General features: G+C 39.3%; 60 protein-coding genes and 2 pseudogenes (1 of these 62 only partly in view). 44 read left to right on the top strand and 18 right to left on the bottom strand.

Annotated elements, in window-relative coordinates:
* Positions 1–185: 185 nt before the first annotated feature.
* From rpsL to rplQ, 33 genes are all read left to right on the top strand, one after another.
* The gene (rpsL, locus tag B9Y81_RS02450; RefSeq protein WP_085535397.1) at positions 186–593 is read left to right on the top strand and encodes a 30S ribosomal protein S12; all 408 of its coding nucleotides are present in this window, start codon (positions 186–188) and stop codon (positions 591–593) included.
* A gap of 148 nt (positions 594–741) precedes the next feature.
* Complete coding sequence (gene rpsG, locus B9Y81_RS02445; protein WP_085535396.1) at positions 742–1,218, top strand: 30S ribosomal protein S7; 477 nt, start codon at positions 742–744, stop codon at positions 1,216–1,218.
* Positions 1,219–1,249: 31 nt separating this feature from the next.
* Positions 1,250–3,376 (top strand): elongation factor G, encoded by a 2,127-nt coding sequence (gene fusA, locus B9Y81_RS02440; RefSeq protein WP_085535395.1) that lies wholly within the window; start codon positions 1,250–1,252, stop codon positions 3,374–3,376.
* Positions 3,377–3,399: 23 nt separating this feature from the next.
* Positions 3,400–3,705, top strand: coding sequence for a 30S ribosomal protein S10 (gene rpsJ / locus B9Y81_RS02435; protein ID WP_005634728.1), 306 nt, complete (start codon positions 3,400–3,402; stop codon positions 3,703–3,705).
* Positions 3,706–3,725: 20 nt separating this feature from the next.
* Positions 3,726–4,343 carry a 50S ribosomal protein L3 gene (gene rplC / locus B9Y81_RS02430; RefSeq protein ID WP_085535394.1) on the top strand — a complete coding sequence of 206 codons (618 nt, stop codon included), beginning with the start codon at positions 3,726–3,728 and terminating at the stop codon, positions 4,341–4,343.
* Positions 4,343–4,972 carry a 50S ribosomal protein L4 gene (rplD, locus tag B9Y81_RS02425; protein WP_085535393.1) on the top strand — a complete coding sequence of 210 codons (630 nt, stop codon included), beginning with the start codon at positions 4,343–4,345 and terminating at the stop codon, positions 4,970–4,972. The genes rplC and rplD overlap by 1 nt, the downstream gene beginning before the upstream one ends.
* Positions 4,973–4,984: 12 nt before the next feature.
* Positions 4,985–5,278: a 50S ribosomal protein L23 gene (gene rplW, locus B9Y81_RS02420; protein ID WP_085535512.1), complete on the top strand. Its 294-nt coding sequence runs from the start codon at positions 4,985–4,987 to the stop codon at positions 5,276–5,278.
* A 6-nt stretch (positions 5,279–5,284) separates the two neighbouring features.
* Positions 5,285–6,109 (top strand): 50S ribosomal protein L2, encoded by an 825-nt coding sequence (gene rplB / locus B9Y81_RS02415; RefSeq protein ID WP_085535392.1) that lies wholly within the window; start codon positions 5,285–5,287, stop codon positions 6,107–6,109.
* Between the two features lie 20 nt (positions 6,110–6,129).
* Complete coding sequence (gene rpsS / locus B9Y81_RS02410; RefSeq protein ID WP_085535391.1) at positions 6,130–6,399, top strand: 30S ribosomal protein S19; 270 nt, start codon at positions 6,130–6,132, stop codon at positions 6,397–6,399.
* Between the two features lie 41 nt (positions 6,400–6,440).
* Positions 6,441–6,851 carry a 50S ribosomal protein L22 gene (rplV, locus tag B9Y81_RS02405; RefSeq protein ID WP_085535390.1) on the top strand — a complete coding sequence of 137 codons (411 nt, stop codon included), beginning with the start codon at positions 6,441–6,443 and terminating at the stop codon, positions 6,849–6,851.
* A gap of 6 nt (positions 6,852–6,857) precedes the next feature.
* Positions 6,858–7,586: a 30S ribosomal protein S3 gene (gene rpsC, locus B9Y81_RS02400; protein ID WP_085535389.1), complete on the top strand. Its 729-nt coding sequence runs from the start codon at positions 6,858–6,860 to the stop codon at positions 7,584–7,586.
* Between the two features lie 19 nt (positions 7,587–7,605).
* Positions 7,606–8,040, top strand: coding sequence for a 50S ribosomal protein L16 (gene rplP, locus B9Y81_RS02395; RefSeq protein WP_085535388.1), 435 nt, complete (start codon positions 7,606–7,608; stop codon positions 8,038–8,040).
* A 5-nt stretch (positions 8,041–8,045) separates the two neighbouring features.
* Entirely contained in the window at positions 8,046–8,243 is a 198-nt protein-coding gene (gene rpmC / locus B9Y81_RS02390; protein WP_085535387.1) for a 50S ribosomal protein L29, read from the top strand.
* On the top strand, positions 8,243–8,512 hold the full coding sequence (gene rpsQ / locus B9Y81_RS02385; RefSeq protein ID WP_095996236.1) for a 30S ribosomal protein S17: 270 nt from the start codon (positions 8,243–8,245) through the stop codon (positions 8,510–8,512). The genes rpmC and rpsQ overlap by 1 nt, the downstream gene beginning before the upstream one ends.
* Position 8,513: 1 nt before the next feature.
* Positions 8,514–8,879, top strand: coding sequence for a 50S ribosomal protein L14 (gene rplN, locus B9Y81_RS02380; protein ID WP_085535386.1), 366 nt, complete (start codon positions 8,514–8,516; stop codon positions 8,877–8,879).
* Between the two features lie 17 nt (positions 8,880–8,896).
* On the top strand, positions 8,897–9,217 hold the full coding sequence (rplX, locus tag B9Y81_RS02375; RefSeq protein WP_085535385.1) for a 50S ribosomal protein L24: 321 nt from the start codon (positions 8,897–8,899) through the stop codon (positions 9,215–9,217).
* Positions 9,217–9,774, top strand: a complete 558-nt coding sequence (rplE, locus tag B9Y81_RS02370; RefSeq protein WP_085535384.1) for a 50S ribosomal protein L5 — start codon at positions 9,217–9,219, stop codon at positions 9,772–9,774. Before rplX ends, rplE begins: the two co-directional genes overlap by 1 nt.
* Before the next feature lie 8 nt (positions 9,775–9,782).
* A complete protein-coding gene (rpsN, locus tag B9Y81_RS02365) occupies positions 9,783–10,052 on the top strand; it encodes a 30S ribosomal protein S14 (RefSeq protein WP_085535383.1) in 270 nt (89 codons plus the stop codon).
* A 58-nt stretch (positions 10,053–10,110) separates the two neighbouring features.
* Positions 10,111–10,506 (top strand): 30S ribosomal protein S8, encoded by a 396-nt coding sequence (rpsH, locus tag B9Y81_RS02360; protein WP_085535382.1) that lies wholly within the window; start codon positions 10,111–10,113, stop codon positions 10,504–10,506.
* A gap of 18 nt (positions 10,507–10,524) precedes the next feature.
* Entirely contained in the window at positions 10,525–11,076 is a 552-nt protein-coding gene (gene rplF / locus B9Y81_RS02355; protein ID WP_085535381.1) for a 50S ribosomal protein L6, read from the top strand.
* A 21-nt stretch (positions 11,077–11,097) separates the two neighbouring features.
* Complete coding sequence (gene rplR / locus B9Y81_RS02350) at positions 11,098–11,442, top strand: 50S ribosomal protein L18 (RefSeq protein WP_085535380.1); 345 nt, start codon at positions 11,098–11,100, stop codon at positions 11,440–11,442.
* Between the two features lie 5 nt (positions 11,443–11,447).
* Entirely contained in the window at positions 11,448–11,966 is a 519-nt protein-coding gene (gene rpsE, locus B9Y81_RS02345) for a 30S ribosomal protein S5 (protein ID WP_085535379.1), read from the top strand.
* A 13-nt stretch (positions 11,967–11,979) separates the two neighbouring features.
* On the top strand, positions 11,980–12,156 hold the full coding sequence (gene rpmD / locus B9Y81_RS02340; RefSeq protein WP_217809488.1) for a 50S ribosomal protein L30: 177 nt from the start codon (positions 11,980–11,982) through the stop codon (positions 12,154–12,156).
* A gap of 31 nt (positions 12,157–12,187) precedes the next feature.
* A complete protein-coding gene (gene rplO, locus B9Y81_RS02335; protein ID WP_085535377.1) occupies positions 12,188–12,634 on the top strand; it encodes a 50S ribosomal protein L15 in 447 nt (148 codons plus the stop codon).
* A 3-nt stretch (positions 12,635–12,637) separates the two neighbouring features.
* Positions 12,638–13,978: a preprotein translocase subunit SecY gene (gene secY, locus B9Y81_RS02330; RefSeq protein ID WP_085535376.1), complete on the top strand. Its 1,341-nt coding sequence runs from the start codon at positions 12,638–12,640 to the stop codon at positions 13,976–13,978.
* Between the two features lie 11 nt (positions 13,979–13,989).
* The gene (gene map, locus B9Y81_RS02325) at positions 13,990–14,772 is read left to right on the top strand and encodes a type I methionyl aminopeptidase (RefSeq protein ID WP_085535375.1); all 783 of its coding nucleotides are present in this window, start codon (positions 13,990–13,992) and stop codon (positions 14,770–14,772) included.
* Positions 14,773–14,776: 4 nt separating this feature from the next.
* A complete protein-coding gene (infA, locus tag B9Y81_RS02320) occupies positions 14,777–14,995 on the top strand; it encodes a translation initiation factor IF-1 (protein WP_085535374.1) in 219 nt (72 codons plus the stop codon).
* A gap of 15 nt (positions 14,996–15,010) precedes the next feature.
* A complete protein-coding gene (gene ykgO, locus B9Y81_RS02315; protein ID WP_006800238.1) occupies positions 15,011–15,127 on the top strand; it encodes a type B 50S ribosomal protein L36 in 117 nt (38 codons plus the stop codon).
* 37 nt (positions 15,128–15,164) lie between these two features.
* Positions 15,165–15,545: a 30S ribosomal protein S13 gene (rpsM, locus tag B9Y81_RS02310; RefSeq protein WP_085535373.1), complete on the top strand. Its 381-nt coding sequence runs from the start codon at positions 15,165–15,167 to the stop codon at positions 15,543–15,545.
* 9 nt (positions 15,546–15,554) lie between these two features.
* On the top strand, positions 15,555–15,944 hold the full coding sequence (gene rpsK / locus B9Y81_RS02305; protein WP_085535372.1) for a 30S ribosomal protein S11: 390 nt from the start codon (positions 15,555–15,557) through the stop codon (positions 15,942–15,944).
* A 110-nt stretch (positions 15,945–16,054) separates the two neighbouring features.
* Positions 16,055–16,660 carry a 30S ribosomal protein S4 gene (gene rpsD / locus B9Y81_RS02300; RefSeq protein WP_085535371.1) on the top strand — a complete coding sequence of 202 codons (606 nt, stop codon included), beginning with the start codon at positions 16,055–16,057 and terminating at the stop codon, positions 16,658–16,660.
* A gap of 11 nt (positions 16,661–16,671) precedes the next feature.
* Positions 16,672–17,664, top strand: coding sequence for a DNA-directed RNA polymerase subunit alpha (locus tag B9Y81_RS02295; protein ID WP_085535370.1), 993 nt, complete (start codon positions 16,672–16,674; stop codon positions 17,662–17,664).
* Positions 17,665–17,669: 5 nt separating this feature from the next.
* Complete coding sequence (gene rplQ / locus B9Y81_RS02290) at positions 17,670–18,155, top strand: 50S ribosomal protein L17 (protein ID WP_085535369.1); 486 nt, start codon at positions 17,670–17,672, stop codon at positions 18,153–18,155.
* 99 nt (positions 18,156–18,254) lie between these two features.
* Here rplQ and B9Y81_RS02285 read toward each other — a convergent pair.
* The 14 genes and pseudogenes from B9Y81_RS02285 to B9Y81_RS02220 form a co-directional block, all read right to left on the bottom strand.
* Positions 18,255–18,473, bottom strand: a pseudogene (locus tag B9Y81_RS02285) (LytR/AlgR family response regulator transcription factor); the annotation flags it as partial.
* On the bottom strand, positions 18,430–18,828 hold the full coding sequence (locus B9Y81_RS15480) for a histidine kinase (RefSeq protein WP_394335426.1): 399 nt from the start codon (positions 18,826–18,828) through the stop codon (positions 18,430–18,432). The pseudogene B9Y81_RS02285 and the gene B9Y81_RS15480, both read right to left, overlap by 44 nt.
* Positions 18,829–19,130: 302 nt before the next feature.
* Entirely contained in the window at positions 19,131–19,946 is an 816-nt protein-coding gene (locus B9Y81_RS02275; RefSeq protein WP_085535366.1) for a LytS family sensor histidine kinase, read from the bottom strand.
* 108 nt (positions 19,947–20,054) lie between these two features.
* Positions 20,055–20,948, bottom strand: a complete 894-nt coding sequence (locus B9Y81_RS02270; RefSeq protein ID WP_085535365.1) for a DUF6268 family outer membrane beta-barrel protein — start codon at positions 20,946–20,948, stop codon at positions 20,055–20,057.
* Positions 20,949–21,144: 196 nt separating this feature from the next.
* Positions 21,145–22,465: pseudogene (locus B9Y81_RS02265) on the bottom strand (ATP-binding protein).
* Between the two features lie 359 nt (positions 22,466–22,824).
* Positions 22,825–23,061 (bottom strand): BACON domain-containing protein, encoded by a 237-nt coding sequence (locus B9Y81_RS02260; RefSeq protein ID WP_085535364.1) that lies wholly within the window; start codon positions 23,059–23,061, stop codon positions 22,825–22,827.
* Positions 23,062–23,425: 364 nt separating this feature from the next.
* Positions 23,426–23,818, bottom strand: coding sequence for a BSAP-5i family immunity protein (locus tag B9Y81_RS02255; protein WP_139822877.1), 393 nt, complete (start codon positions 23,816–23,818; stop codon positions 23,426–23,428).
* 71 nt (positions 23,819–23,889) lie between these two features.
* Positions 23,890–24,897 (bottom strand): acyltransferase family protein, encoded by a 1,008-nt coding sequence (locus tag B9Y81_RS02250; RefSeq protein WP_085535362.1) that lies wholly within the window; start codon positions 24,895–24,897, stop codon positions 23,890–23,892.
* Between the two features lie 180 nt (positions 24,898–25,077).
* Positions 25,078–26,220: a T9SS type A sorting domain-containing protein gene (locus B9Y81_RS02245; RefSeq protein WP_085535361.1), complete on the bottom strand. Its 1,143-nt coding sequence runs from the start codon at positions 26,218–26,220 to the stop codon at positions 25,078–25,080.
* Between the two features lies 1 nt (position 26,221).
* A complete protein-coding gene (locus B9Y81_RS02240) occupies positions 26,222–26,965 on the bottom strand; it encodes a hypothetical protein (protein ID WP_085535360.1) in 744 nt (247 codons plus the stop codon).
* Positions 26,966–27,072: 107 nt separating this feature from the next.
* Positions 27,073–27,432 carry a DUF3244 domain-containing protein gene (locus B9Y81_RS02235; protein WP_085535359.1) on the bottom strand — a complete coding sequence of 120 codons (360 nt, stop codon included), beginning with the start codon at positions 27,430–27,432 and terminating at the stop codon, positions 27,073–27,075.
* A gap of 122 nt (positions 27,433–27,554) precedes the next feature.
* Positions 27,555–29,294 carry a tetratricopeptide repeat protein gene (locus tag B9Y81_RS02230; protein WP_085535358.1) on the bottom strand — a complete coding sequence of 580 codons (1,740 nt, stop codon included), beginning with the start codon at positions 29,292–29,294 and terminating at the stop codon, positions 27,555–27,557.
* Positions 29,295–29,476: 182 nt separating this feature from the next.
* Positions 29,477–30,424, bottom strand: coding sequence for a cysteine synthase A (gene cysK / locus B9Y81_RS02225; RefSeq protein WP_085535357.1), 948 nt, complete (start codon positions 30,422–30,424; stop codon positions 29,477–29,479).
* A gap of 131 nt (positions 30,425–30,555) precedes the next feature.
* A complete protein-coding gene (locus tag B9Y81_RS02220) occupies positions 30,556–30,780 on the bottom strand; it encodes a putative signal transducing protein (protein WP_085535356.1) in 225 nt (74 codons plus the stop codon).
* A 124-nt stretch (positions 30,781–30,904) separates the two neighbouring features.
* Here B9Y81_RS02220 and B9Y81_RS02215 point away from each other — a divergent pair, with 124 nt between their 5' ends.
* Positions 30,905–31,531, top strand: a complete 627-nt coding sequence (locus B9Y81_RS02215; RefSeq protein ID WP_085535355.1) for a hypothetical protein — start codon at positions 30,905–30,907, stop codon at positions 31,529–31,531.
* Here the strand turns inward: B9Y81_RS02215 and B9Y81_RS02210 are convergent.
* Positions 31,528–32,415 (bottom strand): AraC family transcriptional regulator, encoded by an 888-nt coding sequence (locus tag B9Y81_RS02210; protein ID WP_085535354.1) that lies wholly within the window; start codon positions 32,413–32,415, stop codon positions 31,528–31,530. The two genes, B9Y81_RS02215 and B9Y81_RS02210, sit on opposite strands and share 4 nt — an antisense overlap.
* Positions 32,416–32,513: 98 nt before the next feature.
* On the opposite strand from B9Y81_RS02210, the gene B9Y81_RS02205 reads away from it, so the two are divergent.
* The 9 genes from B9Y81_RS02205 (at position 32,514) to B9Y81_RS02165 (ending at position 49,884) form a co-directional block, all read left to right on the top strand.
* Positions 32,514–33,938: a rhamnulokinase gene (locus B9Y81_RS02205; RefSeq protein ID WP_085535353.1), complete on the top strand. Its 1,425-nt coding sequence runs from the start codon at positions 32,514–32,516 to the stop codon at positions 33,936–33,938.
* A gap of 17 nt (positions 33,939–33,955) precedes the next feature.
* A complete protein-coding gene (locus B9Y81_RS02200) occupies positions 33,956–35,215 on the top strand; it encodes an L-rhamnose isomerase (RefSeq protein ID WP_085535352.1) in 1,260 nt (419 codons plus the stop codon).
* Between the two features lie 3 nt (positions 35,216–35,218).
* Positions 35,219–36,244, top strand: a complete 1,026-nt coding sequence (gene rhaT, locus B9Y81_RS02195) for an L-rhamnose/proton symporter RhaT (protein WP_085535351.1) — start codon at positions 35,219–35,221, stop codon at positions 36,242–36,244.
* Between the two features lie 36 nt (positions 36,245–36,280).
* Entirely contained in the window at positions 36,281–37,075 is a 795-nt protein-coding gene (rhaD, locus tag B9Y81_RS02190) for a rhamnulose-1-phosphate aldolase (RefSeq protein WP_245832384.1), read from the top strand.
* Positions 37,076–37,146: 71 nt separating this feature from the next.
* Positions 37,147–39,924, top strand: a complete 2,778-nt coding sequence (locus B9Y81_RS02185; RefSeq protein ID WP_085535349.1) for a family 78 glycoside hydrolase catalytic domain — start codon at positions 37,147–37,149, stop codon at positions 39,922–39,924.
* A gap of 13 nt (positions 39,925–39,937) precedes the next feature.
* Complete coding sequence (locus tag B9Y81_RS02180) at positions 39,938–43,114, top strand: glycosyl hydrolase (RefSeq protein ID WP_085535348.1); 3,177 nt, start codon at positions 39,938–39,940, stop codon at positions 43,112–43,114.
* Positions 43,115–43,248: 134 nt separating this feature from the next.
* The gene (locus B9Y81_RS02175; protein ID WP_245832383.1) at positions 43,249–45,045 is read left to right on the top strand and encodes an alpha-L-rhamnosidase-related protein; all 1,797 of its coding nucleotides are present in this window, start codon (positions 43,249–43,251) and stop codon (positions 45,043–45,045) included.
* Between the two features lie 60 nt (positions 45,046–45,105).
* Positions 45,106–47,676, top strand: coding sequence for a family 78 glycoside hydrolase catalytic domain (locus B9Y81_RS02170; protein WP_085535347.1), 2,571 nt, complete (start codon positions 45,106–45,108; stop codon positions 47,674–47,676).
* 15 nt (positions 47,677–47,691) lie between these two features.
* A complete protein-coding gene (locus tag B9Y81_RS02165; protein WP_085535346.1) occupies positions 47,692–49,884 on the top strand; it encodes an alpha-L-rhamnosidase-related protein in 2,193 nt (730 codons plus the stop codon).
* Here the strand turns inward: B9Y81_RS02165 and B9Y81_RS02160 are convergent.
* Positions 49,877–52,126: an amino acid permease gene (locus B9Y81_RS02160; protein WP_085535345.1), complete on the bottom strand. Its 2,250-nt coding sequence runs from the start codon at positions 52,124–52,126 to the stop codon at positions 49,877–49,879. The two genes, B9Y81_RS02165 and B9Y81_RS02160, sit on opposite strands and share 8 nt — an antisense overlap.
* Positions 52,127–52,224: 98 nt before the next feature.
* Between B9Y81_RS02160 and B9Y81_RS02155 the strand changes: the two genes are divergently transcribed.
* Positions 52,225–53,724, top strand: a complete 1,500-nt coding sequence (locus B9Y81_RS02155; protein ID WP_245832382.1) for a capsule assembly Wzi family protein — start codon at positions 52,225–52,227, stop codon at positions 53,722–53,724.
* A gap of 5 nt (positions 53,725–53,729) precedes the next feature.
* Here B9Y81_RS02155 and B9Y81_RS02150 read toward each other — a convergent pair whose 3' ends face one another.
* Positions 53,730–54,470 carry a lysophospholipid acyltransferase family protein gene (locus B9Y81_RS02150; protein WP_085535344.1) on the bottom strand — a complete coding sequence of 247 codons (741 nt, stop codon included), beginning with the start codon at positions 54,468–54,470 and terminating at the stop codon, positions 53,730–53,732.
* 599 nt (positions 54,471–55,069) lie between these two features.
* Positions 55,070–57,671, bottom strand: partial view of a serine hydrolase domain-containing protein gene (locus tag B9Y81_RS02145; RefSeq protein ID WP_085535343.1) — the 3' portion only. It continues 449 nt past the right edge of the window; only the last 2,602 of its 3,051 coding nucleotides appear in the window; its start codon lies off the right edge, out of view — the gene reads right to left on this strand; it ends in the stop codon at positions 55,070–55,072.

The raw sequence follows: 57,671 nt of genomic DNA, 5'->3' as shown, positions 1-57,671 counted from the left end.
CAAATATAAGTTACTCCCTCGATTGTATACTGAATGTAAATAGTTAACTTTGCACCGCTTTTAATATAAGAAAAGTGTTGTTGAAGGTGTAAAACATTGATATTATGCAAATAATGTCTATCTTTGCACTCTGAAATTTAAAAAGATATAATAAAAAAGAATCATTCTAAAGTAAAAAGTAAAAAATGCCTACAATTCAACAATTAGTTAGAAAAGGAAGGGAAACTTTGGAAGTAAAAGGTAAATCGCCTGCACTTGATTCATGTCCTCAAAGACGTGGAGTATGTGTACGTGTTTATACTACTACTCCTAAAAAACCTAACTCGGCAATGCGTAAAGTTGCGAGAGTTCGTTTGACAAACACGAAAGAAGTAAATGCTTATATTCCTGGAGAAGGACATAATTTGCAGGAACACTCAATTGTGTTGGTTCGTGGAGGACGTGTGAAAGATTTACCCGGGGTACGTTATCATATCGTGCGTGGTACATTAGATACTGCGGGGGTTAACGGTCGTACTCAAAGACGTTCAAAGTATGGTGCGAAGCGTCCTAAACCAGGAGCAGCTCCAGCAGCTAAAGGAAAGAAAAAATAATCCCTTTCAAACTGTGAATTTAAATTAAAATGTTTAAACAGGTTTGAGTTATTTGGATAGGCTATAAGGTTGAGTAAATGGTTCAGCGGAACTGTTGAAGACGATGCTAAGGCAACCAAGAACAAAAACGTAAATTTTTGAAAACAAAATGAGAAAAGCAAAACCCAAAAAAAGACAGATCCTTCCGGATCCAGTTTTTGGTGATGTTAAGGTTACGAGATTCGTTAACCATTTGATGTATGATGGCAAGAAAAATACTGCCTTCGAAATCTTTTATTCTGCATTGGAAACCGTTAAGGCAAAATTGCCTAATGAAGAAAAGAGTGCTTTGGAAATATGGAAAGCAGCTCTTGATAATATTACTCCTCAAGTTGAAGTTAAGTCTCGCCGTGTAGGTGGAGCAACTTTTCAAGTACCTACCGAAATTCGTCCTGATCGTAAAGAATCTGTTTCAATGAAAAACCTGATCCTTTATTCTCGTAAAAGAGGAGGGAAGACTATGTCAGATAAATTGTCTGCAGAGATTGTAGATGCGTTTAATAGTCAAGGTGGTGCATACAAAAGAAAAGAAGATATGCACCGTATGGCAGAGGCGAACCGTGCATTCGCACACTTTAGATTTTAATAAGCATAATATTTAGAAGAATAAACGAAAGATGACAAAAGCTGACGAACTATTAAAGTTTACAAGGAACATCGGCATCATGGCGCACATTGATGCAGGAAAGACTACGACTTCTGAGCGTATTCTTTTCTATACTGGTTTAACGCATAAAATCGGTGAAGTGCATGATGGAGCGGCTACTATGGACTGGATGGCGCAGGAACAGGAACGTGGTATCACGATTACCTCGGCTGCTACCACCACTTTCTGGAATTATGCAAATGATAAATATAAAATTAACTTGATTGACACTCCGGGACACGTTGACTTTACTGTTGAAGTAGAGCGTTCTTTACGTATTCTGGATGGTGCAGTTGCTGCTTTTTGTGCGGTTGGTGGGGTAGAACCTCAATCTGAAACCGTATGGAGACAAGCAGATAAATATAATGTTCCTCGAATTGGTTACGTAAACAAAATGGACCGTTCAGGAGCAAATTTCTTTGAAGTTATTCGTCAGGTGAAAGACGTTTTAGGCGCAAATCCTTGTCCTATTCAGGTGCCAATCGGTGCTGAAGAGACTTTTAAAGGAGTTGTTGACCTGGTTACAATGAAAGCGATCTTGTGGCATGATGAAGCTATGGGTGCTGAGTATGATGTTGAAGAAATACCGGCAAACATGATGGAAGAGGTTCTTGAATGGAGAGATAAAATGCTTGAAACATTAGCTGAATGTGATGATACGCTAATGGAGAAGTATTTTGACGATCCTTCTACTATTACAGAAGCTGAAATCAGAGCAGCTATCCGCAAAGGAACTTTAGAAATGATGATTAACCCGATGATTTGTGGCTCATCTTTCAAAAATAAAGGTGTTCAGACTCTTTTGGATGCTGTATGTTCTTATCTTCCAAGCCCTAGCGATACGGCTGCGATTGAAGGTACAGATCCTCGTGATCCTGAAAAAGTGATTGTTCGCAAGCCTTTGTTTGAAGAACCAATGACGGCTTTGGCATTTAAAATCGCAACTGACCCTTATGTAGGTCGTCTTTGCTTTTTCCGTGTCTATTCAGGTGCTCTTAATGCAGGAACTTATGTTCTGAATACAAGATCTGATAAGAAAGAGCGTATTTCGCGTTTGTTCCAAATGCACTCAAATAAACAAAATCCGATGGAAGCCATTGGTTGTGGTGATATTGGTGCAGGTGTTGGTTTTAAAGATATCCGTACGGGAGATACGCTTTGTGATGAAGCTCATCCAATTGTATTGGAATCGATAGAGTTCCCGGAACCGGTAATTGGTATTGCGGTTGAACCGAAAACACAGAAAGATTTGGATAAACTTGGTGTAGGTCTTTCTAAACTGTCTGAAGAGGATCCAACTTTCCGTGTTCAAACAAACGAAGAAACAGGACAGACTGTTATTAGTGGTATGGGTGAATTACACCTGGATATCATTATCGACAGATTACGTCGTGAATTTAAAGTTGAATGTAATCAGGGACGTCCACAGGTTTCTTACAAAGAGGCTATTACTAAATCAGTTGAACTTCGTGAAGTTTATAAGAAACAATCAGGAGGTCGTGGTAAATTTGCTGATATTATCGTTAGAATCGAACCGGCTGATGCTGATTTCGTAGGCGAATTGCAGTTTATTGATGAAGTTAAAGGTGGTAATATTCCTAAGGAATTTATCCCTTCTGTTCAAAAAGGTTTCTTGAAAGCAATGAAAAATGGTGTTTTGGCCGGATATTCATTGGATCAGTTGAAAGTAACTTTAATTGATGGATCGTTCCATACGGTTGACTCGGATCAACTTTCATTTGAAATATGTGCTATCCAAGCATTCAAGAGTGCTTCAGAGAAAGCGGGTCCTGCATTGATGGAACCAATAATGAAAATTGAAGTGGTGACTCCGGAAGAGAGTATGGGAGATGTGATTGGCGACTTGAATAAGAGACGCGGACAAGTAGAAGGAATGGAAACAAGCCGTACCGGTGCTCGTATCGTAAAAGCAAAAGTTCCATTGGCGGAAACATTTGGTTATGTAACAGCTTTGCGTACTATTACGTCAGGACGTGCTACTTCTTCTATGATATTCTCGCATTACGCCGAAGTGTCAGGATCTATTGCTAAGCAAGTGTTGACAGAGGTGCAAGGTAGAGTAGACTTGATCAAATAAATTATTAGAAATTATAATATAAAATGAGCCAAAAGATCAGAATTAAATTAAAGTCATACGATTATTCTCTTGTTGATAAATCAGCAGAGAAAATCGTTAAGACGGTGAAGGCTACAGGTGCTGTTGTTAGCGGCCCTATTCCTCTGCCTACGCACAAGCGTATTTTTACTGTGAATCGCTCGACTTTTGTTAACAAAAAGTCACGTGAACAGTTCGAGCTTTCTTCTTATAAAAGATTGATCGATATTTATAGTTCAACAGCAAAAACAGTAGATGCGTTGATGAAACTAGAATTACCTAGTGGTGTAGAAGTAGAAATTAAAGTGTGAGATATTAAATTTTAAGTGAAATGCCAGGATTATTAGGAAAAAAAATCGGAATGACATCCGTATTCAGTGCCGAGGGAAAAAATCTTCCATGCACTGTTATCGAAGTAGGTCCTTGTGTGGTTACACAGATTAAATCTCTTGAAAAAGATGGTTATGAGGCTGTACAGTTGGGTTTCCAGGAGAAAAAGGAAAAACATACTACAAAGCCGGAATTAGGTCATTTCAAGAAAGCAGGCGTAACCCCAAAGAGACACTTGGCCGAGTTCAAGGATTTTGAAACTTCTTATAATTTAGGTGATGTTATCACTGTGGATTATTTAGAAAATGCAGGATTTGTAGATGTGATCGGTACATCTAAAGGTAAAGGCTTCCAAGGTGTAGTTAAACGTCACGGATTTGGTGGAGTTGGACAGTCTACTCATGGTCAGCACAATCGTTTGCGTGCTCCGGGTAGTATTGGTGCTTGTTCTTATCCTGCAAAGGTGTTCAAAGGAACAAGAATGGCTGGACAAATGGGTAATGAGCGTGTGACTGTTCAGAACTTAGAAGTGATTAAGGTGATATCGGAACATAACCTTTTATTGGTGAAAGGTTCGATTCCAGGTTCAAAAGGTTCAATCGTATTAATTGAAAAGTAATGGAACTGAACGTAGTAAATATTAAAGGAGAAGATACCGGAAGAAAGGTAACTTTGAATGATGCAATTTTTGGGATTGAACCAAATGATCATGCTATTTATCTGGATGTAAAACAGTATTTAGCAAACCAAAGACAAGGAACTCATAAGTCTAAAGAAAGAAGTGAGATATCCGGAAGTACACGTAAACTTATCCGTCAGAAAGGTGGAGGTGGTGCTCGTCGTGGTGATATCAATTCTCCGGTTTTAGTTGGAGGTGGTCGTGTGTTTGGTCCTAAACCAAGAGATTACAGATTTAAACTTAATAAAAAGTTGAAAAATCTGGCGCGTAAATCAGCATTAAGTTATAAAGCTAAAGAAAATGCAATTGTTGTTGTTGAGGACTTCTCATTTGATGTTCCAAAAACAAAAGAATTTATCTCAATTGCTGAAAATCTGAAAGTTGCAGACAGAAGATTGTTGTTAGTATTGTCTGAAAGAAATAATTTCGTATATTTGTCGGCTCGAAATCTGAAAAAGGCAGATGTTATAATTGCTTCTGATATAAATACATACAATGTCTTGAATGCAAAAAATCTGGTTTTAACAGAGAGTTCTGTAGCTATATTAGAAAACTTATTTAAAGCATAAGGAGATTAAATGATGGGAATAATTATAAAACCTATAATAACAGAAAAACAAACTGCGATTACGGAAAAAATGCCTAATAGGTATGGTTTTCGCGTTTCTCCTGATGCGAATAAGCTGCAAATAAAGAAAGCAATCGAAGATATGTATGGTGTTGCTGTTGCTGACGTTAACACCATGAATTATTCAGGAAAACGTAAGAGTCGTTTTACGAGATCTGGTGTTATCACTGGAAAACAGTCTTCATTCAAGAAAGCTATTGTGACGTTAAAAGATGGTGAAGCTATAGATTTCTTTAGTAATATTTAAAAAGAAATGGGAATACGTAAAATAAAGCCCACAACACCGGGGCAGAGACACAAAATTATTGGTGCATTTGATAAAATCACTGCAAGTACACCAGAAAAGTCTCTTGTAGTTGGTAAAAAACGTACTGGTGGTCGTAATAACACCGGTAAAATGACTATGCGCTATATTGGCGGTGGTCATAAACAAAAATTTAGATTTATTGACTTCAAGAGAAATAAAGATGGCGTTCCTGCAACAGTGAAAACGATTGAGTACGACCCAAATCGTACTTCTCGTATTGCATTGTTGTATTATGCTGATGGAGAAAAAACATATATTTTAGCTCCAGAAGGCTTGGAAGTTGGCCAAACAGTGGTTTCAGGTAGTGATGTAGCTCCTGAGATTGGAAATACTTTGCCAATGGCAAAAATTCCGGTAGGTACAATTATACATAATATTGAATTACGTCCTGGACAGGGAGCTAAGATGGTTCGTTCTGCTGGTGCGTTTGCTCAATTGACCTCTCGTGAGGGAGATTATGTAATTATAAGAATGCCTTCAGGTGAAACCCGTAAGATTCTTTCTGCATGTAAGGCTACAATAGGAAGTGTTGGAAACTCAGACCATGGTCTTGAGAAATCAGGTAAAGCTGGCCGCTCTAGATGGCTTGGACGTCGTCCACGTAACCGCGGGGTTGTTATGAACCCGGTTGATCACCCAATGGGTGGTGGTGAAGGACGTGCTTCAGGAGGACATCCTAGATCACGCAAGGGCTTGTATGCTAAGGGCTTGAAAACAAGAGCTCCTAAAAAGCATTCTTCTAAGTATATTATTGAAAGAAGGAAAAAGTAATCTGATTAATTAAGAAAACTATGAGTCGTTCATTAAAAAAAGGCCCTTATATTAATATTAAGCTTGAGAAAAAAGTCTTGACTATGAATGAGTCAGGAAAAAAAGCTGTAATAAAGACTTGGGCAAGAGCTTCAATGATTTCCCCGGATTTTGTGGGCCATACAATTGCAGTTCATAATGGTAATAAATTTATTCCTGTTTTTGTTACAGAAAATATGGTAGGACATAAGTTAGGAGAATTCTCTCCAACGCGTACTTTCCGTGGTCATTCTGGTAACAAAAAAAGATAAGACAGGAATGTTAAGATTTGAATTAAAAAAGAATCAATAAAATGGGTGCTAGAAAAAGAATATCAGCTGAAGCAAGAAAAGAAGCCCAAAAGCAAATGTATTTTGCTAAATTGAAGAACGTTCCTACTTCTCCACGAAAAATGCGATTGGTCGTTGACATGATTCGTGGTATGGAAGTGTTCAGAGCATTGGGTGTTCTTAAATTTTCAAATAAAGAAGCTGCAGCAAGAATTGAAAAATTGCTTCGTTCGGCTATTGCTAATTGGGAGCAAAAGAATGAACGTAAAGCAGAAACTGGAGAGTTGTTTATCTCATCTGTAAGCGTTGATTGCGCTACTACTTTAAAAAGAATGAGACCAGCTCCTCAAGGAAGAGGTTATAGAATTCGTAAGCGTTCGAATCATGTAACTTTATTTGTGGATGCGCTAAGTACAAATGATAGTCAAAATTAATTGTAGATGGGACAGAAAGTTAATCCGATTAGTAATCGATTAGGAATCATCAAAGGATGGGATTCTAATTGGTATGGAGGGAAAAATTATGGAGATACCTTGTTGGAAGATACAAAGATCCGTAAATATTTAAATGCCCGTCTTGCCAAAGCTAGCGTATCACGTATTGTTATCGAACGTACGTTGAAATTAATTACTATAACTGTTTGTACTTCTCGCCCTGGTATTATTATCGGTAAGGGAGGTCAAGAGGTTGATAAGTTAAAAGAGGAGTTGAAGAAAATAACTGATAAGGAAGTTCAGATCAATATTTTTGAAATTAAAAGACCTGAATTAGATGCAGTTATTGTTGCAAATAATATTGCTCGTCAGTTAGAAGGTAAGATCGCTTATCGTCGTGCTATTAAAATGGCTATTGCATCAACGATGAGAATGGGTGCAGAGGGTATCAAAGTGCAAATTTCAGGACGTTTAAATGGGGCTGAAATGGCACGTTCAGAAATGTATAAGGAAGGAAGAACTCCTCTTCATACTTTCAGAGCTGATATTGATTATGCATTGGCCGAAGCACTGACTAAAGTGGGCTTACTTGGTGTGAAAGTTTGGATTTGTCGTGGTGAGATTTATGGAAAAAGAGATCTTTCTCCTTCATTTACAACATCAAAAGAAGTTGGTCGTCGCAATGATGGTGGCGGCAGAGAAAAAAACTTCAAAAGAAAGAAAACCAATCGCTAAACATTAGAATTTAGAAAAGATGTTACAACCTAAGAAAACAAAGTTTAGAAGACAACAAAAAGGCCGTATGAAGGGCGATGCTCAACGCGGAAATCAGTTGGCTTTTGGATCTTTTGGAATAAAAGCGTTACAGAATAAATGGATTACGGGTAGACAAATTGAAGCTGCTCGTATTGCTGTAACTCGTTATATGCAGCGTCAAGGTCAGGTGTGGGTTAGAATTTTCCCGGATAAACCGATAACCAAGAAGCCTGCTGAAGTGCGTATGGGTAAAGGAAAAGGTGCTCCTGAAGGATTTGTTGCTCCGGTAACTCCCGGAAGATTAATCTTCGAAATAGAAGGTGTTCCTTTTGATGTAGCGAAAGAAGCATTGCGTCTGGCTGCTCAAAAACTACCGGTGACAACAAAATTTGTTGTGAGACGTGACTATGATATGCAAAATCAAAATGCGTAAATGTTATGAAGATTGCAGAAATTAGAGAATTGACAACAACTGAGTTGCAAGAAAGAATAGATGCTGATACGCTTGCTTATGAGCAAAAGAAAATCGGCCATAGTATTTCTCCATTGGAAAATCCTGCTCAACTTAAATATCAACGTAGAACGATTGCGCGTATGAAAACTGAGTTGCGATTGAGAGAAATAAACAACAAATAATCATGAGCCTGATGGAAACAAGAAATTTAAGAAAAGAAAGAACGGGCGTTGTTTTTAGTAATAAAATGGATAAAAGCGTCACAGTTGCTGTGAAGTGGAAAGAAAAACATCCAATTTATGGTAAGTTTGTTAATAAAACAAAGAAATATCACGCTCACGATGAAAAGAATGAATGCAATATAGGGGATACCGTAAAGATTATGGAAACTAGACCCTTGAGCAAAACAAAAAGATGGAGATTAGTTCAAATAATCGAAAGAGCGAAGTAATATGATACAACAAGAATCAAGATTAGTAGTTGCTGACAATAGTGGAGCCAGAGAAGCTTTATGTATACGTGTACTTGGAGGTACAAGAAAACGTTATGCTACTGTTGGAGATGTAATTGTCGTTGCAATAAAAAGTGTCATTCCTTCTAGCGATGTGAAGAAGGGGGCAGTTTCTAAAGCTATTATCGTTCGCACAAAGAAGGAAATCCGTCGTCAAGATGGGTCTTATATTCGTTTCGACGATAATGCATGTGTGTTATTGAATGCAGGGGGTGATATTCGTGGTAGTCGTATTTTTGGCCCGGTGGCCAGAGAGTTACGCGCGACAAATATGAAGATTGTTTCACTTGCACCGGAAGTGTTATAAATTGTAAACTTTAGGTAATGAGTAAGTTACATATTAAAAAAGGCGACATTGTTTTTGTAAACACTGGGGTCGACAAAGGAAAGACCGGTCGTGTTTTGCAAGTTCAGGTGAAAGAGAACAGAGCAATTGTAGAAGGTGTTAAAATGGTTTCAAAACACACTAAGCCAAACGCAAAAAATCCACAAGGTGGAGTTGAGAAGAAGGAAGCTCCTATTCATATCTCTAATTTGAATGTTATTGATCCAAAATCAGGAAAACCAACACGAATTGGACGTAAGTTGAACGACAAAGGAGTGTTAGTGCGTTATTCAAAAAAATCAGGGGAGGAAATTAAATAATGAGCAATACTGCCAGTCTAAAGAATGAATATCAGGACAGAATTGTACCTGCTTTGACTAAGGAGTTTGGATATAAATCTGTAATGCAGGTTCCTGTATTGAAAAAGATTGTTATCAATCAAGGTTTAGGTTCAGCTACTGCGGATAAGAAAATTATAGATGTTGCTGTAGCCGAATTAGGACTAATTACTGGTCAAAAGGCTGTTGCTACAGTTTCTAAAAAAGACATCTCTAACTTTAAGTTAAGAAAAAAGATGCCGATCGGTGTGATGGTTACTTTACGCCGTGAACATATGTATGAGTTTTTAGAGAGATTAGTGCGTGTTGCGCTCCCTCGTATTCGTGACTTTAAAGGTATCGAAAGTAAGTTGGACGGACGTGGTAATTATACTTTAGGTATTCAAGAGCAAATCATTTTTCCTGAAATTAATATTGATAATATTACTAAAATTTTAGGAATGAATATTACCTTTGTGACTTCTGCTAAAACAGATGAGGAAGGTTATGCTCTTTTGAGAGAGTTTGGTTTGCCTTTCAAGAACATAAAAAAAGACTAAGATAAGTTATGGCAAAAGAATCGATGAAAGCCCGTGAGGTGAAAAGAGCTAGGCTTGTTGCAAAGTATGCTGAAAAAAGAGCTCAGTTGAAAGCTGAGGGAAATTATGAAGCTTTGCAATCATTACCTAAAAATGCTTCTCCTGTTAGATTACACAATAGATGTAAAATTACTGGACGTCCTAAAGGGTATATACGCCAATTTGGTGTTTCACGTATTCAGTTTCGTGAAATGGCTTCAAACGGATTAATCCCTGGAGTGAAAAAAGCAAGTTGGTAACTAGTGTGTAGTTTTAAATATTGTCCGGAAAGCCCGGATCAATTTAATTATTATAAGAATGACAGATCCTATAGCAGATTATTTAACGAGGTTGCGTAATGCAATAAAGGCGAAACACAGAGTTGTTGAAGTGCCTGCCTCAAATTTGAAAAAAGAAATTACAAAAATTCTTTTTGACAAAGGGTATATCTTAAACTATAAGTTTATAGAAGATGGTCCTCAAGGTACAATTAAGATTGCCTTGAAATATGATTTAGTTAATAAGGTTAACGCCATTAAAGTGTTGAAAAGAGTTTCTACTCCAGGGTTACGTAAGTATGTTGGATACAAAGATACTCCAAGAGTACTTAATGGATTGGGAATAGCTATCATATCTACTTCCAAAGGTGTAATGACTGATAAAGAAATTCGCGATCATAAAATTGGTGGTGAAGTTTTGTGTTATGTTTATTAATTCTAAGAGGAAGTAATTATGTCAAGAATAGGAAAATTACCAATAAATATTCCTGCAGGAGTAACGGTTACTGTTAAGGATTCTACAGTAACAGTAAAAGGTCCTAAAGGTGAGCTTAATCAAAAGATCAACCCGGATATTAAAGTTGAAATTAATAATGGCGAGATTCAGCTTATAAGACCTTCAGATGAGAGAAATTACAGAGCCTTGCATGGCTTATACAGATCATTAATCAATAATATGGTTATTGGTGTATCTGAAGGATATAAAAAAGAATTAGAACTTGTAGGTGTTGGATATCGTGTATCTAATGCAGGTCAATTATTAGATTTCTCGTTAGGTTTTACTCATAATATATTTTTGATGTTACCTAATGAAGTTAAGGTTGAAACAAAAGCGGAAAGAAATAAAAATCCTCTTGTAATATTAGAGTCTGCCGATAAACAGTTGATAGGTCAGGTTTGTGCAAAAATCCGATCTTTTAGAAAGCCTGAACCATACAAAGGAAAGGGTATTAAATTTGTAGGTGAGGTTATTAGAAGAAAGTCTGGTAAGTCAGCAGGAAAATAATCTATTAAAACTGAAATTAGCATGACAACGAAAGAAGAAAGAAGGAAAAAAATAAAGCAACGTGTACGCGGTAAAATTGAAGGTACAACGGAGCGTCCTCGTCTAACTGTGTTTAGAAGCAACAAGCAAATTTATGCACAGATTATTGATGACTCAAAAGGAATAACATTAGCAGCGGTATCATCATTGAAGTTGGAAAAAACCGAAACAAAAAAAGTTATTGCAGCTAAAGTTGGTGAGCAGATTGCGAAAAATGCAATGGAAGCAGGTATCCAAACAGTCGTGTTCGATCGCAATGGATATTTGTATCATGGCAGAATTAAAGAGTTAGCTGATGCTGCACGTAATGGTGGTCTTAAATTTTAATAAGGATGGCTGGAAATAATAATAAAATTAAATCGACTAACGATATTGAATTGAAAGACCGTTTGGTTGCAATTAATCGTGTAACCAAGGTTACGAAAGGTGGTCGAACCTTTAGTTTTGCTGCAATTGTTGTAGTTGGAAACGAAGATGGTATTGTTGGATGGGGATTAGGTAAAGCAGGCGAAGTAACTACTGCTATAGCAAAAGGTGTTGAAGCTGCTAAAAAGAACTTAATTCGAGTTCCTGTTCATAAAGGAACTATCCCTCATGAGCAAGCAGCCAAATTTGGTGGTGCTGAGGTGCTTATCAAACCTGCAACATTAGGAACCGGAGTAAAAGCCGGTGGTGCTATGCGTGCAGTTTTAGAGAGTGTTGGGATAACCGACGTTTTGGCTAAATCAAAAGGATCTTCCAATCCTCATAACTTAGTAAAAGCTACAATTGAAGCTTTAGATGAATTGAGAAGTCCATTTGTTGTAGCTCAAAATAGAGGTATATCTGTTGAAAAAGTATTCAAAGGCTAAATTATGTATGAGTATGGCAACAATTAAAGTTAAACAAGTCAAGAGTAGAATTAAATGTCCCATTGATCAAAAAAGAACTCTTGATGCATTGGGTTTAAGGAAATTGAATCGTACGGTTGAGCACGAAGCAACTCCTTCTATCCTGGGGATGATTGAGAAGGTGAAACATTTAGTTTCTATTGAAAAATAATTAAGAGTTATAATATTACATACATAAAGATATGAATTTGTCAAATTTAAAACCTGCTGTGGGTTCTACTAAAACAAGAAAGAGAATTGGTCGAGGACCAGGATCTGGTTTAGGAGGAACATCTACTAGAGGACATAAAGGAGCTAAGTCAAGATCTGGATATTCAAGAAAGATAGGTTTTGAGGGTGGGCAAATGCCAATTCAAAGACGTCTTCCTAAATTTGGATTTAAAAATATTAACAGAGTAGAATATAAAGCTATCAATTTGAGTTCTTTGCAACAACTTGCAGAAGCCAATAATTATACAAAAATTGGTTTTGAAGAACTTGTTAGTGCTGGTTTTGCTTCTTCTTCTCAGTTAGTTAAAATACTTGGTAATGGTAGTTTAAACTTGGGTATCGAAGTTTCCGCTCATGCATTTTCAAAGAGTGCAGAAGCTGCTATTCAAGCTGCTGGCGGAACTGTAGTTAAACTCTAAGTTATGAGAGCAATTGATACAATAAAAAATATCTGGAAAATTGAGGATTTGAGAAATCGAATCCTCACCACTCTTCTCTTAGTAGCTATTTACCGATTTGGTACATATGTGGTGCTTCCAGGTATTGATCCAAAGGCGTTAACCGCTTTGCAGGAACAAACAAGAGGTGGACTGTTAGCTTTGCTTGATATGTTTTCTGGTGGTGCTTTCTCTAATGCATCTATTTTTGCATTAGGAATTATGCCCTATATATCAGCATCTATTGTTATGCAATTGTTAGCAATTGCTGTACCATCTTTTCAGAAAATGCAGAGAGAGGGAGAAAGTGGAAGAAAAAAAATAAATCAATATACTCGTTATCTGACGATTTTTATATTGCTACTGCAAGGACCTACATATCTTATTAACTTAAGTGTTCAGTTAAATGCAGTTGGAGCATCTCTTCCTTCAGGTATATGGTTTACTTTCTCTTCTACTGTAATTATGGCTGCTGGAAGTATGTTTATTCTATGGCTAGGAGAAAGAATCACAGATAAAGGTGTTGGGAATGGTATTTCATTTGTTATTTTAGTGGGAATCATTGCAAGATTGCCTCATTCTTTATTTCAAGAATTTATTTCTAGAACCACAGACAAAACAGGTGGTTTGGTTATGTTCTTGATGGAAATGTTATTCTTATTGCTTGTTATTGCGGGAGCTATTCTTTTGGTTCAAGGAGTAAGAAAAGTACCTGTACAGTATGCTAAGCGAATTGTTGGTAATAAACAATATGGTGGAGCAAGACAATATATACCATTGAAAGTAAATGCGGCTAATGTGATGCCGATTATTTTTGCTCAAGCAATAATGTTTATTCCAATATCTATTGTCGGATTTGCGAATTCGGAAAGTACTAGTACGTTTTGGGCTGCATTTATGGATAATACCGGCTTTTGGTATAATTTTGTCTTCGCTGTATTAATAATTTTGTTTACTTATTTTTATACTGCGATAACAATAAATCCAACTCAAATGGCTGATGATTTAAAAAGAAACAACGGATTTATTCCTGGAATTAAACCCGGGAGAGACACTAAAGAGTATTTGGATTCTATAATGGATAGAATAACTTTACCTGGTGCTTTCTTTTTAGCCTTAGTTGCTATTATGCCTGCTTTTGCACAAATGGCAGGTGTAAGCATGGAGTTTTCTCAATTTTTTGGAGGAACTTCACTTTTAATTCTTGTTGGTGTGGTACTGGATACCTTACAACAAATTGAAAGCCATTTGTTGATGCGTCACTATGATGGATTACTGAAATCTGGAAGAATTAAAGGACGCGCTGGAGTTGCAGGTGCTTATTGATAGTTTAGAAGATGATATATCTAAAAACAAATGAAGAAATTGAGCTAATGTATTTGGCTAATCAACTTGTTGGTAAAACACTTGGTGAATTAGCAAAGTATATTAAACCTGGAGTTTCTACCTTGCAATTAGATCGTATAGCAGAGACCTTCATAAGAGATCATGGTGCTATCCCGGCTTTTTTAGGATATGGCGGTTTCCCTAATTCTATTTGTGCTTCAGTTAATGAACATATTGTACATGGGATACCTTCAGAAAAAGCAATATTAAAAGAAGGTGATGTAATATCTATTGATTGTGGAACTATTTTAAATGGATTTGTCGGTGATTCAGCCTATACATTTGCTGTTGGTCAGATAGATCCAGAAGTTCGAAAATTACTGGATATCACAAAAGAATCTTTATATATTGGAATTGAACAAGCTGTTGAAGGAAAAAGAGTTGGAGATATAAGTTCTGCTGTTCAGGAATATTGTGAGAAGAATGGCTATTCTGTTGTTCGTGAACTTGTAGGACATGGTATTGGAAAACAGATGCATGAAGCACCCGAAGTCCCCAATTATGGGAAAAAGGGAAGTGGAAGTCTACTTCGTGAAGGTATGTGTATCTGTATCGAGCCCATGATTAATTTAGGAAAAAGAAATGTTGTTTTTGAAAAAGATGGATGGACTGTTCGAACAAAGGATAGAAAACCATCTGCACATTTTGAACATTGTATTGCTATTCAATCAGGGAAAGCTCGTATTTTATCATCATTTAAATTTTTAGAAGAAGTCTTAGAAAAAGAGGCATAATTATATGGCTAAACAATCTGCAATAGAACAAGATGGCGTTATCGTTGAAGCATTATCAAATGCAATGTTTCGAGTTGAATTAGAAAATGGGCATGAAATAACAGCTCATATTTCTGGGAAAATGAGAATGCATTATATTAAAATTCTTCCAGGTGACAAAGTCAGAGTCGAAATGTCTCCTTATGATTTGTCAAAGGGACGAATTTCATTTAGATATAAATAACAAAAAAATAATAATATGAAAGTTAGAGCATCTTTGAAAAAACGGACTGCTGACTGTAAAATAGTTCGTAGAAAAGGTCGTCTGTATGTTATAAACAAGAAAAATCCTAAATATAAACAACGTCAAGGATAATTTCTTATTTTTGCAAACTAATAATTAAGGAAAAAATATGGCTATAAGAATAGTTGGTGTAGATTTGCCACAGAATAAGAGGGGAGAAATAGCTTTGACTTATATTTATGGTATAGGTCGTAGTGCGGCTAATTCTATTTTAGATAAAGCTGGCATTGATCGTGATATTAAAGTTAAAGATTGGACTGATGATCAAGCTGCTAAAGTTCGTGAGGTTATCGGCCAAGAATACAAAGTAGAAGGTGATTTGCGTTCTGAAATCCAATTAAACATTAAGCGATTAATGGATATTGGTTGTTATCGTGGAATTAGACACCGTATTGGTTTACCATTGCGTGGACAAAGCACAAAAAACAATGCACGTACGCGTAAGGGAAGGAAGAAAACAGTCGCTAACAAGAAAAAAGCTACAAAATAATAATTTGATATGGCAAAAAAATCAGTTGTTGCAAAAAAAAGAAATGTGAAAGTTGATGCTTATGGCCAAGCACATATCCATTCATCTTTCAATAATATAATCGTTTCTCTTGCAAATAGCGAAGGACAAGTAATTAGCTGGTCTTCTGCTGGAAAAATGGGCTTTAGAAGTTCTAAGAAAAATACTCCTTATGCTGCTCAAATGGCTGCTCAGGATTGCGCAAAAGTTGCATTTGATTTAGGCTTGAGAAAAGTTAAAGTTTTTGTAAAAGGCCCAGGTAATGGCCGCGAATCTGCTATCAGAACAATTCATGGAGCAGGAATTGAAGTGACAGAAATTGTTGATGTTACTCCATTACCACATAATGGATGTCGTCCTCCGAAAAAGAGACGTGTATAATATTATTAATAATTGGATTTGGAAATTGTAAATAGATTATATAAACCTTACCCTCTCTATAATCGCGGCTGTACTTTTTCGAATCTACTTTGATTTTAAAATAAAAAAAAATGGCAAGATATACTGGACCTAAGACAAGAATAGCTCGTAAGTTTGGAGAAGCTATATTTGGACCTGATAAAGTTCTTTCAAAAAAGAATTATCCTCCTGGACAACATGGAAATTCCAGAAAAAGAAAGACTTCTGAATATGGTATTCAGCTTCGTGAAAAACAGAAAGCAAAATACACTTATGGTGTATTAGAAAAACAATTTAGAAATCTATTCGAAAAAGCATCACGCTCAAAAGGTATTACAGGTGAAGTTCTATTACAATTGTTAGAAAGTCGTTTGGATAATATTGTTTATCGTTTAGGAATTGCTCCAACAAGAGCTGCTGCTCGACAATTAGTTTCACATCGTCATATAACAGTTGATGGTAAGGTAGTAAATATTCCATCTTACGCTGTAAAGGCTGGTCAAGTAATTGGTGTTCGTGAAAAGTCTAAATCTTTAGAAGTAGTTTCTGATGCATTAGCTGGATTCAATCACAGCAAATATCCTTGGATAGAATGGGATTCTCAAAGTATGACCGGTAAGTTTTTACACATTCCGGAAAGAACAGATATTCCTGAAAATATTAAAGAACAGCTGATTGTAGAATTGTATTCTAAATAATAATTGATTCCATGGCGATATTAGCATTTCAAAAACCCGATAAAGTATTAATGTTAGAAGCGGATAATTTCTTCGGTAAATTCGAGTTTCGTCCGTTAGAACCCGGTTATGGCATAACTATAGGTAATGCTTTACGCCGTATTCTTTTGTCTTCACTTGAAGGTTTTGCTATTACATCCATAAAAATCGATGGAATTGATCATGAATTTGGAACGATTCCAGGGGTTATTGAGGATGTAACAAATATAATTTTGAATCTAAAACAAGTTAGATTCAAACATGTTGTTGAGGACATTGAAAACGAAAAAGTTAGTATTTCAGTTTCGGGAACTGAAGTGTTCAAAGCCGGTGATATAGGCAGACATCTAACAGGATTTGAAGTATTAAACCCTGAATTGGTGATCTGCAATATCGATCCAACGGCAAGTTTTCAAATAGAATTGGCAATTAATAAAGGGCGTGGTTATGTACCTGCCGATGAGAACAGGGAGTTAATTTCCGACCTACAAGTTATTGCGATTGATTCTATCTTTACTCCTATTCGTAATGTGAAGTATTCTATTGAAAACTTCCGTGTTGAACAGAAAACAGATTACGAAAAACTTGTTTTGGAAATAGCAACTGATGGTTCGATTCATCCAAAAGATGCTTTGAAAGAGGCGGCCAAGATATTAATACATCACTTCATGTTGTTCTCTGATGAGAAAATTGCAATTGAAACTGCAGACACAGAAGGTAACGAAGAATTTGATGAAGAAGTTCTGCATATGCGTCAATTACTTAAAAGTAAATTGTCTGATATGGATCTTTCTGTTCGCGCGTTGAATTGCTTGAAAGCAGCAGATGTTGAAACACTTGGTGAGTTAGTTAAATTCAATAAAAATGATCTTTTGAAGTTTAGAAACTTCGGAAAGAAATCATTAACTGAACTTGATGAACTATTAGAAAGCTTAAATCTTTCTTTTGGAATGGACACCAGTAAATATAAATTAGACAAAGAGTAACTAAGATGAGACATAATAAAAAATTCAATCATTTAGGTCGCACGAATACACATAGAGCAGCAATGCTTTCTAACATGGCTTCGTCTTTGATCAAGCACAAACGTATTTTTACGACTACTGCTAAAGCAAAAGCTTTGCGTAAATATGTTGAACCTTTGATTACTAAAGCAAAAGAAGATACAACTCATTCGAGACGTATTGTTTTTAGTAGTTTAAGAGACAAGAATTCTGTTACTGAGCTTTTTAATGATGTAGCTCAAAAAATTGGAGAACGTCCAGGTGGATATACACGTATCATTAAAACTGGAAATCGTTTAGGTGATAACGCTGCAATGTGTTTTATTGAATTAGTTGATTACAATGAAAACATGATGAAGGATAGCACTAAGAAAGCTCCAAAAGCTAGACGTCAAAGAAAGAAAAGTGTAGCAGCAGCCCCTGCAGCAACTGTAGAAGAAACTCCCGAAGTTTCCGAAGAAACAAAAGAGTAAAATCTTTCATAGCAACAATAAAAAAGAGTGAGTTCTGATTAAGAGCTTGCTCTTTTTTTTGTCTTGTGTTGAAGTTTACTCTAAGAACAATTTTGTGTATTAATTATTGAACTTTTTACCTAAGAATTTATCAAAGAAAGCTTCTCTGTAGGCTGTGCCAATTGGAATTTCATTAGAACCAAGTAGGATGTCGTTGTTATCAAACGAGTTTATATGGTGAGTGTTGACAATATAGGATTTATTTACCCGGAAAAACATACTATTAGGCAATTTTTCAAAAATGGTTTTTAAGTTCATTTTGGTTATTATCTTTTGCTCTATTTTTATCCTTGCTACTGTCACTCAACTGGTATTTGAGCAAATCATTTAGTTTAAATATGATTTGCGCAGCTTCATCCGGATTCTCTTTACACAATTCGTTTGCGTTATTCAGCATATTAAAAAGAAAATGCGGGTTTATCTGATTTTTCAGTTGTTCAAGTTCCGATTTTACTGTTATGTTTTCTAACTCACTAATGCGTTGCTCGTGTGTTATCCATTGTTTAAACAATAGGATTGTGGAACTTCCTGCCACAATTAGGCCCAATGAAATAACGACGGACAAAACATTTATTAAAGACAATAGCAGCGGTTGTGACGGTTGATAATTTTTATTTCCTGCAACGATTGTCATATATTGTAAAAAGACGATCAGGCAAATGACAAGCAGTACCGCCATAAATACCGCTATAACATATTGAAGCAATTTGTTTTTTAATAACAAAGCAGGAGCGAGTACATATATATTCAAATACACTATTCCGGAGAATAATAAAAATTGTCCTATGGCATACGCCTTGCTCCCCGACAGATACTCAGCAGATGATAATTGAAACGCAATCGTTGCGACAAGAAACAATAAGAGCAGATGCCTGATAATGCTAAACTTAGGATTTATCAGGAAATCGTGAAATATACCGTTGTCATTACCTTTATTCATAAAATGTTCAAACCTAAATTAATAGATTGAGATTTTTCATCTTCACTAAAATCTAATGTATAATTCTCGCCAAACAGTAAATCTAATCTGCGTTTACTGTTTACTATATCTTCAATATCTGTTACTTTGCCCGACTTTGTTCCTGAGCAGACAAACATTAGCGACTTATCTTTTATGCCGAATGACAAATTGATGAATGGCATCTCTTCATATTCTGTGATGCTATCAACTGTTGGCAATACTATTGAAACAAACAGTAAAGGAGGTACTAATACATGCTTAATGTTTTCATCGATAACTATGGAATATTCAAATGCCTGCTCTCCTGCCTTTTCCAATGTTTTGAATAGAAAACCGGGGTAAATCCGGCTTTTCAGGTGTTGAAGTTCCGCCTTAATGGTGTCTTTTTCCAGTTGATTTATTTGTTGCACGGACGCTAACCAATGTTTAAACAGCACACCAATGGATGTCCCTGCAAAACATATAACATAAAGAAAACAGGTCGCAATAATATTCAATACAAAATCATCTTTTCTTTCAAGTATTGAAAATTTCCCATAATTGAGATGAAAAAACTTTTTGATGTAGAACTCTATAGTTAAATCAAAAGCTATAGTGAACAAGGCAAGTGTTGTAAGCATGCCGATATATATCCGGTAGCGATTCTGCAATAAATAGCGGGGAACTAATATTTTAATATTCAAATAAATTATGCTCAAATAGATTATCAACAAACCAATGCTATATGCAAAAGCAATGGCGTAGTTATAAGGAAAAGAGAGCAATGCCGAATTCACCGCTACAACAGCCATGCACACTATCAACAACAAATACCTGTAACCCCTGTTGTCTGGATTTATCAGGAAATTTATCGCTGCATTGTGATATGTAGAATTTGTTTTCAATAGATTTATTTTACATCAAAAGCCAAACCCAAGCCCGAATGAAATATAGGGTGCTACGCCAAAATGCGGATAATCCTCTATACTGGAATAAAAGGCTTTTAAGGTGCGTTTCTGATAATAGGATTCCCGTTTTACCGAAACACCTGCTGTCATGTATGCTTTCCACATCTTCCCTAAATTCAATTCCGGCCTAAAACCAATAGTACCCCAGTTGTGCACATATATTTGAGATTCTCCGTCCTTGTCAACAACAGCACTCATACCGTTTGCTTCACCAATCACGCGTAATTTCCATTTCTCGTTTAACCTCATTCCTCCAGAAATCTCAAATTTGGTTGTCATAGACAAATTGAAGTCGTACTTCCCATTTTGGTGCCAGTCCAGATACAAAGAAAAAAATGCCATCGGATAGCCAAGCATATTATTGATTGCCGCACCACCACCAAGATCTAAGTTCGCATTCATCCTGCGGATAAATAATACACCTCCCTGACCTAAAATGCATTTGCCGGAAAAATGAGACATATCCGAATAGATACCACCACCAACCATTGCCATTACCGACCATTTTTCAGATAGCGGACGGGTATGGATTAATGCAAGTTGGGCATTAAATAATCTATTTAAAGCAAAATTGGGTGATAAACCTTTATTATTCATCTCACCATAAGCACCTTGCAGGGCAACAGCCCATGCTGTTGGTTGATTTAGTTCGTTCATCGTTATAAAGACCGGAATTTGCAGTCCGCCTTCAACTATTTTAAAGTCACCTTTCCCACCTATTTTTGTTTTATCCGCATCACGAAAATCAGAAGTCCTGAAATAATCTGTCTTAATATAAATTTGAGCACTTACTGTTTGTAGCGACGCCAGTACTAATATAGCTGAAAATAACCATTTGTATCTCATTCATTTTATTAATTAGATGAATACTGATACAAAAGTAATGCTTGAAAGTCTCCGACTTTTTTATAATATACAATCCCTATAGAATACTATACGAAATCCCTTTTCCAAGATACAAGATAGAAAAATGAATAGCGTAGTCCGTTTTTTTAAGCTCATGAATTATAACCGGAATAATACTTTTCTGATGATGCTGATCCTACATATTCTCTATATCCCAACAGGCTGTTTCTATTTCGTACTTGTGCAGTAATTTTGAACGAAGCAACTGTACTTTTTCCTCAAATGCCTGAGGTTTGAAATTCTTTTTTTTGTCGCTTCACTTCCACAACCAATGCGCTCTTATTGTCTAAAGAAATGGCAATAATATCAACTTCATTTTGTGCTCCTTTTGCTTCCCACCATGAACCTATAGCGCGGTATTCAAAACTCTCCTGCAATTTTTGTTTATAATAAAGTTCGAGTGTCTTACCTGAATAAGTGGTATAATCATTTTCAACAATCTTCATCAATCCTATAAAATTACCAATTTCAATAAGTGGACGGTTTCGCTCAATATATCTGAACCAAAAACGCAAGAAGTTGTCTGATATCTCATATCTAACGGTTTGTGTACCCTCTTTTGAGAAAATGGGGCGTTGCTTGGTTACTACCTCATAAACCGTTTCAAGTTTGTTTAGCTGTCCACCGAGACTCTTATCACCTAAAATAGATTCAATCTCTGATTGTGTATTTATACCCGACGAAATTGCCGAAAGAATAGAGAAATAGTTTCCATATTTTTTGCCAAACTCTTCAATTAATAAGTTGCGTCCTTCTCCTAAAAATGGAGAATCGCTTTGGCATATTTGTCGGATCATTTTAGGAATGGTCAACGCTTTATTATCTACCAATAACTCAACATACTTAGGAACACCACCCGTAAAGGTGTAAAGAACCAAAAGCTCATCATTTGTAAAGTTAGGTTTATGGTCGTGCATAATTTCTTTGAGCACTTCTGTTGTAAAAGGGCGAACCCTCATTGTAGCATCAGCTCTGCCAAACAAAGGTTCTTTCTTATCCTGAAATATCTTAACCATCAAGGAGTAGATCGAACCGCTAACCACAAAATTAATATTGGTCCTCGTTCTATACTGATCCCAATAGTTTTGTATATCGCTATAAACAGATTCGTTCACATTCATAAATTCCTGAAACTCATCTATTACAAGCGAGAACTTGCGAGTTATGCCTTGTTCCATCAAAAAGCGGAACACATCTACAAAGCGATTCATCGGTGGTACAAAAATGTTGAGCTTTTGAGCAATCTCCTCAATATACCCACTACAAAGGTCTGCTTCATTCTTACGACCAACAAAAAGGTAGATAAACGGCTCTTTTCCCAATGCCTTGAGAATAAGCAATGTTTTACCCACACGCCTACGCCCTGTTAATACAGTTAGTTTAGAGTGGTCGTTAAATGCTCTCTCTTTTATGTCTTTGAGTTGAGCCAATTCTTCTCTGCGATTGTAGAATTTCATGATGGTAAATTTTACGACGGTAAATTTTACTGTTGTTGTAAAAGTAATTTTATTTTTTTGAAATTGGCAAATAGAATCAGAATGTATGCCGAATGACTCACGTTGTATATCATTACGCTCTTGTGGCGACAAATTTTATTGTCTTTTTCGGTAAATTTAAGCCGGCTCTCAGCCTGTTTTAGGCGTTTTTGTATGTTGCTGATAATCAGGTGTGTATATTGCTGAAAAACATAAAGGTTATTTTTCGAAAAATAACCTTTATGTTTGAGAAAATAACCTTTATGTTTTTTTTTATATAGTAATATGAAAAATCAACGTATGCAGATTACTACTTATTGATTGGTTTTGTGTATTAATATTTAAGGAAAAGTCATTTGAAATGTGATTTCGGAAATATGATTAAAAATAATCCAGTCGGGGATATTGTCTGCTGTCCAATTATTATTGGCAATTAGCTTTAATGTAATTTCTCCCCCTGAATCTTCAAATGTAATTTCTGTTCGATCCAAAGAGATTTCGGGTGGTTCCGGTTCTTTTTTATCGTCATCGCACGAAATACAGCATAACAGTAAAATCAAAAAAGTAATTTGTTTCATAATTGTATAAATTTAAATATTTTTATAAGTTAAATTGTTTTATAAGCCAATACTACAACCCCAAATCTATTTTTTTTCTTACTCTAAGATTACAAATTCTCCTTTTAAAAACCTCTAACATACCACACAAAAAAGTAACGAATATAGTACGCATTAGCAAGGTGATGATTTTAATAATAGAAAACAAACAACCATTGATTTTTAACAAAAATATGAAAAGTTTTTTATTTACAGGAAAAGAGATAGAGTATATATAAAAAAACGTACCCTTTCTCCAGTCCAATAAAATCAGTCGGACAGGGGAAAGGGTAAGTTGATATGGGGTGTTGCGTAAGCTTAAAGGGGGTATTCGTCAAACGCGTAACTAATATTTTCTAGTTAATGTAAGAGTAACTTTGTATGAACCTATTGCTTCTAATACTATTCTATCTTTAGAAAAATCCAAGAGAGTTCGTTTACTGAAAAGAGGTCCATCTTTAATATCCATAATTTTGCCTTCGATAGAATATTTAAACTCATATATTCCCGTTGAATATCCTTCTTCTTTAAGAATGTATTGCCCACTATCTGTAGTGAAAAATTGCATTACCACATTTATAGTCCTTATAATCTCATCTCCGTCAGTCACAAGTTCTATTCCTTCCCAAGTTGTTTGATATAAGGATTCTGTATTGAATTTGAAAGCTTCATCGTCATTACTACAACTGAATATAATAGCTGTAAAAGAGAGAAGGAATAAGGATTTGAAAAAAGTCATAAGCATTATATTAAAAGTTTATGTTTATAAATAAGAATTGAGACTAGTCTGAGTAAAAGAAACAACTATACTTAATAGTGTTTTCTAGCAAGCACAAATGGAGTATATTTATTTATGAACCAAATGGGAATAATCATACTTGCCATAACAACAATAGCAATAATAAGCTTTAAAGTGTATTTCCCCTCAAAGAAAATAATGGTATCATTAAATATCCACAATATTAGTTTTTGAATAAAGATTATACTGTACGTATGAAATGCTAATATAACGATTGCGTTACTCGCCATATATGTAATCCAGAACTGTTTTCCCCAATAACTTGAAAGCCAATTTATAAAAATCAAAACAGGAAGCAATATGCTGAAACTACCAATCAGTTCGATAGCTATACGCTGCATATTTGATGCAGGAGTAATAAATAAGAAGCAAAAAACAATATGAATCACTAATGAATTCAAGGCAATAAAAAGATGTTTTTTTCTTTGTTCAAAAAAATCAAATATTTCTTTCCTATACAAAGAAGCTATTCCATAAAATGGAATTCGACCACATACAGAGTCAAGAGCAAATGGAGTATTATCCAAATTTACAAATAAAGCGATAAATGGGAACAGGAATAAAATAAAAACGGCCCATAAACGATTTATTCGTTTAAAAATCAAAAAAAATGTGCTTTGCATGACAAATAGACACGGAATAAACCACAAAGGAATACAAACCAAGCGAGGAGTCCCTCGTAAATATTCAAATATAGGCTGATAAAAAGGAGCAGCTAAATCCTCTGGTGATCCTGTTCTCCTACCAATAATCAACCAATAAGCATAGAAAAGAATAAAAAAACAGCAATAAGGGATAAGAAGCTGTTTACTTCTATGCATAAAATATTGTTTATAAGTTGGGTATTTGTCAAAATGAAATAACAAACCGGCAAGGAAAAAGAAACAAGGCATTCGTAAAAAGTGCAAAGAAGTACCTGGAATATTATCCAATACCGGTGATGTATGAAAATAGACCACCAAGAATATGCTTAAAAATTTTGCATAATCAACCCAGATATAGTGTTTTTGAGAAGTCATAAAATTGAATAGAAGCCAATTGCTTCTTTATATTTGATAATAAAATAATAGAAAACAGTGCCCCATGGCATTCGAGAAACAAAAGTAGTTAAAAGTTATACACCCACTTTTTTTATGCTTTATTATTTATCAAAAAACAGCCATCTCTAACGAATGGGAAGGCTGTTTTTTGTGAAGATTTTATCTTCTAAGAATAATTTTTCTTGATAGAACTTTTCCTCTCTTATAATGAATTGTAATAATGTATATTCCATTATTACAATTATGCATATTGAAATCCTCTATATTATTAGAAACCTTTCGTCTATGTATCAATGCACCTGATATGTTGTATATTTCGATACGATCTATAACATCATCTAACACATTTTGTGTGATTGATAGAATATTATTATTCAATACACTTCTTACCTCAGCTTTAGCATCACCAATAACATTCTTATTTACAAAGTCTAGCACAGGAAAAGTATCAGCAATACTATTATTTACATAAGAACTATGAAGAGTATTTCCTAACGCTGTTATTGTAACTGTTGTTCCTTGTCTAGCATGGAAATTAGGCTTTATATTAACTGCCGAATTTGCGGTAAAACTAACTACGGCATTATTTAATATAGCTGTGTTTGTAATATTTATTGCTTCTCCCGAAAAAGACTTGTTAGATGTTATACTCAGATTGTTTATGTTTAAAGTTGAAGATGTAATGTTGACATTCTTATTGGTTTTAAGATTGCCTGTGGAAACACTAATCTGTTTACTGCCTAGAGCTGTTCCTGCTCTTACTGTTACTTTATTCGTTCCCTGTCCACTTACAATGGACAGACCTGAAGCAACTCCCCATGTATATTTGGAAGAAGATGTATGTTTTGAATAATCAGCTGTAAATGTTGCTGTAGTATTTTCTTGCATTTCATCCGGACCATATAGATTTAATGTAGGTGTTGGTTCTGGAATTGATCCTACATTAATTTTCCAGATGCGAGTAGTTCGAGAAATATTATTCTTTAGCCATCTAAATTTAACAACGGCTTGCTTGTTCGGATTCGTTAATTTTATTTTAAAGCGTACATCTGTTGTTCCTCCTCCCGTCCATATTCCAGGAGACATTAATCCGTTCCCTACAACTAAATGACAATTCTCTATTGAATACTCGAATTCCCAACTTCCGCTTGTATCAAAAACCCAACAAGAAAAATCTATTTCTGCATTATAATTTGCATTCCATTCTATGTCAGAGGGTAAATAACTATAGGTTTGTGCATGTAAACTGAATAAGTTACTCAAGCTTAGTATGGCTAAATAGATATATATTCTAATTTGCATATCATTCTATGTTTCTATTAATTATTGATTTGTCAATTATTTCTTGTTGCTGAATAGAGTAGAGCGTTAATTCTTCAACTTTTTGTAAAAGTTTTACAACTATTTCTCCAAGGTTAGCCCCAGTCTCCTTTATCTCAGATTCTGTTGGAATACCTGGTAAATGTTTATGTTCTTTAATATGTTTTTTTACCTCATACAAAGAAGGTAATCTATACTCATCACTAAACACAAAGTCAGCCCATCCTGATTCAACAATTATTTCTTTAGCTCTAATTTTACCATTTACCTCAAGAGCCATAGATGGATTAGAAGTCCCTATTCCAACCAAACCATTAATGATTACTTTTTTATTATTGTAAAGACTAAACCACGCACCATTTTTATCATCACCAAATTTGAAATAGCTCCTACCATCTCCTAGGTCATTGGCAATATGAAACAACATCCCTTTTTCTTCATTAATTCCACCCAGAACTCGTAATATAGAATTTCCATTTTTTGCATATGGAGCATAGGAACCATTACTAGTAGAAACCCCTATCTGAATTCTTCCATTAGGTCCTCCTATCATTGCACTAGGTGCATTCGTACTGTACACCTCAAAAAGTGCACTAGGATTACTCTTCCCAATCCCTACTTTATCTGTTGTTGATTTTAAAACTCCACTTGTTCCATTTGGAATATAAATTTGCGCAAAAACATTTGTACAAAAAAACACAGAAAAACCCCAAATTAATCGTCTCATAGTTTTAAATAATTTAATTAATGATTTTTATAATAGATATGAATTTTGTTTTTAATAAAAAGACTACACAAGCATATATTAAAATTGAAAGCGAATCAAAAGAAAATTTATTTTATAATAAAATCCCCTCTAAGAACCCCTTTGGCAAAATGCATTATTTCAACACGATATACCCCCAAATTAAATAGATTCACAAAACAACTCTCCATAGCTCCAACAGATACATATTGCTCAAAAACATAATTTCCTTGTTCATCATATATGCTAATTAAAACATCATTTAATTCAGTAGGGAAATAAATTTCGAGCGTAGTATCCTCGATAGTGACAATCGGTTCTGTAGATGAACGTAAAATATTGTCAAACCATTTTCCTCTTATTGGAATGATTCTTTTTGTGGCAAAAGCATCGATGCTAATTGAAGTAAGGATTAAAGCAAGAATGACAAGCAAATTTCTTTTGTACATAAGTTATTTGTTTTATAATTCAGTACAAATAACCTGATAAAAAATATTTCAACCTATATTTTTTTGTTGACAAAAGTTGACATTTGCAATCTCAAACAGATAGCTTGCTATTTATCAGAATATTACAAAGAACCTACATAGGTGTCCAGATCTTGAGGTGAACCTCTTTTTCCAGTTATTTTTATATGTAAACGCGACCGGGTAACCGAAACAGAAGAGATAGTACAGCATAAAAGATCGGCTATAGCTGTTACAGAAAGTCCGGTTTTTAATAATAAGCAAAGTCTTATTTCTTTTTGTGAAGGACTGTAATTGGAAAACAATCGTGATAAGAAATCCGGATAAGCCGTTTCAATTAATGTTTGTAGCGATGTCCAGTCTGAATCCGTAATCTCTACAATTTGTCCTGAACCTACCTGATAGAATTTAATAAAAACTGCCGACTCCCGGATTTTACTTCCCAGCAAATTTAATGTGGATTGGTTCGACCTCTGCTCACTTTGTAAAGATTGAAGTTGTTTTTTCACCTCCCGAAGTTTCGATTTTGGTAATTGCGTGTTTTCTTCTACAATTTGAGTTAAACGCTTAATCTCTTTTTCATTTTTTTCTATTTCAAGCAGTGTATATTGATACAGATGTTCAATTTCTTCTTTTTCTTGCTTAAGCTTACGGTTATTTTCTCGCTGTCTTTTTATTTGCCTGATTTTTATTCTCAACAAATAGTAAATAACAACAATTGCGAATAAGGCAACTCCGGCAATCCGGTATAGGTCGATACTGTTTTTGTAATTTTCCAAACGGAGTCTCAGATTTTCGCGTTCAGTTTTTTCATAATTATATTCAGCTTGGGTGCGAACGATTAATTCTGTTCTCGACATGTCAATAATTTCTTGTTCCAAACAAGTATATTCTTCCAAAAAGTTCAATGCTACAATAACGTCACCCTGATCTTTTTTAATTTGAGACAACTCATGTAGCGAAGCTGCCTTAGTATATAAATTTTCGCTCTCAACACCTTTCTCTAAATAATAAATAGCAGAATCAATCTTTGCGATCTTTTTGTAATATTGTCCAAAAGTTAAACAAACATTGCTTGGCAGTTCATCAAACTCTGCTTTTATCTTATTCATATTAATAGTAACCAAGGAATCAACAATACCATTGTCAATTAAAAAACCACTTAATTCCAATAGTCCACTATAATACATTCCCTCATCTTCGTTTAGTTCAGCCATGAAATTTGATTTCTCATAATAGAACACCACACTATCCGTTTTTTCCAATAATTCATATGCGCGTGCAATATCTCTGTAAATATATGATAAAGCGTAAGGATCAGCGATTTCATCAAAACAATCTAGTGATTTCATATTCATTGCCAAAGCTTCTTCATAAGCATTATTCCTTACATACAAATCACCACAACGATTATAAATTCTGGCTAACAAAGCAGGATCCGGTTGTTTTACCTTTTCGGAAATTTCAAGTGCATTAAGAAAGCAATGCTGTGCTTTAGGTATTTCTTGCAGTTGATAGGCTACACATCCTTTTAAATAGTAGGCCTTCATTAATTTGGTCCGGTCTTCTTTTTCCTCATAATAGCTCACAGCAGAAGAGATTATCGAGTCTGAAGAGAATGTACTATCCTTTAAATAATACAGTTGTGTTTGAAGCAAATTATATAATGCTTGTTCTTTGGAGGAGAAATGTGTGGAGAAACTAATCGTTTCAAGCATACAGGCAGCACTGTCTGTCTCATAAGGTATCAAAGCCTCTATCTGTTCTAATTGTCGGATAGTCGAACTATCACATGCAACAAATAAAAACATACCACACAAAAAAGCAACGAATATAGTACGCATTAGCAAGGTGATGATTTTAATAATAGAAAACAAACAACCATTGATTTTTAACAAAAATATGAAAAGTTTTTTATTTACAGGAAAAGAGATAAAGTATATATAAAAAAACGTACCCTTTCTCCAGTCCAATAAAATCAGTCGGACAGGGGAAAGGGTAAGTTGATATGGAGTGTTGCGTAAGCTTAAAGGGGGTATTCGTCAAACGCGTAAAGTACGGTTGATAGATAGCGTTCTCCTGTATCCGGTAGTAATACTACAATTTTTTTACCAGCGTTCTCCGGTAGTAAAGCTAATTGTGTTGCCGCATAAGTTGCCGCTCCGGAAGAAATCCCGACTAACAGACCTTCTTGTTTAGATAGTTCGCGACTTGTTCTGATAGCGTCGTCATTGGATACTTTAATAACTTGATCGACTACTTCGCCATGGTAGGTCTTTGGAATAAATCCTGCGCCAATCCCCTGAATTTTATGAGGTCCGGGAGCTTCTCCTGAAAGTACAGCTGAATCTGCCGGTTCAACAGCAATGATCTTTACATTCGGATTTAATTCTTTTAGCTTTTCACCAACTCCGCTGATGGTTCCTCCTGTTCCAACTCCACCTACAAAAAGATCTACTTGTCCGTCTGTATCGTTCCAGATTTCTACGGCAGTAGTCTGTTTGTGGATCGTGGGGTTTGCTTCGTTTTCAAATTGTTGAAGAATAATTGACCCCGGAGTTTCCTGGCGTAGTGCTTCTGCTTTCGCGATAGCCCCTTTCATTCCTTCAGGTCCCGGTGTTAAAACAAGATTGGCTCCCAATGCTTTCAACAAATTACGACGCTCAATACTCATGGTTTCGGGCATGGTCAGGATTAGTTTATATCCTTTTGCCGAGGCTACAAATGCTAATCCTACGCCTGTGTTACCGCTTGTGGGTTCAATAATTGTAGAACCCGTTTTCAATAGTCCTTTTTGTTCGGCGTCTTCAATCATAGCCAAGGCGATACGGTCTTTTACACTTCCTGCCGGATTGAAATATTCTAATTTCGCAATCAGTTGTGCTTTAATATTTTTGCTTTTATTGTAATTCGAGAGCTCCAATAGTGGGGTGTTTCCTACAAGGTCAGTTAATTTCTTTGCAATCTTTGCCATAATTATTTTGATTTTATGTATTCAATTCATTTTTATAATGCAAATCTACAATTAGAAAAAGCATTTGTAAATACCATATATGTGGTATATTTCAAGAGGAAAGGCTTTGATGATTTTTGAGGTATTGCCTTTTATTCACCGTCAACCAAGTATGGGAATCCGTTTTTCAAGACTTCTAAAGCTTTCTCATAATCTTCTTCCAGCACTTCGATTTCGATTTGGAAGCCGGGTGTGTTTATCACTGTAGATAATATCTCATTTCTCAAAAAAGATTCAATCCCTTCATTAATTAACGCGCTTTGCAGAATGCTCGCTTGAGAACTATTCTCTAACGTAGCCAGATAAACTGTTTTCATACGATGTTGTTTTTAAAGACGAATAATATGTGGTAAATATATTGATTGTAATTTGTTTCGTGATTAATTATAAGGATAATAATTATTTTTGCACTAAAAATAGGATGCAAATACAAACTGCTACATGAAAAAGACTATATTTTCTCTATTCGTTTTATTTTTTGTTTCTTTTACCTGTTTTTCTCAAAATCAGGAATTTAAAACTGCGGTAAAAGAAGCGGTAGTAAGGCAGATGGAAACTTATCCGCAATCTACCCTGAAGGACTTATATAAAAACTTCTTTCAGGATAAATTCGGTCCGGGACATTTGATTGCCGATACCACAGCCGCGGGAAATTATATTCGGCGTGAGTTGGCTTCTTTTACAACATCGGATGGTTTGTTATTGGAACCTACCGGATGGGAGGGGCGTTTCTATCGGGTGAATCTTTCATTGTTAAAAGACGGAACAATTCCCTATGATGTGTTTTTTGACGCGTTTGTGCGAAGTGTAAACAGCATTGATCCGATCCCGGTTGAGGCGTGGCATATTGAGTGGAAGGAAATCGAACGGATTATCGCCGGAATGGAGCTGAAGCTTGTGGATTATGTAACAGATCGTGAGGAAATAGACGAACGCCTGTCTTGCGGAGAATACGTAGGTCATCATAGCGAACAATTCGAAGCGCATTACTCACCGCATTATCGTATTATCAGCAAAGAGATTGTTGAAGAAGAACTGCAACTTTATTTGAAGGCCTTGGAAGATTAGTGCGCCCGTTCCCTGAATTCGGACGGAGTGAGGCCTTCCCGTTTCTTGAAGAAGGTGGAGAACTGACCTGTATTGTCGAATTTCAGCTGATAGGCTATCTCCGAAACATTGAGTTGTGTTGTGGTGAGAAGTTCTTTGGCGCGAAGCAGTTTTTGTTGTAATAAATATTGATTGGGCGAAACACCCGTATATTCTTTAAACATACGTCTGAACCAGGAATAGCCCAGCCCCAGCTGAGAGGCAATCTCTTCGGGTACTATCGGGTTTTCGGTTTGTTCTTTCATCAGTACCTGCGCCTCATTTATTTTATCTACCATATAAGGGTCGGAGAACGAGTTGTTTTTATCCTTATAATAAACCGAACCAAGGATATGAAGCAATATACTGGATGCCATTTGCTGGTGTCCGGTTCTTTCATTTGACGCTAATCGAAGCACATCTTCATACAAGTTGATGATAGTGGCGCTTATCCCTATTTTATATAACGGTTTCGCTTTTGTGAAAAACAGTTTTTCTACGCGCCGATCAATATGTAACCCTTTAAATCCAATCCAATATTCATCCCATCCGGTTTCAGGGTCGGGGTAATAACTATGCCACTCTCCGGGAAAAAGCAAAATCATTGTTCCCGCGTGAATGTATTCTTTTTGACAAGATTGTGACGAAAAATAGCCACCGCCCTTGGTTATATAAACCAACTGGTATTCGTTCAACGTACGACCGTTTTGCGGCTTGAAGTTGTATTGATCGGGATGTTTGGAAAGTGGATATTGGCTTTTGGGAGAGATAAACTGATAGCCTACGGTAGTGACAACTATTCCCCAATCTTCATCGTTCGGATTGATGCGAAGGTAATAAAGTTGATCTTTTCGGGTAGGAATCATGTGTCAGATTTAAAAGTTTAAATATCATTTTCATAAGCAAAGGTAGGATTTAATGGCATACTTTTGTTCAAGTTAATCTTAATTAATGTGTTAATAACATGAAGAAATACAACTTTTTGGCATTTGACATTGGAGCCACAAGCGGACGGGCGGTAATTGGTGTTTTTGAAGTTGGTAAATTCAACATTAAAGAAATCCATCGTTTCCCGAATGCGATTATGGAGTTGCACGGTAAATTTTACTGGAATATTTACAAAATATACGAATCATTGAAAGAAGCGCTAAGTATCTGTGCGAAAGAAGGAATAGTCATCGACTCCATAGGTATAGATACCTGGGGTGTCGATTTTGGCTATATCGGGAAAGACGGCTCGTTACTTGGGTTGCCAAGGGCATATCGTGATCCGTACACGTTTGGTGCTCCGGAGGCTTTCTTCGAAAAAGTACCGGCAGAAGAGGTCTATGGCTTGACGGGTACTCAATTCATGAATTTTAATTCTCTATTTCAACTATACAGCGCAAAGAAAGAAAACTTCGCACCTCTTGAAGCGGCTGAAAACATCCTGTTTATTCCTGATCTTTTAGCTTATCTTCTCACGGGTAATAAAGTGTGTGAATATACAGAAGCCTCTACTTCACAATTCTTAAATCCGAAAACAAAGCAAATAGAAGCTTCTTTACTGGAAGCTGCCGGTGTTTCTTCTTCTTTGGTTCGTCCGTTGGTTATGCCGGGAACGAAGATCGGAGAGTTGACCGATGCGTTAGCTGCTGAAACCGGAGTCGGGAAAGTTCCTGTTATAGCCGTGGCAAGTCATGACACGGCAAGTGCTGTTGCAGCTGTTCCGGCTGAAAACGCGCGTTTTGCTTATCTGAGTAGCGGAACATGGAGTTTGATGGGAATAGAAACAGAAGAGCCGATCATTACAGAAGAATCCTATAAAAACAACTTTACCAATGAGGGTGGGATAGAAGGTACGACACGTTTTCTGAAGAATATTACCGGAATGTGGTTGCTTGAAGAATGTCGTAAGGAATGGGAAAAGCTGGGTCGTGTGTATAGCTATCCCGAAATTGTGAGTATGGCAAAAGCGGCAGACGGATTTTCTGCTTTAGTAAATCCGGATGATCCGCGTTTTGCTGCTCCGGCAAGTATGACAAAAGCAATTGCAGCCTATTGCCATGAACATGGAGCGGTTGCTCCGGCTACTGATGCCGAGTTTATTCGTTGCATATTCAGAAGTCTGGCAGTTCGTTATAAGAACGTACTGGAATTATTGAAAGGAATGGCTTCGTTTGAAATCGACAAATTACATGTGATAGGCGGTGGTTCAAAGAATGACCTGTTGAATCAGATGACAGCGGATGAGATTGGAATTCCCGTTGTGGCAGGCCCTTCGGAAGCTACAGCGATAGGTAATTGTCTTGTTCAGGCGAAAGCTGCCGGATTGCTCGAAGACCGTTGGGCGATGCGCCGTATTATTGCTGAGGCATTTCCTCCTCAGGTGTTTTATCCACAGAAATAACTTTAAAATCAAATATCATGACAACAGAAAACAACATTAACAAAGCATTTGAAATAGCCAAAGAACGTTACGCGGCACTTGGAGTAGATGTAAACGCTGCTTTAGAAAACATGAAGAAAATATCACTGTCCATGCATTGTTGGCAGGCGGATGATGTGAGCGGATTCGAAAACCAGGGAGGTGATCTTACCGGAGGTATTCAGGTAACAGGTAATTATCCGGGTCGCGCGCGTACGATTGATGAGTTGCGTGCGGATGTTTCAAAAGCAGCATCACTGATTGCCGGAAGTCATCGTTTGAGTTTACACGAAATATATGGAGACTTTCAGGGAAAGAATGTAGATCGCAACGAAGTGGAACCCGTACATTTCCAATCCTGGATGGAATGGGCAAAGGAAAATGGTATGAAGTTAGACTTTAACAGTACCTCTTTCTCTCATCCGAAGAGCGGTGATCTTACCCTTTCAAATCCGGATGATTCCATTCGCAATTTCTGGATCGAACATACAAAACGCTGTCGTAAGATAAGTGAGGAAATGGGTAAGTTCCAGAACGACCCTTGTATGATGAACCTCTGGATTCATGATGGAAGTAAAGAAGTTCCGGCCAACCGGTTAAAATATCGCGCGATATTGGAGAAATCGCTTGACGAAATCTTCGCGACCGAATATAAAAACATGAAAGACTGTATCGAGGCTAAATTATTCGGAATCGGTCTGGAAAGTTACACGGTCGGTTCGTATGATTTCTATTTAGGCTACGGAGCTAAAAAGAATAAGATTGTGACGTTAGATACCGGACACTTCCATTTAACAGAAAGTGTTGCCGATAAAGTTTCTTCTTTATTATTATTTACACCGGAGATCATGCTTCACGTAAGTCGTCCGATTCGTTGGGATAGCGACCATGTGGTGATATTGAATGATGATGTAATGGATTTAGCGCGTGAGATTATCCGTTCTAATGCTTTGGATCGGGTGCATATCGGACTTGATTATTTCGATGCGACCATTAACCGTATCGGAGCTTATGTTGTAGGTTGTCGCGCAACTCAGAAAGCTTTCTTACTTGCTTTGCTTGAACCGGCTGCGAAATTACAGGAATATGAAGCTAACGGACAGTATTTCGAACGTTTGGCTTTGCAGGAAGAATTGAAGAGTTTGCCTTGGCATGCGGTTTGGGATATGTATTGTGCCCAAAATGATGTTCCTGTAGGAGAATCTTACATGAAAGAAGTACAGCAATATGAAAAGGATGTAACTTCCAAAAGAAATTAAACGATGGAAATCCTGATCGGTTTATTGATCATTGCGGTAGGTAGTTTAGGACAAAGCAGTTCCTATGTACCTATTAATAAAGTAAAGCAGTGGAGTTGGGAAAACTTCTGGTTAGTGCAAGGGATTTTTGCCTGGCTGATATTTCCTTATCTCGGTGCCCTATTGGCTGTTCCCGACGGGAGCAGCCTTGGTGAATTGTTGTCAACAGACGGAGCAACTCAATCCATAATCTATGGTATGCTATGGGGAGTAGGAGGATTAACCTTCGGACTCAGTATGCGTTATCTGGGGATTGCTTTGGGACAAAGTATAGCGTTGGGAACCTGTGCCGGATTTGGTACACTTTTTCCTGCCATATTCGGCGGAATGGACCTATTGCATGGCGACGGACTTATTTTGTTAATCGGAGTTTGTATTACGTTGGCCGGTATTGCGGTGATCGGTTATGCCGGTAGTCTTCGGGCAAAGAATATGACTGAAGAAGAAAAGAAAGCCGCGGTAAAGGATTTCGCATTGACAAAAGGCTTATTGGTTGCTTTATTAGCCGGGGTAATGAGTGCCTGTTTCAACCTTGGATTAGAAGCGGGAACCGGTGTTGTGGAAAAAGTAAAAGCGGCCGGAGCAAATGAATTATTCGCTCTGAATCCTGTAATTCTGTTGGTTACTCTGGGTGGTTTTATTACGAATGCTGTATATTGTATTTTCCAGAATATAAAGAATAAGTCAGGCAAAGAATATCTTTCTGTGCCCGGTAATGTGTTAGTGAATAATATTTTGTTTTGTGCTTTAGCCGGCGTATTGTGGTATTCACAGTTCTTCGGTTTGGGTATGGGAAAAAGTTATTTTACAAATTCGCCTGTCATGCTTGCGTTTTCCTGGAGCATATTGATGTCGCTAAATGTGATTTTTAGTAATTTGTGGGGGATTATCCTGAAAGAGTGGAAGGGAGCCGGTAAGCAAACAATGATTGTGTTGAGTATAGGAATGTGTATTCTGATATTCTCATTGCTTTTTCCTAATCTGGTATAGAAAACATGATTTGAAGTATATTAATTATAGCGTAAAATGATAAGGAACAATAAAGAATTGATGGCGGAAATCGGTCGTGTTGCCGAAGTAGCCGGTTATTTATGGACGAAAGGTTGGGCAGAACGTAACGGAGGCAATATTTCTGTTAATGTAACGCACCTGATGAGTGAAGATGAAAAAACATGCCCGGCTTTGTCGGCTCCTGTGGCTTTGCCTGCGGAGATGGGCGCGTTAAAAGGACACGTGTTTTTTGTAACCGGAACAGGAAAGCGTATGCGTTATGTGGCGCAGGATCCGTTTGAAAACGGTTCGCTGATACGTATCAGTGCGGATGGCAAATCTTTCGAAATAATAGCGGAAAAGCCAATTGCGCCTACGTCCGAACTACCTTCGCATCTTTCTATGCATAACTATCTGCGTTCTAAAGGACGTGATTCCCGGGTTGTGTTGCACACCCATCCAACCGACCTGATCGGTCTGACGCATGGTCCAAAATTTCTGAATTCGGAATACCTCACCCGTACATTATGGGCGATGATACCGGAATGCCGTATTATCGTTCCCAAAGGAATCGGTATTGTACGTTATGAAATACCCGGAACGATGGACCTTGCCCGTGCAACAATCGAGCAATTAGAGAAGCACGATGTTGTATTCTGGGAAAAACACGGAATATTAGCAGTAGGTGAAGACCTGATCGAATGTTTTGATGCAATCGATACACTCAGCAAATCGGCTCAGATTTATTTTAGTGCCCGTATGGCAGGATTTGAACCCGAAGGTATGACAGATGAACAATTAGACGGTCTGGTTGACGCGTTTAATTTATAAGTTATAGCAGTGCAGGACACGCTCTTGTTTACAGAAGAGGTGTCCTGATTTTTCCTTATATGATTAATACTATGATTAAAACACGCCTATCTTTTTTAATAATTTTACTACTCTCTGCTGCCTCTATGGGGGTTAGAGGTCTTCATGTGCAGCAACTTAAATGTGAATACCTGGAATCTCCCAAAGGATTAGACGCTAAACATCCGAGATTCAGCTGGACATTATCGGCAACGAGTGCGTCTGATTACGCAAAATCACAGACGGCATACCGTATTCTTGTAGCCGACAATCAGAAAGATGCGGATAAAAAGTCGGGTAATATGTGGGAGTCCGGATGGATTCAATCAGATAAGACACAACAAATCCCGTATGCCGGATTAGCCTTACAATCAGACCGGACTTATTATTGGCGTGTACAGACAAAAGATGAAGCCGGAAAGGAATCTCAATGGAGCAAGATTGACAAATGGACTACCGGATTATTTGATAAAAACGACTGGACAGCCGATTGGATTGGCTGTGACATTATATATGACCCCTCTCTGCCGGAATGTAATATCCCCGACCCCTGGTTCAGGAAGTCTTTTGAAGTAAAGAAAAAACCGGCGAAAGCCGTTCTGTTTGTTGCTTCCGTAGGTTATCACGAATTATATGTGAATGGTAAAAAAATAGGAGACGAAGTATTGGCTCCTGCAGTAACAGATCATACGAAACGTGCCCGCTACATCGCTTATGATATAGCAGCGGAACTAAAGTCCGGCAAAAACACAATTGCCCTGTGGTTAGGTACTTCCTGGTCGATATTTCCTCCTTATGTAAAAGCCGGTCTGCCGCGCACTCCGATGGTTATAGCGCAAGTGGATGTGTATGAAAAAGGGCAGGAGGCACCAGTTTTACGGATAAAAACAGATCAATCCTGGAAAACACATCCAAGTCCGAATAAGCTGTCCTGTAAATGGTCTGAAAATTATTTCGGAGGAGAAGTGTGGGATGATAATAAATCGATACCCGAATGGAACCAGGCAAACTATAATGACCAGGCTTGGAAGTCTGCCACGGTGTATAACCCCAATTTGCTAATTTCAGCTCAACGGGTAGAAGGAAACAAACTTTACGACGAAATACATCCCATTGGAATAGAAGAAAGACCGGACGGTTCGTACCGGGTTGATATGGGTGTAAACTTTGCGGGTTGGACAAGTATACATGTAAAAGGACAGCCGAACGACCGGATTGAGTTCCTGTTTTCTGAACGGGAACAAGAAGAAATGACATTCAGAAACTTCAGTGCCTATATTATTGGCCCGGCAGGTAAGGGTACTTTTAAGAACAGATTCAATTACAGTTCCGGACGCTGGATCACGATCAAAGGATTGAAGGAGAAACCGTTATTGTCCGACATCAAAGGTTGGATGGTTCGCACGGGTTATCAGTCAGCCTCTACATTCGAGTGCTCTGATCCGTTGCAAAACTGGATTTATGATCGCGTGCTGTGGACCTACCAGAATCTCTCAATCGGAGGTTATATTGTGGACTGTCCGCAACGTGAACGATTGGGCTATGGTGGTGACGCGCATGCAACCGCTGAAACCGGATTGCTAAATTTTAAAACAGCCGCTTTCTACACCAAATGGATGGAAGACTGGCAAGATGTTCGTGGAACAGAACCGGTTGTCGGAGATATGAACAATGCTGAATGGGCCAGAAAAGGGATTATGAGCGGACGACGTTTGAATAACGGAATCTTACCACATACGGCTCCTACTTACGGCGGTGGAGGCGGTCCTTCTTGGGGTAGTATAACGGTGGCTTTGCCCTGGTTGCTTTATCAGCAGACGGGCGACAAGCAGATTCTGGAAGAAAACTATGAACTAATGGATGAGTGGCTGCAATTCCTGCAAACGAAAACAACGGATGGTATTATGAGACGCTTTGGAGGCAACTGGGACTTTCTGGCCGACTGGCTTTGGCCGAATGCCACGGCAGAAGGTATGAATAACAGTAAGCCGGAAGCTGAATGTTTCAATAGCTGTTTTCTTGTGTATAACTTCCGTCTCATGGAAAAAATAGCCAATGCCTTAGGAAAAACTTCAGATGCCATTAATTGGAAAGCAAAAGCCGAAAGAAATAGTCTGGCTATCCACGCGGCTTATTTTAATCCGGACGATGCGAGTTATTCGGATAAATCGATGGGGAATCTGGCGATTGCTTTATTGGCAAACGTGCCTCCGGCTGATTTAAAAGCACAGGTGATGAAGCGCTTGGAAAAGGAAATTCTGGATATACGAAAAGGACATATCCATGTAGGAATTACGGGAGGTGCTGTTTTGTTCCGATTGCTTAAACAAGAGAATCGTCCTGATCTGGTGTTTTCAATGCTTTCGCAAACGGATTATCCAAGCTGGGGGTATATGAAAGCAAACGGAGCGACTACTATCTGGGAAATGTGGGAGAAAGATCTGCCCGGACATTCTCTTTTACACAGTTCTTATCTTTATCCCGGAGCCTGGTATATTGATGCGTTGGCCGGTATTCGCGCGGACGAGAAAAGTCCGGGTTATAAACACTTCTTTATTACTCCTCCATTAGCCGGCGAGACTTCGGTGGACTGGGTGAAATGTTCATTTGATTCTTCCGCGGGAATGATCAGGTCTGATTGGACTAAGCAGGAGGGAAAGACTACACTTCGCATAGTTATTCCGCCGAATACGACTGCTACTGTTGCTTTCCCTTCCGATAAGGGAGACGTGCGGATTGATAAAGCACAATATGCCGTTAATGTGGGTGAGAACGGAAACTATATATACTATAAGTTGCCTTCAGGAAATTACTTATTGACAAACGAATAAAAACAGAACGATCATGAACAGGTTGCGATTTATATACGTTATTACATGCCTTACCGTGTGTTGTATTATCTCTTGTGGAGATAAACAGCAGACTTTTGTTTCTATTGATAAGATAGAAGCCGGTTTTAAGGCTATTCCTTCTTCTGTTCAAACCAGTGTTTACTGGTATTGGATCAACGGTAATATTTCCAAAGAAGGCGTAGTGAAAGATCTTTATGCCATGAAGGAAGTAGGTATAAATCGCGCGTTTATCGGAAATATAGGTGATCAGGAGGGTATTCCACACGGGCCGGTGAAATTATTCACCGATGAATGGTGGGAAATTATGCATACGGCATTGAAAACCGCGGCTGAGCTGGATATTGAAATCGGTATCTTTAATTGTCCCGGATGGAGCCAGTCCGGAGGGCCATGGATCAAGCCGGAGCAAGCAATGCGTTACCTGGCTTCTTCCGAGATAACTGTTCAGGGACCTAAACAATTGCACTGCCTGTTGCCTCGTCCGACGGAGGAATTTGAGGATGTGAAGCTACTTGCTTATCCTGTACATGCCGGTTATCGGGAAAATCTTTTAACACAGGCGGATAAGGGATATGCTTTGAAAGAAGGAGAGTCAGCGCTCGACTTAATTCTTCCGGCTGAATCGATTGTCCGTAGCTTGCTGTTCTTTCCGGCAGGTAATGTGTATGCAGGCGTAGAACTTCAGGTCAAAGAAAACGGAGCTTTTAAAACGATCAAGGCTTTTACGATAAACCGCACGAATGCGAATCTGAATGTCGGTTTTGAACCCTACGCTCCGGTAGCAATTACGCTTCCCGAAACGAAGGCGAAGGAGTTTCGCCTGGCTTTCAAAAATGCGACCAAAGGTGCGTTCAATAAAATAATACTGACGCCGACTCCTGTTGTAGAGCGTTATGCGGAAAAGTCTTTAGCGAAAATGTTTCAAACGCCGCTGCCTTACTGGCACGATTATATGTGGGATGTTCAGCCAATGGTTGATGAGGCGGCATTGCTGATCGATCCGTCTGCTGTTTTGGATTTATCAGACAAGATGGATGATAGTGGCAAGCTGACATGGGATGTTCCCGCCGGGGATTGGATCGTAATGCGTACGGGAATGGCTCCGACCGGAGTTGTTAACGCGCCGGCTGATCCGGAAGGTACGGGCTTGGAAGTTGACAAAATGAGTAAGCAACATGTAGCCGATCATTTTGATGCTTTTCTGGGAGAGATTATCCGTCGTATTCCGGAGGCCGATCGCAGAACATGGCGTGTTGTGGTGGAAGACAGTTACGAAACCGGCGGACAAAACTTTACGGATGGCTTCCTAACCGAATTTGCCGACCGATATGGCTATGATCCATTGCCTTATCTTCCTGTATTTAAAGGACACACGGTGGGAAGTCCAGACTTGTCTGATCGTTTCCTTTGGGATGTAAGGCGTTTGGTTGCGGATAAGGTTGCGTATGATTATGTAGGTGGTCTGCGCGAGGTAAGCAATAAACACGGATTGACTACTTGGCTGGAAAATTACGGACATTGGGGTTTTCCCGGTGAGTTTCTCCAATATGGCGGACAGTCTGACGAAATCGGCGGTGAGTTCTGGAGTGAAGGTGAGCTTGGTGATATCGAAAACCGCGCGGCTTCTTCATCGGCGCATATCTACGGAAAGACGAAAGTTTCTGCCGAATCATTTACAAGTGGCGGTTCTCACTTTGCGCGTTATCCGAAAACGATGAAACAACGTGGAGACCGTTTCTTTACCGAGGGAATCAATAATACATTGCTGCATGTCTATATTCAGCAGCCTTACGAAGATAAAAACCCCGGCATGAATGCCTGGTTCGGCAATGAATTTAACCGAAAAAACACCTGGTTCAGTCACCTCGATCTTTTTACAGACTATCTGAAGCGGTGTAATTACATGCTTCAGCAGGGAACATACGTTGCCGATGCCGCTTATTTTATTGGTGAAGACGCACCGAAGATGACCGGAGTGTGTGATCCGGCATTACCTGAAGGATATTCTTTTGACTATATCAACCGTGAGGTGTTAATGACGCGTGTTTCGGTAGTGAACGGAAAACTAACACTTCCCGATGGATTACAATATAGCGTTCTCGTGCTGCCTAAACAGGAAACGATACGCCCTGATCTGCTTGCGAAAATTGCGGATTTTGTAGAACAAGGAGCCATTGTGCTTGGTCCTCGCCCGACGCGTTCGCCCAGTATGCAGAACTATCCCGACGCGGATATAGAAGTGCAGGATATAGCCGCTTCGCTGTGGGGTGAAGTAGATGGCGTACAGGTAAAACAAGCCCGTGTGGGAAAGGGTATGATCTGTTCCGGCATGACGATGGAAGAGGTATTCGACCTGATTGATGTCAAACCGGATATGCAAACAAAAGAAAGCGATCCGCTGCTTTTTATCCACCGACAACTGCCTGATGCCGATGTTTATTTCGTTTCCAACCAGTCGGAAGAAACAATTACGGTTTCTCCCGGTTTTCGTGTGGCCGGTAAACGTCCCGAACTTTGGAATCCTTTAGAGGCAAGTTCGCGCGAGCTTCCGGCCTATAGCGTGAAAGACGGAGTGACTACCGTTCCGTTAGTGTTTGCCCCTCTTGAAAGTGCGTTTATTGTTTTTCGTAAATCAGGAGGAAAGGGCAACAACGAAGGCGTGACGGCAAATTTCCCCACTCCCGAACAGCTTGTTACACTCAATACAGCCTGGAACGTGCAATTTGACTCAAAGAGAGGAGGTCCGGCAGAAGAAATCCGTATGGAAACCCTGACGGATTGGACTTTATCACAAGACGACCGGATAAAGTATTATTCCGGAGAGGCTGTGTATAAGAATAACTTTGAATTAACGGCCCTTCCTGACGGTGAGATTTACCTCGCGTTAGATAAAGCATCTGTTATGGCGAAAGTCAATATAAACGGTAAAGAAGCCGGAGGCGTTTGGACAGCCCCCTGGCGTGTGAGGATTACAGATCAGGTGCAAAAAGGAGTGAATACGATTGAAATCCGGGTAGTGAATAACTGGGTGAATCGATTGATCGGAGACAGTCGGTTGCCGGAGTCGGCACGTTCAACCTGGGCACCGGTTAATCCGTATGGACCGGACAGTCCGTTGCAATCCTCCGGATTAACAGGTCAAGTTCGTGTAATTAAAGTAGATAAATAGTTTTTTTTATAAGCAATCTGAATTTTGACGGCCGTGCTTTTGTCTTTTGACGGCCCTCAAAAAACAAAAGCACGGCCGTCAAAAGACAAAAGCACGAGCCTCAAAAATTGAAAACATAGAAAAAGAACATAAAAATGAAACAAAACAACCTCTGTATTGTACTAAGTTTTTTGCTTTTGCCTTTGATGCTAAAGGCACAACTGCCTTCGGTTGTGCAGGATGCTAACAAGAATATCCGCAAAACGGAATTAACCCGTACTTACCTCACGCCTACACGGATAGTCTGGCAGTCGGATAAGACGGGTAATTATGTAAAGAATCCGGATCTGCTGTTGAATCCGGGCATTGGACAAGCGGACATGAACGCGCGGGATAAGTTTAAGCTGATCAGTGACGCTTCGCATAAAGGCGGTATTGTGCTGGATTTTGGCTGCGAAATACAAGGCGGTTTGGAAATTGTTACTACCGGAGCCAATCAAAATCCCGCGGCACGGGTGCGTGTGCGCTTTGGCGAATCGGTGTCGGAAGTAATGAATGATGTGAAAGGACCTAAAGGAGCAACAAACGACCACGCCATGCGTGATGAAGAGGTGGTGCTGCCGTGGATGGGTTGCATACAATTAGGGCAAACCGGTTTTCGTTTCGTTCGTATTGACCTGTTGGACGAGCATGTGGAATTAGACCTGACGGAGATAAACGCGATCTTCACCTACCGCGATATACCGTATCGGGGGTCATTTACCAGTAGCGACGAGCGGTTGAATAAAATATGGATGACAGGCGCCTATACCGTGCATGTAAATATGCAGGAATACCTTTGGGACGGAATTAAACGTGACCGATTGGTGTGGATTGGCGATTTACATCCGGAGATAATGACCGTAAATGCTGTATTTGGCTATAATGAGGTTGTTCCTAAGAGTCTCGACCTGATTCGTAACACAACACCGCTTCCCGACTGGATGAACGGCATTAGTTCTTACTCGATCTGGTGGTTGCTTATACAGCGTGACTGGTATTACTATCAGGGTGATCTGGCTTACCTCAAAGAACAGCGGGAATACCTAACCGGACTGCTTCGTCATTTACTTGGCAAGGTAGATAAAGATGGGCGTGAACAGTTGGATGGTAATCGTTTTCTGGATTGGCCTTCGAGTGAAAACAAGCATGGCATAGATGCCGGATTGCAATCGCTTATGTTGTGGGCCATGAATTCGGGAAATGAGCTTTGTCTTGTTTTGGGCGAAGACCAATTGGCAAAAGAATGCGCAGCCGCCGCTAAAAAACTGACCAAAGCCGGACAGAAGTTGGCAAAAGAGTATAAGAAACATCAAACCGAACGCGATGCTCCGGGCGCTAAACAAGGAGCGGCATTAATGGCGTTAGTGGGATTGATGAAGACAGAAGACGCGGATAAGAATTTTCTTTCATACAACGGATCGCGTGGTTTCTCTACCTTTTATGGTTATTATATGTTGAAAGCAATGGCCGAAGCGGGCAACTGCCTGGGTGCGATGGATGTGATCCGTGAGTTTTGGGGCGCTATGCTGGATCTGGGGGCGACTACCTTCTGGGAAGATTTCAATATCGACTGGCTCCCGAACGCGAGCCGTATCGATGAGGTAGTGCCTGAGGGGAAAAAGGATATTCATGGTGATTATGGTGCCTATTGTTACATTGGGCTGCGCCATAGCCTGTGTCATGGCTGGGCTTCCGGTCCGACTTCGTGGCTGAGCGAGTATGTGTTGGGCGTAAAAGTGCTTGAACCCGGCTGTAAAACGATACAGATCCGTCCTGAATTAGGAGACCTCGAGTGGGTGGAAGGCACATTTCCTACTCCGTATGGCGATCTGAAAATTAGTCATAAAGTAGTAAATGGTAAGGTGGAAAGCCAAATTGATGCACCAAAGGAGATTCGTATTGTGCGTTAAAAATGAAAATAAGTATGTATCTTTCAAATCTGCTTACAATATTAAATAAATAAGAAAACTATGCTATCAATAAGAAAAACGCTTGCCGCGTTATTGGGAGTGCTGTTGCTCAGTAGTTGTGTAAATAATACGGAACCGGTTAATCTGCGTACCGAATATTTAACAGACCCAATAGGGTTGGATACGCCTAACCCGCGGTTTACGTGGGAATATACCGGAGAGGATGAAAACTTTATCGCATCACGGCATGAAATAAGTATCGGAACCGATCCGAAAAACCTTCAAACGTATACCGAGGGTATGCCTCTACAGTCGCATACCCGTTATTATTGGCAGGTTGCTGTTTGGGATCAGAAAGGTAATAAGAGTCGCCTTTCGGAAATAGCCTGGTTTGAAACCGCAAAGCTATCAGCTTCCGACTGGACCGGCTGTTGGATAACAGACACGCTGGATAAGGAGCACGAACCGGCACCGCTTTTCCGCAAAACGTTTACCGCCGGTAAAGAGATTAAGAGCGCAAGAGCCTATGTGTCGGCCGCAGGATATTATGAGTTGTTTATTAACGGTAATAGAGTAGGGGAAAACTACCTTGACCCCGGCTATACGCATTTCGACAAACGAGTTCTTTATGTAACGCACGACGTAACCTCCCTGCTGCAACAGGGAGAGAACGCCGTGGCGGCCGCTTTGGGAAATGGTTGGTACAATATACAATCGGTTGCGGTTTGGAACTTTGAGAAGGCGCGCTGGAGAGATCGTCCGCGTATGCTTTGTGAGTTGCGCATTACGTACGCCGACGACTCGGTTGAAACAATTATAACCGATAGTTCATGGAAGACTGCCACGGGCGCGCATACTTATGATAATTTGTATAGCGGTGATCAATACGATGCGCGTCTGGAAGAAGTGGGTTGGAAAACAACTTCGTTTGATGATGGCAAGTGGACTGCCGCGACAGAAACTACGCAACCTGCTCCTTTGTTGGTAGCTCAACAAATGCCGGGTATCCGCATCGTGGAGGAGTTTAAGCCTACAGCCGTGAAAAAGTTCAGTGATCAGCTCTATGTTTATTCTTTTCCGAAGAATATCTCCGGACTTTGCCGACTGAAAGTAAAAGGCGATGCCGGAACACGTATCACGCTGAAACACGGTGAACTGTTGAAAGAAGACGGTCGCTTAGAACAAGGGAATATAAATGTGTACTATCACCCGGTAAAGCCCGGCGAGGTTTTCCAGATGGATGTGTATACGCTTAAAGGTGGAGGAGAGGAAGAGGTATATGTTCCTTCGTTCGCTTACCACGGATTTCAGTATGTGGAGTTGGAAAGCTCTGCTCCGGTAGTGATGACAACAGATAATCTGACTGCGCTGTTTATGCATACGGATGTAAAAGCAACGGGCGATTTTAAGTGTTCGAACCCGCTATTGAATAAAATATGGGATGCCACCATGTTGGCTTACCGCAGTAACCTGCACAGTATACCGACCGATTGTCCGCAGCGCGAAAAGAACGGATGGACGGCCGATGCGCATGTTGCGATAGACCTCGGACTGCTCGGTTTTGACGGCATTACACTGTACGAAAAGTGGATGAACGATTTCATTGACAACCAAACAGAAGCCGGAGATGTCTCGGGTATTATTCCGTCAAGTAGTTGGGGCTACGGTGTGTGGATCGGACCGGTTTGGGATGCCGCTATGTTTATTATCCCGAACGCATTGTATAATTACTACGGAGAAACGCGTGCGATAGAAGCGCTATATCCTACAATGGAGAAGTACTTGGCATACCTCAAAACGAAAGAAGTTGACGGAATGTTGAATTATGGACTTGGTGACTGGGTGTATTGGAAAGCAACAACACCCAACGATTATACTTCCACAGCCTATTATTACCTGGACTATTCGTTGATGGCTAAATTTGCCACTTTGCTTGGTAAAGACGCAACTCCTTATCAGCAAAAAGCAGACGAAATTAAAACACTCATCAATAAGAATTTCTTCAATGAAGAAACCGGTGTTTATGCCAATGGAACACAGACTGCACAAGCATTAGCACTCTATTTACAACTGGTGCCCTCCGGTAAACGTCAGTTGGTTGCGGATAAGCTTCATGAAATCGTAGCAGCCAATGATTACTTTCTGGACTTCGGACTGATTGGCAGTAAAACAGTTCCCGCCATGCTTACCCGTTATGGTTATGTAGAAGATGTAATGAAGATGCTTACTAAAACAGAAGCTCCGTCGTGGGGCTACTGGGTAGAAACAATGGGCTATACAACGCTTCCGGAAACCTGGACACTAAGTCCGGAGTTTAGGGATGCCTCGTTGAACCACGTTTTTATGGGAGATATCTCCGCCTGGATGATGAATCACCTGGCCGGAATCCAATACGACGAGGATTATCCCGGATTTGAGCATATCTACATCCAGCCGCACTTTGTAGAAGGCATAGACTGGGTGCATGGCGAATATAAATCGCCAAGAGGAATGATTCGCAGTGAATGGAAGCGCGAAGGAGAACGTTACGGACTTACCGTTACAATCCCTATGGGCACTCAAGCCACCGTGTTGGTGGATGAAAAAGAATTCAAAATAGGCGGAGGAACGCATCAGCTGATCTTCCGTTGATAAAAATCTCATACCATGAAACACCTACTTCTACTACTTATCACCCTACTCGGCTGCCAGCCTATTGCTGGTAAAGCCGAAGCATGGAAAGGACGCTGGATCAATACCGAACAATGCCAAAGCGCAACAAATACCTGGCTGACCTACCGTAAAACAGTAACTGTCGATAAGCTACCGCAAAGCCTCATTGCCAAGATAGCAACCGATACAAAATACTGGCTCTGGATAAACGACCAACTTGTTGTGTTCGAAGGCGGACTAAAGCGCGGCCCCAGCATGCACGACTCGTATTACGATCCGGTAGAGATCGCTCCTTACTTGAAAAAAGGCGATAACCTGATAGCTGTTTTAGTCTGGCATTTCGGTAAAGACGGTTTCTGCCATGTTAACAGTGGAAAAGCCGCCTTGCTATTCGATGCTCAGGCGGATGGTATAGAAATAATCTCGGACGACAGTTGGCAATGTGCCGTTTACGGAGCGTATCAGAATACAGAAGCTCCCTTCCCGAATTTTCGTCTGCCGGAAAGCAATATCCGCTTTGATGCCCGTCAGGAAATGATTGGCTGGATGTCGGCAGGTTTTACGAAACATTTACCCCAAGCAGTTATGATTGCAGACGCCAACGAACCGCCTTTCGGTAAATTGGTGGAGCGTCCTATTCCGCAATGGAAAGATTACGGACTTAAAGCATATCCCCAAACTCGTTACTCTGCTACTAAAGACACGCTCTTTTGCAAACTGCCTTATAATTGTCATATCACGCCATATCTGAAAGTAAATGCTTCCGCAGGTAAAACAATCCAAATGCTGACCGATAATTATGAAGGAGGTAGTACACCCAATGTGCGCGCGGAATACATCACACGTGACGGAGTGCAGGAGTATGAGAGCTACGGCTGGATGAACGGTCACGAAGTATGGTATCTTGTTCCGGAAGGAGTGGACGTGTTGGAGGTGAAGTTCCGTGAAACAGGTTATAATGCGGAGTTTTCCGGTTCGTTCCACAGCAATGATGAATTCCTGAATGAATTATGGAAACGCTCTGCCCGTACACTTTACGTAACCATGCGAGATACGTATATGGACTGTCCTGACCGCGAACGTTCCCAATGGTGGGGAGATGAGGTGAATGAATTGGGAGAAGCCTTCTATGCTTTGTCTCCTTCTTCCTGGCAACTGGCAACCAAAGGCATTTACGAACTGATGAACTTTCAACGCAAAGACGGCGTGATCTATTCTCCTGTTCCTGCCGGCAACTGGTTTAAGGAATTACCACTGCAAATGTTGGCCTCTGTAGGCTGGTACGGATTCTATACGCAATACTTTTTCAGCGCGGACAGTAGCTTCGTTGCTCCCATCTACGACGGACTGCATACTTACCTGCATAAAGTATGGAAGCTGGATCAAAGCGGATTGCCGGTTGAACGCGCCGGAGACTGGACTTGGGGCGACTGGGGAGATAACGTTGATTTAGGCGTACTCACTACCTGTTGGTATTACCTCGCTCTGAAAGCCGAACGCGAATTTGCCTTACAGTTAGGAAAACAGACGGATGCTGACCGGAACTTGCAGCTGATGCAAACAATAGAAAAATGTTTCGACACGAAGTACTGGACCGGAACCTGTTATCGTTCTCCCGGCTACAAAGGTGAAACCGACGATCGTTCGCAGGCAATGGCTATCGTATCCGGACTGGCTACAAAGGATAAATATCCGGCATTAACTAAAGTGCTGAAAACAGAATACCACGCTAGCCCCTATATGGAAAAATATGTATTGGAAGCTCTTTTTCAAATGAAAGAATCGTCCTTTGCTATCGAACGAATGAAGAACCGGTACAACAAGATGATGAGTTACCCCTATACAACGCTATTTGAAGGTTGGGACGTTGGTCCGGGAGGTTTTGGCGGCGGTACGATCAACCACGCATGGAGTGGGGGACCACTAACCATTCTCAGTCAGAAGCTATGTGGTCTTGAACCCACTTCTCCCGGTTTCAAAACATTTAACGTATCACCGGACCTGGGTTCCCTCAAAGAAGCCTCCGCAACAATCGAAACCCAATTCGGCTTTATCCGTGTAGACATAAAAAAGCAAGGAAAAAGCCTGACACTCAAACTTGAAGTGCCCGAAGGAACAGAAGCAAAAGTGCTTCTTCCAAATCAGAAAGCAAAGGTGTACGGCGCAGGTGCGCACGACATTAAATAATCACCTTAGAATGCGCCGCATTTACGAAAAGGATATCGCCTATTTCATCAAATTCAGAGAAGAATTCTATTGGGTCATGTTTAATGATTTCTTCTCTGAATCCCATGATGGTGAGCCCGGCTAAGCGGGATTTCTGACCAATCATTTCATTCATGGTTTGACCTTCCTGCAACGAGACAATTTCAATGTTGGTCAGCGTGATTGGAAGTCTGCCTTCAGCAATGCGTTTTGTAACTTCTTCTTTTACAACTTCGCTTTCGCCTTTAACACTTGTGATGAACAGCTTTATATGGCTGTGTTTCCAATCCGGATGCGCTATGATAATGTAACCTAACAAGATCATTAGGTTGGTGTTCTTTTCGTCGGTAGATCGTATCCAGACATGTATGTCATTTATGTTGCGGATCGGATAAGTGGATTGGGCAAAAATACAAACGTCAAAATCTCCCGCACGGGCCATGTTGATGTTGTCGAGAATACGGTTAAGTTCTTCCGGTTGTGTTTTATCATACTCAAAAAGTACCATGTTATTCTCCATTCCCGATATTGATGGTGTCTGAATAACTTGGGCAATGGCTGAGGTGTATGATGGCGAGATCATGGTGTCGATATATAATGCGCTGCCACTTTCGTGCTGAATACTGATTAGCTCTTTTAGTATTTCCTGAGACTCTGCATGCGTTTGTTTGCTGTAATAGCCCTCGATAAAATGAAAATAAGTACCAAAACCATGTTGGTGACTGATCCATTTCATTAAGACTAATACTTTATTCCGTTCGAAAGAGTGGGGGGATATGCAAATAGCAGATGGTCTCCATTCCTCTACGTCAACATTGTATTGCTTTTTCTGTAAATATACCCGGAGCAAACGGTTGAGTTGAAAAAGTGTTCCCCTGAAAATAGAAACCATTCCTTTTTCACTTTTATTATAATGCTCAATGAGCAGATAGATGATTATGATTGTGAGGTACGCAAGAACCGTATAGAGTGAATCGATCATGAACATAACCCATACCGAAAGCAAAAAACCTCCGAGCGAGAAGAACCACTTCGATCTAAACCTGGGTCTGTAAGAAGGCGAAGAACCAAAGTGATTCAGGAATGAAATAAGACAAAGTGTGCCGTATGTGATTAAAAAGAACATGGTAATAACGCTGGCTACGGCGTTTATGTTTCCCATTATAACAAATACTAAGGCAATAATAACCGAAACGAGTGTTGCGTTGAAAGGTTCGTTTAGAGGACCTTTTCCTTTGGAGAGAAATTTATTAAGCCTTGGGTAAGGAATGTTTTTATCGCTGGCAATCGCTTGCAAAATACGAGGAGCAACCATAATAGACCCTACTGCTGATGAGAATGTACAAGCAGCCAACCCAATCGGAATCACGAAGTTGCCAAAAACAGTTATTCGAGACATGATAAGTTGATCGGCCACTAAATCTGCCTGAGGTGCTGAAATGGCAAGTTTCCAGACTACAAATAAGTAAACAATCAATCCGGTAAGTGTTCCGGTTATCGTGCCGATAGGAATAGATTTGCTGGGATTCTTTAAATCTCCACTCATGCCTACTCCTGCTGTCATTCCTGTAAATGCGGGAAAACAGATCGCAAAAATGATGAAAAAGCTTTCTTTGTTGATGAACGTAAAATTCGAAGGCGCAGGTGTTGCTGTTATAAATTCGGCTTCTTCCGGTTCTATGGGTTTACCTAAAAAGAATAAGAGCAGAGATGCGAATAAAATAAAATTGACAATGTAAAGCATTTGCATACCTATGCTGGAGCCTTTTCGCAAAATCAATATAGCTAATAAGAGTAAAGCCGGTATGCTGATTGCCTGACGTGGTAATTCAAAACCAAATGAAGTGATCCACCAATTAAATAAAGGAGTGAATGCTTCGGTGAAACCGATAATATAGAACGCAAGACTGATAACTTGTGAGAAATAAAGCGTAATACCAATTGTCGAACCGATTTTCAAACCGAAAGAACGCGAAATAATAAAATACTCACCTCCTCCTTCAACCCGGGTATTTGTAGCAATCTCGGAAATGGCCAAAGCCGTGGGTATAGTGATAAGATGACCGAGTAATACAACTAATACAACTCCCCAAAAACCAAGCGTACCTATAGCGAAACCAAACCTTAAAAACAAAACTACACCTAATATTGTAGAAATGGCAGTTAGGAAGACGGGCGCTACTCCATACCCGGCGTTAGTGCTTTTTTTATCAACAAACTTCATGTCATTCAAATTTTGTCTATGTAAATGTGCCTATTTTTTCTGAAAGAAGGATGGCTTTAATTAATTATTTATCTTTGCTTGTGGTAATACCTATATATATGATGAAAAATAAGTGTGCTCTATTTCTTGCGTCTTTTGTTCTGTTTTCTTCCCAATATGCAGTAGGACAGGATAATAAAGATGAAACAGAGAAAACAATATATCGATTGGAAGCTATGGGGTCTGCTGCGACCGGCGAAAACACCCCCTTCTGGATTGTTAGTAATCGAAACGGAGTTGTGCCTTTAGATGCCGGAAACGGATTGCTTCGAGCCGGAGTTTTTCATAATCAAACGTTTGGCAATGGGTTCAGATGGACTGCCGGAGTTGATCTGGTAGGAGCAGCTCCCCGGTATCGCAATGTTTATCTGCAGCAACTATATGCGGAAATCGGCTATAAAGCCATTCTTCTTAGTGTAGGGAGTAAAGAGCGTTATAACTCGATTGTAGATAAACGATTAAGTTCCGGAGATATGGTGCTTTCGCCAAATGCGAAACCTATACCGGAGATAAATTTCAGTATTCCCGAATATGCAACAATTCCTTTCACCGGAGGTTGGCTGCAGGTAAAAGGTGATTTTTCAATCGGAAAATCATTCGATTCTGCCTATTTGGAGGATTATGTTTCAGCTTCGAGTAAACCCAAAACGTATGTCGATAAAATATTATGGCATCATAAATCAGGCTTTTTACGCATAGAAGATACATTAAACGAATTTCCATTGTTCGGAACACTGGGATTAGAACATTGGGTGCAGTGGGGAGGAAATTCCACTGATCCGAAAATAGGAAAACAACCACAATCCATCAAAGACTTCTTACGGGTTGTGGCAGGTAAAGAGGGTGGAGAAGAGGCAACTCTTTCCGATCAGATCAATGCGCTTGGAAACCATTACGGAAGCTACTATTTTGGCTTAGGATACAAACTTCGTGGTTTTGGAACGTTGCAGGCTTATCACCAACACTATTTTGAAGATAAATCCGGTATGGAATTAGCAAACGGAATAGATGGTATTTGGGGAATAGAACTCAAAACAGAACAAGTATCGTGGTTGAAAAAGATCGTGATCGAATATTTGAATACAAAGAATCAAAGCGGACCAATGCACTTTATTCGATTTGACAGGGATAAATATTCCGGTCGTGGAGGCGGTAACGACGATTACTACAACAATGGAGAATACACTACAGGAGCATCTTACTTCAACCGTGCCTTGGGATCTCCGCTATTAATCTCTCCGGAGTATAACGGAAATGGTGAGATCGGATTTAAGAATAATCGTGTGGAAAGTTGGCATTTAGGAGCAGAAGGTGCTATTACAACAAACCTATCCTATCGTTTGCTGTTAACGTCGATGACCAGTTGGGGGCGTTCCAGCAAACCATTCCTCAATACAAAATCGTCCGTTTCTACTTTAGCTGAAGTAACCTATACCCACCCCCGATTAAGCGGATGGGAGTTTGGTGGAGTAGTTGCTTTCGATACCGGCGATATGTTGGAAAAGAATGCCGGTTTTAGCTTAAGCATTCGCAAACAGGGCGTTTTGAAAAACTGGTAACTTGCTTATTTATACTTATCCCAAAGCGTAGACGAAATAGTAGCTTGTGTAGCATCTGCTAACTGTTGCAGCTCTTTTTTCTGAGAAGAGGAGATGCCCGCTGTGCTCACAGGCGGATGAATAATCATTTCCATGCGGTGCCTTCTGAGGTTGAACGAATCTATCGGCAGCACATCAAAAGGTCCATTTAGCGTTATAGGTATAATCGATAAGTGTTGATCTGTAGCCATTTGGTATGCGCCCTTTTTAAAACGTATCATCTTTCCGTCGTATGTGCGTGATCCCTCCGGAAAGATGGCAATAGAAGCTCCATTGCGCAATGAATGTTCCGCGTCCAAAACTGATTTAGCCGCAGCTTTAGGCGTTGAGTTATCTACAAATATAAAACCCGCGGCACGACAAGCAGCACCAACGAACGGTATTTTGCCTAACCCCATTTTCATCACCCATTTAATAGGAACGCCGAGAAAACCATAGATTAAAAATATATCGAACGCTCCCTGATGGTTGGCTACAAATACATAAGACTGATTTTTAGAAATATGTTCACGTCCGCTTACTTTGACAGGACATAACGCCAAAAAACAAGTAAGACGCGACCAAATCATTCCCGGATAATAAGAAAACACCCTGTCTCCTCCCAATAAACATCCAACTATAACCGTTAGCGCAGTTAGCAATGTAAGGACAAGAAACACAGGAACAAAAAACAACCAGGTATAGATATTATAAACAAACTTCAACATAGCCTAAAGATTTACTTACAAATATAAAGGCTAAAATGAAAGGATTGGTTTTTTTTCGCTTGAAATATTTTTACAATCGGGTTATTATTGCTTTATTTGCGGTAGGAAAAAAAATCATATAATAATATCTGTAACCATGAAACAGCTAATTAAGTATCTTGGAGTTATAGTTCTGTTAGTTGGTGTTGTAATCCTTGCAATCCCTACAGCTCAAGGATCTCTGAACAACGGTATCCTTACAGCAGGTTTAGTCACAATAGTTATTGGCTATCTTGGACACATCTTCATCAACAAACGAATCGAAGACTAAAAAACGATTTCATTGCGAAATAAAAAAAGCTACTGTGCAAACGGTAGCTTTTTTTATGTTAAAAAACGACTGATTTAAGTTAAAATCAAGCCTTTTCCTAATCGTTGAATATCAGCAACTTATGAAGCCAAAAAACATAAAGGATATTTTTGGGAAAATAACCTTTATTTTTGAAAATATAAAGGTTATGTTTTTATTTATATAGTATTATAAAAAAACACCTTTGTTTTAAGACAAAATTTGAATTGTTAAATTGTGTCGATAAAGGACGATATGACAACCGGGCATTTTATTTGATTCCTGAAAACCCAACGCCCGGGGATGCGCTTCCGGGGTTATGATCTTCGGGATCTATTGCTTTGTAGATTGCATCTTGAATACGGGTGCGGATATCTAATTGTCCGAACTTTGTGTTTGCTCGCGTTGGGAAAACCCGATTGCTGAGGAATACGTATATAAGATTGTTGCTTGGGTCAATCCAGAAACAGGTGCCCGTGAAGCCTGTATGTCCGTAAACTGAGGCCGGCGCAAGTACTCCACATGGTGAGAGGCGTGCGTTTCCGATAAGTGGTTTGTCAAATCCTAATCCGCGCCGGCTGTTCGGACTTTTAGAACCGGTAAATAAACGACTTGTCTCTGCCGATAGGTAACGTTCATCACCATACATTCCTTGCCCCAGTAGCATTTGTGAAATTTTTGCGATATCATTGGCTGTGGAAAAGAGTCCTGCATTGCCGGACACGCCTCCTTGGAAAGCGGCAGCTTCGTCGTGCACATAGCCGCGGACTAATTGTCTTCTTACAAAACCATCGTTTTCGGTAGGGGCGATACGCGTTGTATCCATGTGGTGAAGCGGATTGTAATAGGTGTATCGTGTGCCTAATCGTTTGTAGAAACCGGTGCTCAGATAGTTGTCCATGGCTATTCCTGTTGTCTTTTCAGTAATCATTTTCAGCAACATGAAGTTTACGCAACTGTAGACATACTTGCCCCTTGTGGAGAGTTTGGAGTCTTTTATGGTTTGAATGATGGTGTCTTTAAATGAGTCGTGAACAAAGAAATTTTTGGCCACTTCGGTCGTGAATTCCGGTTTAGAGGTTGAGGATACCATTGACGGAAGATACAAAAAATCATTCCTAACATAGGTTCGTGAGTCAAACTGCACGGGATGGGTAGCGTTCTTTGTGGCGCTATACAAACTTCCGGTGTAACTCTCTTTGTCAATCGCACTAAGGTAGAAATTGATGCTTGGTATCATACCGGACTGATGAAACAGCAGTTCTTTTATGGTCAGATCTTTTTTGTTTGACTCTTTCAGTTGAGGGATAAACTCGGATATTTTGCTATTGAGTGTAAATTTCTTTTCATCGTATGCTTTCATGACCGCCAATAACGTTCCGGCAGCTTTTGACATGGAAGCTATATCGTAGACGGTTGTTTCGGTTACCGGATAATCTAATGTACTGTCCTGATAGCCGAAAGATTTGTTATAAACAATCATGCCGTCTTTCGCGACTAAAACCTGACAACCGGGAAAGGCTTTTTCGTCTAACCCTTCTTTCACGATTTTGTCTATCACGTCCAATCGCACCTGATTTAGCCCTACCTCTTCAGCTTCGTGATAACCTAAGCGTGTTTTTTTCGTAAATAATCCAGTACCTGCAATATATAGGTCAGGAATTGTTACCGGTAATTTCCCTTTTGCTTCAATCCCCCCGAATATAAGTTGAGCGGCATATTCCTGTGCTAATGGAGTGCTTTCATAAGCCATTAATACGGAATGAGCATTTTGTATGCTTTTAGTATACGATTTGCAGAAATAAGGAATCGTAAAAAAAGAATAAATCAACTCTTTCTCGGTAGCCAATTTACGTAGAGCCTCACTTTCCGGTACCCGTACAGTATGCACTCCGCAAATAATTACATCGTATTTTGCAAGTTGAGCATAGACTTGTCTTACATGAGCTTCCGTTGAACGAAGTCCAATACTGAAACAAGCAACAGAATCATATCTGTTTAACATTTTCTGAAAAGGATTGTCAACATCGCTGCCAATAGATAATACGGCGATCTTTTTCTTGTCGAGTTGTTTCAAGGGGATGGTTTCCTGCTTGTTTTTTAACAAAGTTATCGCTTCGGCATTCAGCCGGGCTGTAATCCAGGCGGCATGAGGCGAATTAAGCCTTTCATCCAGTCCCTTTGTATCGATAGGCTTGTACTGGTTAAGACCGGTGATGTATTTGTAACGTAGAATTTTAAGGCATTTATCCTCTATGTCTTTAATGTTTAAGATGTTTGATTCTAAGGCGTCTTTAACTGCTTTGAAATCAGTAATTGGGCTTGCTGAAGCAAGTAAAACATCATTTCCGGCCAATAGAGCCATAACAGACAGGTTGTCTTTCTTATTTGTTGTAGCTCCTTTCATGGCTAACGCATCCGTAAAACATAAACCACGGAATCCAAGCTCTTTTTTGAGCAGATCGTTCACAATTACGGGTGATGATGAAGAAGATTGCCTACTCTTGTCGAGAGCAGGTACAGAAAGGTGTCCGGTCATCATGCCTGCGAATCCTTCATAGATATAGCGTTTAAAAGGAAGAAGTTCAACTTCATCAAGTCTTTTTTTGTCATGCCTCACAACAGGCAAAGTGTGATGCGAGTCGTCCGAGGTGTCTCCATGTCCCGGGAAATGCTTTGCTACCGCTATCACACCCCCATTCTCAAGTCCGCGAGCATAGGCGATACCTTTATCAGCAACAGCCCGTGGGTTTTCGCCGAAAGACCGAAGCCCGATCACCGGATTGTCGGTATTGCTGTTCACATCGATAGAAGGCGCGAAATTTATTTGAATACCCAATTCTTTGCATTGGCGAGCTACCTCTTCTCCGTAT

This window comes from Massilibacteroides vaginae, assembly GCF_900178525.1.
Lineage (GTDB): Bacteria > Bacteroidota > Bacteroidia > Bacteroidales > Tannerellaceae > Massilibacteroides > Massilibacteroides vaginae.
The sequence above is the reverse complement of the archived record's forward strand: the minus strand, read 5'-3'. Positions and strand labels throughout refer to the sequence as shown.

Coding starts and splice junctions, on each gene's coding strand:
- rpsL (WP_085535397.1), top strand. CDS start 186: ATGCCTACAATTCAACAATTAGTTAGAAAAGGAAGGGAAACTTTGGAA.
- rpsG (WP_085535396.1), top strand. CDS start 742: ATGAGAAAAGCAAAACCCAAAAAAAGACAGATCCTTCCGGATCCAGTT.
- fusA (WP_085535395.1), top strand. CDS start 1,250: ATGACAAAAGCTGACGAACTATTAAAGTTTACAAGGAACATCGGCATC.
- rpsJ (WP_005634728.1), top strand. CDS start 3,400: ATGAGCCAAAAGATCAGAATTAAATTAAAGTCATACGATTATTCTCTT.
- rplC (WP_085535394.1), top strand. CDS start 3,726: ATGCCAGGATTATTAGGAAAAAAAATCGGAATGACATCCGTATTCAGT.
- rplD (WP_085535393.1), top strand. CDS start 4,343: ATGGAACTGAACGTAGTAAATATTAAAGGAGAAGATACCGGAAGAAAG.
- rplW (WP_085535512.1), top strand. CDS start 4,985: ATGGGAATAATTATAAAACCTATAATAACAGAAAAACAAACTGCGATT.
- rplB (WP_085535392.1), top strand. CDS start 5,285: ATGGGAATACGTAAAATAAAGCCCACAACACCGGGGCAGAGACACAAA.
- rpsS (WP_085535391.1), top strand. CDS start 6,130: ATGAGTCGTTCATTAAAAAAAGGCCCTTATATTAATATTAAGCTTGAG.
- rplV (WP_085535390.1), top strand. CDS start 6,441: ATGGGTGCTAGAAAAAGAATATCAGCTGAAGCAAGAAAAGAAGCCCAA.
- rpsC (WP_085535389.1), top strand. CDS start 6,858: ATGGGACAGAAAGTTAATCCGATTAGTAATCGATTAGGAATCATCAAA.
- rplP (WP_085535388.1), top strand. CDS start 7,606: ATGTTACAACCTAAGAAAACAAAGTTTAGAAGACAACAAAAAGGCCGT.
- rpmC (WP_085535387.1), top strand. CDS start 8,046: ATGAAGATTGCAGAAATTAGAGAATTGACAACAACTGAGTTGCAAGAA.
- rplN (WP_085535386.1), top strand. CDS start 8,514: ATGATACAACAAGAATCAAGATTAGTAGTTGCTGACAATAGTGGAGCC.
- rplX (WP_085535385.1), top strand. CDS start 8,897: ATGAGTAAGTTACATATTAAAAAAGGCGACATTGTTTTTGTAAACACT.
- rplE (WP_085535384.1), top strand. CDS start 9,217: ATGAGCAATACTGCCAGTCTAAAGAATGAATATCAGGACAGAATTGTA.
- rpsN (WP_085535383.1), top strand. CDS start 9,783: ATGGCAAAAGAATCGATGAAAGCCCGTGAGGTGAAAAGAGCTAGGCTT.
- rpsH (WP_085535382.1), top strand. CDS start 10,111: ATGACAGATCCTATAGCAGATTATTTAACGAGGTTGCGTAATGCAATA.
- rplF (WP_085535381.1), top strand. CDS start 10,525: ATGTCAAGAATAGGAAAATTACCAATAAATATTCCTGCAGGAGTAACG.
- rplR (WP_085535380.1), top strand. CDS start 11,098: ATGACAACGAAAGAAGAAAGAAGGAAAAAAATAAAGCAACGTGTACGC.
- rpsE (WP_085535379.1), top strand. CDS start 11,448: ATGGCTGGAAATAATAATAAAATTAAATCGACTAACGATATTGAATTG.
- rpmD (WP_217809488.1), top strand. CDS start 11,980: ATGGCAACAATTAAAGTTAAACAAGTCAAGAGTAGAATTAAATGTCCC.
- rplO (WP_085535377.1), top strand. CDS start 12,188: ATGAATTTGTCAAATTTAAAACCTGCTGTGGGTTCTACTAAAACAAGA.
- secY (WP_085535376.1), top strand. CDS start 12,638: ATGAGAGCAATTGATACAATAAAAAATATCTGGAAAATTGAGGATTTG.
- map (WP_085535375.1), top strand. CDS start 13,990: ATGATATATCTAAAAACAAATGAAGAAATTGAGCTAATGTATTTGGCT.
- infA (WP_085535374.1), top strand. CDS start 14,777: ATGGCTAAACAATCTGCAATAGAACAAGATGGCGTTATCGTTGAAGCA.
- ykgO (WP_006800238.1), top strand. CDS start 15,011: ATGAAAGTTAGAGCATCTTTGAAAAAACGGACTGCTGACTGTAAAATA.
- rpsM (WP_085535373.1), top strand. CDS start 15,165: ATGGCTATAAGAATAGTTGGTGTAGATTTGCCACAGAATAAGAGGGGA.
- rpsK (WP_085535372.1), top strand. CDS start 15,555: ATGGCAAAAAAATCAGTTGTTGCAAAAAAAAGAAATGTGAAAGTTGAT.
- rpsD (WP_085535371.1), top strand. CDS start 16,055: ATGGCAAGATATACTGGACCTAAGACAAGAATAGCTCGTAAGTTTGGA.
- B9Y81_RS02295 (WP_085535370.1), top strand. CDS start 16,672: ATGGCGATATTAGCATTTCAAAAACCCGATAAAGTATTAATGTTAGAA.
- rplQ (WP_085535369.1), top strand. CDS start 17,670: ATGAGACATAATAAAAAATTCAATCATTTAGGTCGCACGAATACACAT.
- B9Y81_RS15480 (WP_394335426.1), bottom strand. CDS start 18,828: ATGACAATCGTTGCAGGAAATAAAAATTATCAACCGTCACAACCGCTG.
- B9Y81_RS02275 (WP_085535366.1), bottom strand. CDS start 19,946: ATGGCTGTTGTAGCGGTGAATTCGGCATTGCTCTCTTTTCCTTATAAC.
- B9Y81_RS02270 (WP_085535365.1), bottom strand. CDS start 20,948: ATGAGATACAAATGGTTATTTTCAGCTATATTAGTACTGGCGTCGCTA.
- B9Y81_RS02260 (WP_085535364.1), bottom strand. CDS start 23,061: ATGAAACAAATTACTTTTTTGATTTTACTGTTATGCTGTATTTCGTGC.
- B9Y81_RS02255 (WP_139822877.1), bottom strand. CDS start 23,818: ATGACTTTTTTCAAATCCTTATTCCTTCTCTCTTTTACAGCTATTATA.
- B9Y81_RS02250 (WP_085535362.1), bottom strand. CDS start 24,897: ATGACTTCTCAAAAACACTATATCTGGGTTGATTATGCAAAATTTTTA.
- B9Y81_RS02245 (WP_085535361.1), bottom strand. CDS start 26,220: ATGCAAATTAGAATATATATCTATTTAGCCATACTAAGCTTGAGTAAC.
- B9Y81_RS02240 (WP_085535360.1), bottom strand. CDS start 26,965: ATGAGACGATTAATTTGGGGTTTTTCTGTGTTTTTTTGTACAAATGTT.
- B9Y81_RS02235 (WP_085535359.1), bottom strand. CDS start 27,432: ATGTACAAAAGAAATTTGCTTGTCATTCTTGCTTTAATCCTTACTTCA.
- B9Y81_RS02230 (WP_085535358.1), bottom strand. CDS start 29,294: ATGCGTACTATATTCGTTGCTTTTTTGTGTGGTATGTTTTTATTTGTT.
- cysK (WP_085535357.1), bottom strand. CDS start 30,424: ATGGCAAAGATTGCAAAGAAATTAACTGACCTTGTAGGAAACACCCCA.
- B9Y81_RS02220 (WP_085535356.1), bottom strand. CDS start 30,780: ATGAAAACAGTTTATCTGGCTACGTTAGAGAATAGTTCTCAAGCGAGC.
- B9Y81_RS02215 (WP_085535355.1), top strand. CDS start 30,905: ATGAAAAAGACTATATTTTCTCTATTCGTTTTATTTTTTGTTTCTTTT.
- B9Y81_RS02210 (WP_085535354.1), bottom strand. CDS start 32,415: ATGATTCCTACCCGAAAAGATCAACTTTATTACCTTCGCATCAATCCG.
- B9Y81_RS02205 (WP_085535353.1), top strand. CDS start 32,514: ATGAAGAAATACAACTTTTTGGCATTTGACATTGGAGCCACAAGCGGA.
- B9Y81_RS02200 (WP_085535352.1), top strand. CDS start 33,956: ATGACAACAGAAAACAACATTAACAAAGCATTTGAAATAGCCAAAGAA.
- rhaT (WP_085535351.1), top strand. CDS start 35,219: ATGGAAATCCTGATCGGTTTATTGATCATTGCGGTAGGTAGTTTAGGA.
- rhaD (WP_245832384.1), top strand. CDS start 36,281: ATGATAAGGAACAATAAAGAATTGATGGCGGAAATCGGTCGTGTTGCC.
- B9Y81_RS02185 (WP_085535349.1), top strand. CDS start 37,147: ATGATTAAAACACGCCTATCTTTTTTAATAATTTTACTACTCTCTGCT.
- B9Y81_RS02180 (WP_085535348.1), top strand. CDS start 39,938: ATGAACAGGTTGCGATTTATATACGTTATTACATGCCTTACCGTGTGT.
- B9Y81_RS02175 (WP_245832383.1), top strand. CDS start 43,249: ATGAAACAAAACAACCTCTGTATTGTACTAAGTTTTTTGCTTTTGCCT.
- B9Y81_RS02170 (WP_085535347.1), top strand. CDS start 45,106: ATGCTATCAATAAGAAAAACGCTTGCCGCGTTATTGGGAGTGCTGTTG.
- B9Y81_RS02165 (WP_085535346.1), top strand. CDS start 47,692: ATGAAACACCTACTTCTACTACTTATCACCCTACTCGGCTGCCAGCCT.
- B9Y81_RS02160 (WP_085535345.1), bottom strand. CDS start 52,126: ATGAAGTTTGTTGATAAAAAAAGCACTAACGCCGGGTATGGAGTAGCG.
- B9Y81_RS02155 (WP_245832382.1), top strand. CDS start 52,225: ATGATGAAAAATAAGTGTGCTCTATTTCTTGCGTCTTTTGTTCTGTTT.
- B9Y81_RS02150 (WP_085535344.1), bottom strand. CDS start 54,470: ATGTTGAAGTTTGTTTATAATATCTATACCTGGTTGTTTTTTGTTCCT.